Source organism: Prosthecobacter sp. (assembly GCF_049294395.1).
Classification (GTDB): domain Bacteria; phylum Verrucomicrobiota; class Verrucomicrobiia; order Verrucomicrobiales; family Verrucomicrobiaceae; genus Prosthecobacter.
In genome coordinates this window covers 1-57,671 of sequence record NZ_JBAQCR010000132.1, presented here as the reverse complement: position 1 = coordinate 57,671, position 57,671 = coordinate 1, and the positions used below count along the sequence as shown (strand labels likewise).

The 57,671-nt window shown below is 59.5% G+C and carries 43 protein-coding genes and 1 pseudogene (1 of these 44 running past the window's edge); 28 read left to right on the top strand and 16 right to left on the bottom strand.

Features of this window, described 5'->3' with window-relative positions:
- From WAW39_RS08940 to WAW39_RS08930, 3 genes are all read left to right on the top strand, one after another.
- Positions 1-625: the final stretch of a sialate O-acetylesterase gene (locus WAW39_RS08940; protein ID WP_422317928.1), read on the top strand. 1,004 nt of this gene lie to the left of the window's left edge; only the last 625 of its 1,629 coding nucleotides appear in the window; its start codon lies beyond the left edge, outside the window; it ends in the stop codon at positions 623-625.
- 15 nt (positions 626-640) lie between these two features.
- Entirely contained in the window at positions 641-1,660 is a 1,020-nt protein-coding gene (locus tag WAW39_RS08935) for an SAM-dependent methyltransferase (RefSeq protein WP_422317926.1), read from the top strand.
- Between the two features lie 101 nt (positions 1,661-1,761).
- Positions 1,762-2,277 (top strand): hypothetical protein, encoded by a 516-nt coding sequence (locus WAW39_RS08930; protein WP_422317924.1) that lies wholly within the window; start codon positions 1,762-1,764, stop codon positions 2,275-2,277.
- Between the two features lie 25 nt (positions 2,278-2,302).
- Here WAW39_RS08930 and WAW39_RS08925 read toward each other — a convergent pair whose 3' ends face one another.
- Positions 2,303-4,276, bottom strand: a complete 1,974-nt coding sequence (locus WAW39_RS08925) for an amidophosphoribosyltransferase (RefSeq protein ID WP_422317922.1) — start codon at positions 4,274-4,276, stop codon at positions 2,303-2,305.
- A 284-nt stretch (positions 4,277-4,560) separates the two neighbouring features.
- Between WAW39_RS08925 and WAW39_RS08920 the strand changes: the two genes are divergently transcribed.
- Together WAW39_RS08920 and WAW39_RS08915 are read left to right on the top strand one after the other, a co-directional pair.
- A complete protein-coding gene (locus WAW39_RS08920) occupies positions 4,561-5,835 on the top strand; it encodes a PQQ-dependent sugar dehydrogenase (RefSeq protein WP_422317920.1) in 1,275 nt (424 codons plus the stop codon).
- Positions 5,836-5,884: 49 nt separating this feature from the next.
- Complete coding sequence (locus tag WAW39_RS08915) at positions 5,885-7,297, top strand: sulfatase (RefSeq protein WP_422317918.1); 1,413 nt, start codon at positions 5,885-5,887, stop codon at positions 7,295-7,297.
- A gap of 37 nt (positions 7,298-7,334) precedes the next feature.
- On the opposite strand, the gene WAW39_RS08910 is transcribed toward WAW39_RS08915, so the two are convergent.
- Positions 7,335-7,886 (bottom strand): heavy-metal-associated domain-containing protein, encoded by a 552-nt coding sequence (locus WAW39_RS08910; protein ID WP_422317916.1) that lies wholly within the window; start codon positions 7,884-7,886, stop codon positions 7,335-7,337.
- A gap of 10 nt (positions 7,887-7,896) precedes the next feature.
- Positions 7,897-9,300 carry a DUF1501 domain-containing protein gene (locus tag WAW39_RS08905; RefSeq protein ID WP_422317914.1) on the bottom strand — a complete coding sequence of 468 codons (1,404 nt, stop codon included), beginning with the start codon at positions 9,298-9,300 and terminating at the stop codon, positions 7,897-7,899.
- Between the two features lie 86 nt (positions 9,301-9,386).
- Between WAW39_RS08905 and WAW39_RS08900 the strand changes: the two genes are divergently transcribed.
- Together WAW39_RS08900 and WAW39_RS08895 are read left to right on the top strand one after the other, a co-directional pair.
- On the top strand, positions 9,387-12,005 hold the full coding sequence (locus tag WAW39_RS08900) for a M1 family aminopeptidase (RefSeq protein ID WP_422317912.1): 2,619 nt from the start codon (positions 9,387-9,389) through the stop codon (positions 12,003-12,005).
- Between the two features lie 6 nt (positions 12,006-12,011).
- Entirely contained in the window at positions 12,012-12,383 is a 372-nt protein-coding gene (locus WAW39_RS08895) for a metallopeptidase family protein (RefSeq protein ID WP_422317910.1), read from the top strand.
- 1 nt (position 12,384) lies between these two features.
- On the opposite strand, the gene recR is transcribed toward WAW39_RS08895, so the two are convergent.
- Genes recR through WAW39_RS08880 form a run of 3 tightly spaced genes read right to left on the bottom strand, consistent with a single transcriptional unit; the run spans position 12,385 to position 15,966 of the window.
- A complete protein-coding gene (gene recR / locus WAW39_RS08890; protein WP_422317908.1) occupies positions 12,385-12,993 on the bottom strand; it encodes a recombination mediator RecR in 609 nt (202 codons plus the stop codon).
- Positions 12,994-13,004: 11 nt separating this feature from the next.
- Positions 13,005-14,291 (bottom strand): adenylate/guanylate cyclase domain-containing protein, encoded by a 1,287-nt coding sequence (locus tag WAW39_RS08885; protein ID WP_422317906.1) that lies wholly within the window; start codon positions 14,289-14,291, stop codon positions 13,005-13,007.
- Positions 14,281-15,966 carry an AAA family ATPase gene (locus WAW39_RS08880; protein ID WP_422317904.1) on the bottom strand — a complete coding sequence of 562 codons (1,686 nt, stop codon included), beginning with the start codon at positions 15,964-15,966 and terminating at the stop codon, positions 14,281-14,283. Before WAW39_RS08880 ends, WAW39_RS08885 begins: the two co-directional genes overlap by 11 nt.
- Before the next feature lie 129 nt (positions 15,967-16,095).
- Between WAW39_RS08880 and argC the strand changes: the two genes are divergently transcribed.
- The 7 genes from argC to WAW39_RS08845 are packed head-to-tail and all read left to right on the top strand — an operon-like array spanning position 16,096 to position 23,480.
- Positions 16,096-17,145, top strand: coding sequence for an N-acetyl-gamma-glutamyl-phosphate reductase (gene argC, locus WAW39_RS08875; RefSeq protein WP_422317902.1), 1,050 nt, complete (start codon positions 16,096-16,098; stop codon positions 17,143-17,145).
- A gap of 4 nt (positions 17,146-17,149) precedes the next feature.
- Complete coding sequence (argJ, locus tag WAW39_RS08870; protein WP_422317900.1) at positions 17,150-18,436, top strand: bifunctional glutamate N-acetyltransferase/amino-acid acetyltransferase ArgJ; 1,287 nt, start codon at positions 17,150-17,152, stop codon at positions 18,434-18,436.
- Between the two features lie 27 nt (positions 18,437-18,463).
- Positions 18,464-19,321, top strand: coding sequence for an acetylglutamate kinase (argB, locus tag WAW39_RS08865; RefSeq protein ID WP_422317898.1), 858 nt, complete (start codon positions 18,464-18,466; stop codon positions 19,319-19,321).
- A 7-nt stretch (positions 19,322-19,328) separates the two neighbouring features.
- Positions 19,329-20,561 (top strand): aspartate aminotransferase family protein, encoded by a 1,233-nt coding sequence (locus WAW39_RS08860; protein WP_422317896.1) that lies wholly within the window; start codon positions 19,329-19,331, stop codon positions 20,559-20,561.
- A 13-nt stretch (positions 20,562-20,574) separates the two neighbouring features.
- Positions 20,575-21,477, top strand: a complete 903-nt coding sequence (gene argF, locus WAW39_RS08855) for an ornithine carbamoyltransferase (protein ID WP_422317894.1) — start codon at positions 20,575-20,577, stop codon at positions 21,475-21,477.
- 8 nt (positions 21,478-21,485) lie between these two features.
- Positions 21,486-22,298: a glutamate racemase gene (gene murI / locus WAW39_RS08850; protein ID WP_422317892.1), complete on the top strand. Its 813-nt coding sequence runs from the start codon at positions 21,486-21,488 to the stop codon at positions 22,296-22,298.
- A 60-nt stretch (positions 22,299-22,358) separates the two neighbouring features.
- Positions 22,359-23,480, top strand: a complete 1,122-nt coding sequence (locus tag WAW39_RS08845) for an LptF/LptG family permease (protein ID WP_422317890.1) — start codon at positions 22,359-22,361, stop codon at positions 23,478-23,480.
- Between the two features lie 12 nt (positions 23,481-23,492).
- Here the strand turns inward: WAW39_RS08845 and WAW39_RS08840 are convergent, their stop codons facing one another.
- Together WAW39_RS08840 and WAW39_RS08835 are read right to left on the bottom strand one after the other, a co-directional pair.
- Complete coding sequence (locus WAW39_RS08840) at positions 23,493-24,791, bottom strand: amidohydrolase (RefSeq protein WP_422317888.1); 1,299 nt, start codon at positions 24,789-24,791, stop codon at positions 23,493-23,495.
- A gap of 39 nt (positions 24,792-24,830) precedes the next feature.
- On the bottom strand, positions 24,831-26,000 hold the full coding sequence (locus tag WAW39_RS08835) for an alpha/beta hydrolase fold domain-containing protein (protein ID WP_422317886.1): 1,170 nt from the start codon (positions 25,998-26,000) through the stop codon (positions 24,831-24,833).
- 147 nt (positions 26,001-26,147) lie between these two features.
- On the opposite strand from WAW39_RS08835, the gene WAW39_RS08830 reads away from it, so the two are divergent.
- The 3 genes from WAW39_RS08830 to WAW39_RS08820 are packed head-to-tail and all read left to right on the top strand — an operon-like array spanning position 26,148 to position 29,859.
- The gene (locus tag WAW39_RS08830) at positions 26,148-27,359 is read left to right on the top strand and encodes a M14-type cytosolic carboxypeptidase (RefSeq protein ID WP_422317884.1); all 1,212 of its coding nucleotides are present in this window, start codon (positions 26,148-26,150) and stop codon (positions 27,357-27,359) included.
- 44 nt (positions 27,360-27,403) lie between these two features.
- A complete protein-coding gene (locus WAW39_RS08825; protein WP_422317882.1) occupies positions 27,404-28,858 on the top strand; it encodes a DUF1501 domain-containing protein in 1,455 nt (484 codons plus the stop codon).
- Between the two features lie 56 nt (positions 28,859-28,914).
- Positions 28,915-29,859: a TraB/GumN family protein gene (locus tag WAW39_RS08820; protein WP_422317880.1), complete on the top strand. Its 945-nt coding sequence runs from the start codon at positions 28,915-28,917 to the stop codon at positions 29,857-29,859.
- A 7-nt stretch (positions 29,860-29,866) separates the two neighbouring features.
- On the opposite strand, the gene WAW39_RS08815 is transcribed toward WAW39_RS08820, so the two are convergent.
- Entirely contained in the window at positions 29,867-30,838 is a 972-nt protein-coding gene (locus tag WAW39_RS08815) for a KpsF/GutQ family sugar-phosphate isomerase (RefSeq protein WP_422317878.1), read from the bottom strand.
- Between the two features lie 107 nt (positions 30,839-30,945).
- On the opposite strand from WAW39_RS08815, the gene WAW39_RS08810 reads away from it, so the two are divergent.
- Complete coding sequence (locus WAW39_RS08810; protein WP_422317876.1) at positions 30,946-31,974, top strand: hypothetical protein; 1,029 nt, start codon at positions 30,946-30,948, stop codon at positions 31,972-31,974.
- Positions 31,975-32,028: 54 nt separating this feature from the next.
- Here WAW39_RS08810 and WAW39_RS08805 read toward each other — a convergent pair whose 3' ends face one another.
- Positions 32,029-32,262: a ferredoxin gene (locus tag WAW39_RS08805; RefSeq protein ID WP_395732995.1), complete on the bottom strand. Its 234-nt coding sequence runs from the start codon at positions 32,260-32,262 to the stop codon at positions 32,029-32,031.
- 175 nt (positions 32,263-32,437) lie between these two features.
- On the opposite strand from WAW39_RS08805, the gene WAW39_RS08800 reads away from it, so the two are divergent.
- Entirely contained in the window at positions 32,438-39,016 is a 6,579-nt protein-coding gene (locus WAW39_RS08800; RefSeq protein WP_422317873.1) for an autotransporter-associated beta strand repeat-containing protein, read from the top strand.
- A 59-nt stretch (positions 39,017-39,075) separates the two neighbouring features.
- Positions 39,076-40,125, top strand: a complete 1,050-nt coding sequence (locus tag WAW39_RS08795; RefSeq protein WP_422317871.1) for a ComEC/Rec2 family competence protein — start codon at positions 39,076-39,078, stop codon at positions 40,123-40,125.
- A gap of 229 nt (positions 40,126-40,354) precedes the next feature.
- On the opposite strand, the gene WAW39_RS08790 is transcribed toward WAW39_RS08795, so the two are convergent.
- Together WAW39_RS08790 and WAW39_RS08785 are read right to left on the bottom strand one after the other, a co-directional pair.
- A complete protein-coding gene (locus WAW39_RS08790; RefSeq protein ID WP_422317869.1) occupies positions 40,355-41,977 on the bottom strand; it encodes an SGNH/GDSL hydrolase family protein in 1,623 nt (540 codons plus the stop codon).
- Between the two features lie 3 nt (positions 41,978-41,980).
- Complete coding sequence (locus WAW39_RS08785; RefSeq protein WP_422317867.1) at positions 41,981-43,276, bottom strand: neutral/alkaline non-lysosomal ceramidase N-terminal domain-containing protein; 1,296 nt, start codon at positions 43,274-43,276, stop codon at positions 41,981-41,983.
- A gap of 79 nt (positions 43,277-43,355) precedes the next feature.
- Here WAW39_RS08785 and WAW39_RS08780 point away from each other — a divergent pair, with 79 nt between their 5' ends.
- From WAW39_RS08780 to WAW39_RS08770, 3 genes are read left to right on the top strand one after another with little or no spacing between them, the layout of a single operon-like run.
- The gene (locus WAW39_RS08780; protein ID WP_422317865.1) at positions 43,356-44,321 is read left to right on the top strand and encodes a mannonate dehydratase; all 966 of its coding nucleotides are present in this window, start codon (positions 43,356-43,358) and stop codon (positions 44,319-44,321) included.
- A gap of 1 nt (position 44,322) precedes the next feature.
- Complete coding sequence (locus WAW39_RS08775; protein ID WP_422317863.1) at positions 44,323-45,759, top strand: Nramp family divalent metal transporter; 1,437 nt, start codon at positions 44,323-44,325, stop codon at positions 45,757-45,759.
- Between the two features lie 8 nt (positions 45,760-45,767).
- On the top strand, positions 45,768-46,994 hold the full coding sequence (locus WAW39_RS08770) for a mandelate racemase/muconate lactonizing enzyme family protein (protein ID WP_422317861.1): 1,227 nt from the start codon (positions 45,768-45,770) through the stop codon (positions 46,992-46,994).
- Positions 46,995-47,012: 18 nt separating this feature from the next.
- Here WAW39_RS08770 and WAW39_RS08765 read toward each other — a convergent pair whose 3' ends face one another.
- The 3 genes from WAW39_RS08765 to leuC form a co-directional block, all read right to left on the bottom strand.
- Positions 47,013-48,110 (bottom strand): SGNH/GDSL hydrolase family protein, encoded by a 1,098-nt coding sequence (locus tag WAW39_RS08765; protein ID WP_422317859.1) that lies wholly within the window; start codon positions 48,108-48,110, stop codon positions 47,013-47,015.
- Between the two features lie 8 nt (positions 48,111-48,118).
- Positions 48,119-49,213 carry an alpha/beta hydrolase fold domain-containing protein gene (locus WAW39_RS08760; RefSeq protein WP_422317857.1) on the bottom strand — a complete coding sequence of 365 codons (1,095 nt, stop codon included), beginning with the start codon at positions 49,211-49,213 and terminating at the stop codon, positions 48,119-48,121.
- Between the two features lie 102 nt (positions 49,214-49,315).
- On the bottom strand, positions 49,316-50,731 hold the full coding sequence (gene leuC, locus WAW39_RS08755) for a 3-isopropylmalate dehydratase large subunit (RefSeq protein ID WP_422317855.1): 1,416 nt from the start codon (positions 50,729-50,731) through the stop codon (positions 49,316-49,318).
- Positions 50,732-50,838: 107 nt separating this feature from the next.
- Here leuC and dctA point away from each other — a divergent pair, with 107 nt between their 5' ends.
- Entirely contained in the window at positions 50,839-52,116 is a 1,278-nt protein-coding gene (gene dctA, locus WAW39_RS08750; protein WP_422317853.1) for a C4-dicarboxylate transporter DctA, read from the top strand.
- 3 nt (positions 52,117-52,119) lie between these two features.
- Here dctA and WAW39_RS08745 read toward each other — a convergent pair whose 3' ends face one another.
- Positions 52,120-54,636: a transglycosylase domain-containing protein gene (locus tag WAW39_RS08745; RefSeq protein ID WP_422317851.1), complete on the bottom strand. Its 2,517-nt coding sequence runs from the start codon at positions 54,634-54,636 to the stop codon at positions 52,120-52,122.
- A 73-nt stretch (positions 54,637-54,709) separates the two neighbouring features.
- Here WAW39_RS08745 and WAW39_RS08740 point away from each other — a divergent pair, with 73 nt between their 5' ends.
- From WAW39_RS08740 to WAW39_RS08725, 4 genes and pseudogenes are all read left to right on the top strand, one after another.
- Positions 54,710-55,771, top strand: a complete 1,062-nt coding sequence (locus WAW39_RS08740) for a class I SAM-dependent methyltransferase (protein ID WP_422317849.1) — start codon at positions 54,710-54,712, stop codon at positions 55,769-55,771.
- Positions 55,772-55,794: 23 nt separating this feature from the next.
- On the top strand, positions 55,795-56,355 hold the full coding sequence (locus tag WAW39_RS08735) for an SOUL family heme-binding protein (protein WP_422317847.1): 561 nt from the start codon (positions 55,795-55,797) through the stop codon (positions 56,353-56,355).
- Positions 56,356-56,360: 5 nt separating this feature from the next.
- Entirely contained in the window at positions 56,361-57,239 is an 879-nt protein-coding gene (locus tag WAW39_RS08730) for a TIGR01777 family oxidoreductase (RefSeq protein WP_422317845.1), read from the top strand.
- An 83-nt stretch (positions 57,240-57,322) separates the two neighbouring features.
- Positions 57,323-57,671, top strand: a pseudogene (locus WAW39_RS08725) (haloacid dehalogenase-like hydrolase); the annotation flags it as partial.

The following is a 57,671-nucleotide window of genomic DNA, read 5'->3' as shown; positions in this document are numbered from 1 at the left end:
TTACATTGTCCAGCTGGCGAACTATGGCAACGGCAAGCCCGTGACCACGGAACCCGGCATCCCCGACACCTGGGCCGAACTGCAGGAGGCCCAGACGCTGACGGCTCAGACGCTCGACAAATGCGGCATCGCCATCATCAACGACATCGGCGAGCAAAACGACATTCATCCCAAGAACAAACAGGAGGTCGGCCGCCGCCTCGCGCTCCTGGCACTGGCTCAGGACTACGGCAAGTCCGGTGCAGAATCCTGCGGCCCGCTCTACCTTTCATCCGTCGTTCAGGGAGACAAGATTCGCATTCAGTTCACCCACACCGGCTCGGGTCTGAAAACCCGTGATGGCAGTGAACCAAAAAGTTTCCAGATCGCCGGAGCCGATCAGAAGTGGGCATGGGCCAAAGCCAAGATCGAAGGCAGCGAAGTCGTTGTCTGGAGCGACGCCGTGCCGCAGCCGATCGGTGTGCGCTATGCCTGGGCCAGCTGGCCGGAAGGTGCCAATCTCATGAATGCCGAGGGCCTGCCTGCCTCCTGCTTCCGCACCGATGACTTTCTGCCGTCCACGCTCGGTGTCGTGTCGCCCTTCAAAGAGGCAGCACCAGCAAAGCCAGCGCCTGCCAAACCATGATCGTTCGAGCCTAGCGTGCATCTTTTCCTCGCTGAACCTGATACATCGCCGTTCCTCGCCGATGAACTGCGCCGCGCCGCGCCGGATGCTGCACAACGCGAAATCGAAGGCCTCGGAATAGCTGCGGACCTGAAGCTGGAAGGACTGCTGCTCGCCTTCGCGCGCCAGACACTGCCTGACGCCGTTGAGATTCATTCAGCCTCCATCAATGCTTGGGCAGACCGCATCATCGAAGCCACCGCCGGCATCTTTCCCGATGACCAGCCCTGGCGTCTGCATCTCTGGCCGCAATACGGTGAGGGCAAAGCGGGGCAGCATCGTTGTGAATTGATCCATGCCAGTTTGGAGGAGCGCCTGAAAAAGCGACGTAGAAAGCTGCTGCGCTCCTTGGTCGAATCCGACGCCGTCTTTGATGCGCAAACATCCCTCGTGCAGTGCATTCTCACCTCCCCCGAAACCGGCTGGCTTTCCACCTCGCACGCACCGCAACCGCATGCTCTGCGCAGTTTGATTTCGAGCTTCCCACGCGGCGAAGTGCCGCTGGCCGATGACAAAAGCGCCCCCTCCCGTGCCTTCACGAAACTGGTGGAGTCAGAGCAGCGTCTGGGACGTCAGATCGAGCGCGGTCAGACCTGTGTAGATCTCGGCGCTTCACCGGGAAGCTGGAGCTATGTGCCCATCCAGCGCGGAGCGAACGTCATTGCCATCGACCGCTCAGAGCTGCGGGAGGATTTGATGCGCAATCCGCGCCTGCATTTTCAAGTTGCCGACGCCTTCAAATACAAGCCACCGCAAACCGTGGACTGGCTTGTCTGCGATGTCATCGCGGCGCCGCAGCGCAGCATCGACCTGCTGCTCGAATGGCTGCGTGAGAAGCGCATGCGCAACTTCATCGTCACGATCAAATTCAAAGGCCACGATGAGTATCCGCTGCTCGATATTCTCAAACGCGAAGCGCCACTGCTCTGCGCCGAGTTTCACCTGACGAGACTCTGCGCGAACAAAAACGAAGTGTGCGCGTTTGGCGTGGTTTGAAAAACGAGTGAATGGCCCGACATAAGATTCCGTCTGATCCCCGCATGGTGATTTAGTCTTGCGACGAAATCTCCGTCCATGCTATCCAGTCTCCCACAACCATGAAGCTTTTCATTACTTTCATCCTTGGTGCCATCGCTGGTGCCTCTCTGTTGTGGTTTGGATTCAGCAAAACAATCGTGCCCATCGACAGACGTCTCGTTGCGGTAAATCGCTTCAACGGCTCGGCCAACGAAGTCTTCATCTCCTCCACGGAAGCCGAAAGACTCCGCCAGGACGAAGTCAAAAGAACCGCAGCACCAAAACCGCTGCAGGTGCCAAAACGCAGAGATATGACCGAAGCTGAGATCACAAAACTTGGATTCAAATGGGATGCGACGCACAACTCCATCCGTCTCTGCTTCCATAACCCATTCAATTCAGAAGTCACTCTTGATCGCGTACACGTGAGGATTCCTCAGCGCGGCGACCGTGCGGCGCTTGATCGTGAATACAACACGCAGGGACATGGCTGGCCTCTGGCAGACAGCGAGACACACCTTGATATGAAAGACGTACCGGCCAGCGACCTCCTAGAGGCGCAAATCACCCCCATCCGAGTGTCCATTTACGATTAACCACCGTCCTTAGTGCCTCAAAGACTTACAGCAGCGCCTCATGCGCCCGACCATCCTTGGCCTCGCAGTAAAGGATGAAGGACTGGTTCACCACCGAATAGCCGCCGGGAGTTGGATAGTCACCGCTGAAGTACCAGTCACCGTATTCCGCACCAAGAGCGTTGTGGAGGTCAGGAATGGTCTGGTAGATGACCTCGACGGTGCCATGCCACGGTGTGTCCTCAGGACTGATCATCTGGGCGATGCGCGCGGAGATTTCCTCGTCGGTGAAGGGGGCGTAGATGGCCTTCACGGCATTGCGCATTTCTTCCTTCGGCTTCTTCATCTCGGCTTTGCAGGCGAGATAAGTCTCATGCACGATGTGTGACATTCCACGCGTACGCAGCAGTGAAATGGCGGCCTGGAAGGCGATGAACTTGCCGAGTTCGGCCATGTCGATGCCATAGCAGTCGGGGTAGCGAATCTGCGGCGCGGTGGAGCACACGATGATGCGCTTCGGATTGGTGCGCGCGAGGATGCGCAGCAGGCTTTTCTTCAGCGTGGTACCACGGACGATGGAGTCGTCAATGACCACGAGGTTGTCCTTGGGCGTCACGACGCCGTAGGTGATGTCGTAGCTGCCAGAGACGAGGGCATCACGCCCCGTTTCCTGGGCGATGAAGGTACGCATCTTGATGTCCTTGAGGGCGATCTTTTCGGCTCGCGGCCAGTTGCGCAGCACCAGATCGTCGAGCTTGGCCTCGTCAAACTCACCACGCTTGAGCATGTCCATCAGCGCCTCTTTGACGACGACACGGCGGCTTTTACGCAGGCCGTCGAGGAAGCCAAAGTAGGCCGTCTCGGCTGTGTTCGGGATGAAGCTGAGCACGGTGTGCTCGAAGTCATTGTCAATGGCCTTGACGACCTGCGGCACCAACTGCTCACCGAGCGCCTTGCGCTGGTGGTAAATGGCGGAGTCGTTGCCGCGTGAGAAATAAATGCACTCGAACGAGCAGGGCTTGAATTCACGCGGCTCGGTGAACTTCTGGATGGTCATGCCGCCATCCGCTTTGATCACGGCCACGTGCGCAGGCGGGATTTCGTGGATGTCCTCTTCATTGACACCGAAAACGGACATCAGTGCGACGCGTTCGGAGGCGATGGTGAAGATCTCGTCGTTCTCGTAATAGTGGCAGGGGCGGATGCCGCTGGGGTCGCGCATGGCGAAGAGATCGCCATTGCCGATGACGCCAACGATGCTGTAGCCACCGTCCCAGCGTTTGGCGGACTCTTTAATGACGGCGGTCACATCCAGTTGCTCGCTGATGTGTTGAGGAATGTTTTCGCCAGGCATGCCGGAGTCGCGCAGCTCATGGTAGAGTTTGGTGTGCGCCTCATCGAGCTGAAACCCGATTTCTTCGAGCACACTCTGCGTGTCCGTGCCGAAAACGGGGTGCTGCCCTCGCTTCATCATCACCTCGTTGAGTTCGCGGGTGTTGGTGAGGTTGAAGTTCCCCATCACCATCAGCGTGCGGGTGGGCCAGGTGGTGCGGCGCATGTAGGGATGCAGCGCGCCTTTGCCAAAGTCACCGCTGGTACCGTAGCGCAGGTGGCCGATGTAAATCTCCCCGGCCATCTCGAACTCGCGCTTGATGGCGTCCGGATCGTCCTCAAAAGACACGAATTCCTTCCCTTCCTGGTCGCGCTCGTCCTTGCGCTGCTTGTCGATGCGGCGGGCGATGCGTTTGAACTCTTTGCGTTCATCCTCAAAGACTTGACCAATGCGTTCCACACTCTCGGTACTCCGCATGCGGAACATGTAAGGGAGGCCTGGAGGCATGCCGAGCTTGCTGCAGCCAATGCCCATGCCGTCCTGGCCGCGGTTACGCTGCTTGGTCATGATGGCCTGCAGGGCGTCAAAGCCGTAGAGGGCGTTGCCGTATTTTTGATAGAAGTATCCCAGCGGCTTTTTCAGCCGCACCACTGCTATGCCGCACTCGTGACTGATTGGGTCGCTCATCGTAAAGGAGCACCCATCATTGGCATGCCATTAGAGGAGTGCAAGACGTGGAAAAAGTTTCTCGCGGGTGTCTACCACTGCCTGTCAGGCGTAAAGTCACCCCCGCCGCTGGAATCCGGTGCGCACGTCCGGCCAAAGGTCAGGCCACGAATCTAATGACGAGGGAACACTGATGCCCCGGAAAATCCCATGGCATCTGCTTTTACCCCATATATTTCGAGCAAAACAAGATCCCTGGCTGTCAGGATGGCATGGTCCATGCAGTCAGAATTCCCAACCTCCCGATGAAAATTTTCTTATCCCACCGCTTTTGGCTGCACGCCTTGACGCTGGCGGCCTTTTTCACGCCAGCTTCCAGCTACCCGGCCATTCCAGAAATCAGCTCCCCCCTCCCCGTCCCGACAACGCCGGAAATCCCGCCGCTGGAGATTCCAGAGGAGCCGATGCCCGGAATCGTGCTGCGCAAACTCGCCTTTGACCGTGAGTTCGACTCCCCTGTCATGCTGGCCTCCATGCCGGATGCCGGCGGAGAGCAGGTCATTGCCATGCAGCGGGGTGAATTCTGCGCTGTGCGGCTGGACGGCAGCGGCCAGTGGCGGCCCTTTCTCGATTTCCGTGAGAAAATGAAGGGCGTCGTGCTCTTCGAGGAAGGCGTCCATGGCATCGCCTTTCATCCCCGCTTTTCTGAGAACCGGCTGTTTTACCTCAGCTACTCGCAAAATGAGCCCCGCCGCACGGTGATCAGCGAGATGCGCGCCTCGAAGGACTCCACTCCTGACGCACTGCCGGAGACGGAACGCGTGCTCATGGAGATTCCCCAGCCGCTGGCAGATCACTGGGGCGGTCACATCGCCTTCGGGCCGGATGGCTGTCTCTTCATTGCGCTCGGTGACGGCGGCCTCCGTGATGACCCCTATCGGCTGGCGCAAAACCCCTGGGTCCTGCATGGCAAAATCCTGCGCATTGATGTGAACGGCCGCAGCGGCAAACTGCCCTACGCGATCCCTGATGATAATCCCTTCACCAAAGTGCAGACCGTGCGCCCCGAGATTTTCGCCCTCGGCTTTCGCAATCCTTGGGGCCTCTCCTTTGATGCTCGCTCCGGCCAGCTCTGGTGCGCAGATGTCGGCCAGGACCTCTGGGAGGAGATCAACCGCGTCGAAAGCGGTGCCAATTACGGCTGGAGTGATCGCGACGGCCCTGCAAAAAGCGCCTTCCACGCTCATAGCTATCTCCCGAACACGGCAACTACCGATCCCGTCCATGCCTACACCCGCATGCGTGGCGAAGGCATCTGCATTGTCGGTGGTCTGCTCTACCGCGGCCAAAAACTGCCACAGCTCGACGGCGCATTTATCTTCGCCGACTGGGGCTACGGCAGCGTGTGGGCGCTGGGGATTGACCCCGCCAGCGGCCTGCCCGTACGCCGCAGCGTGCTTCACCGCAAGGACCCGGAGCACAAGTTCAACCCCACCCTTGTCACGGCAGATCTCGATGGCGAACCTGTGCTGCTCTCTCAAGACGGAGCCCTTTATCGCCTGGAGAAGGACGACGATTGAGCAAACCTTCACTGCAAGACCCTGACCATGGCCGCGTTCAAGGCGGGCCATGAATCGTTTCTTCGCCCTGTTCCTGCTGCTCAGTTCTGCTGCGGTCGCTCAATCGAAACCCGATGTCCTCTTCATCGCCGTCGATGACTTGAACGACTGGGTGACCTACCTTGGCGGCCATCCGCAGACGAAAACTCCGAACATCGACCGCCTCGTGGCCCGAGGCACGGCGTTCACCAATTCGCATTGCGCAGCACCGGCCTGCAATCCTTCACGGGCGGCACTGATGAGCGGTTTGCGTCCGTGGCAGACGGGGATCTACACCAATGGTGATCCGGCTCAGGGTGCGATGAAGGATGTACTCACGATCAACCGCCACTTTCTCGCCAGCGGTTACAACACTCTCGGCGGCGGCAAAATTTACCACGGCTACGGCAGTGAAGGACGCACCGATTCATGGACGAAATGGGAGGGCCTGTTTCCCTCCATTCAGGAACACGAGGAAAACATGAACGGCCTCAACCGCGGCCACTTTGACTGGGGTCCGGTGGACGCCAAGCCCTCGGACATGGGCGACTACAAAGCCACCGACTGGGCCATCAACCAGCTCAAGACCGCACCGCAGGACAAGCCGCTCTTCCTCGCCCTCGGCTACATCAAGCCCCACCTGCCATGGTATGTGCCCAAGGAGTACTACGACCGCTTTCCGCTCGCCGACATCAAGCTGCCGGTGACCAAAGAGCATGACCTCGATGACATCCCCAAAGCGGGCGTTCGCATGGCCGGCCCCGAGGGCGATCACGCCGCCGTGATCAAAGGCGACCAATGGAAGAAAGCAGTGCAAGCCTACCTCGCCACGATTTCATTCCTCGATGACCAAGTCGGACGTCTGCTCGACGGACTCGATCACAGCCCCCGCAAAGACAAGACCATCATCGTCTGGTGGACCGATCACGGCTGGAATCTGGGGGAAAAGGAGCACTGGCGGAAGTTTGCCCTGTGGGAGGAAACCACCCGCACCTCTATGGCCATCATCGCCCCGGGCGTCACCAAGCCGGGCACCACCTGCAGTGCACCGGTCGATTACCTGAACATGTATCCAACCCTCTGCGAGCTCACCGGTCTGCCCGTACCGGAGCATGTCAAAGGCGCAAGCCTGATGCCACTGCTGAAAGACCCCGCCGCCAAGTGGGACGGCGTGGCAGTCTGCACGCACGGCAAAGGCAATCATGCCGTGCGCGATGCCAACTGGCGCTACATCCGCTATGCTGATGGAACCGAAGAACTCTACGATCACACCAAAGACCCGTATGAATGGACCAACCTCTCTGGCGAGGTCGGCATGAGCGAGATCAAGGCCAAACTCGGTGCAGCCATCCCCGCCGCCGACGCTGAAATCAAACCAACGTCAGGTGATGGGAAAAAGAAAGGCGAGGGCAAAGGCAAGAAGAAGAAAAAGGCCGAGGAGTAGCCTGAATCTGTATGGCAGGGTGACTCGCAGAAGCCCGTCATGGCCCTTCATTCTCCACCGTGAAGTCAAGCCCCAGACCGTTCGGTTCGGGTGACTTCATCGCTGCCGCAAATTGCGCGAGACTCCAGCCCTGCGGACCGGTTTTCTTTGGATCAATTTTGAGTTCGTGGAAGTGAATGAGCAGCTCACCCTTGGCCTTGTCCACCGTCTCCAGTTCCACCCAGCCTTTCCAGCGCGTAAACAGGCCGTCCACTTTCGCGGCATGCTTCTCATAGCCCGGCACATGGAGTTTCAGCGTTGCCAGATAAGGTTTGCCGTGAATGGGCAGCGCCTCGCGTACAGCCTGCGCGATCTGGTGCTCGCTCGATACCTTCGGGTCAAAGACAACATTGGCGTTAGTGTCTATCACCTGCACGACCGTCGCATCTGCAACGCCCTTAGTTTCACTGATTGACTGCTGGACGACATAGACGCAGCTCCCGCACTCCACGCCTGAGACATAAAAGGTCACGGTCGGCTGCTTTTCGGCGGCATGGAGACCGGACATAATGGAACCAAGGAAGACGAGAAGGCGAAGTGTGTGTTTCATAACGGCAATTTCAAACCAGCCCCCTGATCGGCTCGCCACGGGTTAGCACGCTGAGCAGGCTCGGCGGCAGGCCGTCGGTCACTCGCGCCTCCCCCACATCCACCAGCGTATGCATGATGGTGGCGATCAAATCAGGAATCGTGACCGGCTCTGAAGCGGGCTCTCCGCCATTGCGTGCTGACTGCCCGATGACCTGGCCCATCTTCAATCCTCCCCCATAAATCATGAGCGGTGCCAGGCCGCCCCAGTGATCGCGCCCGCCTTTGACATTGATCTTGGGCGAGCGCCCCATCTCACCGCAGCAGACGAGCATGATCTTTTCACTCAGACCGCGTGATTCAATGTCCTCGATCAAGGCGGAAACCGCGTGGTCAAACGGTCGTCCCACGTAGTCCATCCCGGTGCGGCACGGGGCATTGTTGTTATCGGCATGCATGTCCCACACAAAGCTCGTCGTGACGGTGACAAAGCCGCAGCCGCGCTCGCACAACCTCCGCGCCATGAGCAGCAGCTTGCCAAGCGTTGCGGCATTGTCGGCATAATGCTCGCGATTGTTCCATTGCGCACTGATGCGGTCTTTGGGCAGCAGCGGAGCAGTGTCGTACCGGGCGATAAGTCGCGGATCCTCTTTGGAAAGATCAAACGCATCTGACACACCGCGCCGCAGCACATCGAAGGCAAGCGTTTGAAATTCCGCCATGCCAGCAACGGACTGGCTGCCGTCCATGGTGCGCTGCCATTGATCCAGCGAAGCAAGCAATGCGCGGCGGTCATCCAGCCGGTTTTGCGGCATGCTCAGGGTCATGTCCGCCTGCGCACCACTGCCTGCACCAGGCACAAAGGGCTGGTAAGTCGCCCCCAGTTCACCGCTGGAGGTGAAGTCGCCGAATTGCTTGATCACAGGTCCTGCCGTGGCTAAAACCGCCTGCGGAAAGAGCGCCACATTCGTCGGCATAGCGCTGCTTTTGCGCAACGGCCCCGCCATGCGTGAATACAGCGAGCCCAGATTCGCCTTCATCGTGTCTTTGCCGACGATGGTCTTGATGTCGTGCACCGCATCTCCGGTGACGAAGGACCTCACGATGCTGAACTTGTCCGCCAGCTTGGCCAGCCGCTCAAACGTGCCGCCAAATGTCACCCCGGGCAGCTTGGTTTTGATTTCGCCCGTGACGCTGCGGATCTCCGAAGGCGCGTCCATTTTTGGGTCAAAGGTTTCGAACTGCGACGGCCCGCCGTGCATGAACAGAAAGATGACCGACTTGTCCTTGAGCAGCGACTTTTTGGAAGCCGCCAGCGACTTGAGCGCCATCAGATCACTCAGCCCAAGCCCGCCCAGTCCCAGGCCACCAATGCGCAGAAAATCACGCCGCTGAAGGCGCGAAGAACCGTGGCTGTGGTCGGAGAAGGTGAGCATGTCCCTGCCAAATACGCCGGCAGGGAGGCACTCCTTCCTGATTGTGCTTGCCACCCTGCATCCAGTTCGGGATGCTCGCCGCCATCATGCGCATCACCCTTATGATTCTTGCTGTCGGCTTGCTGACCCTGGAGGCCGCCGCCGACTCCACCGAATGCCTGCACTGCAACAAGCATTTCCTACCGCAGCCGCTGAAACTGATTCCGGGCCGCAAATATGCACGGGATCGCCGGGCGGACATTCTGCATGTGAAGCTCGATGTGACACCGGATTTTGCCAAGCGCACGATCTCAGGCACGGCGACTCTACGTTTCAAACCGATCGCTCTTCCTTTGAACAAACTGGAGCTGGATGCGGTAGATTTGAAGATCGCCTCCATCACGGCCTCTGGTGCGCAGGTCGCGGAGCATCAGGTCACGGAAGACAAACTCATCATCACCTTCGCGAAGGCAATTGCACCTGACGCTGAAGCGACGGTCACCGTCACCTATTCTGCGGTGCAGCCAGATCACGGCCTGTATTTCCGCACGCCGGAGATGGGCTACAAAGCAGGCGACACGCAGGTGTGGAGCCAGGGAGAGGCCGAGGAACATCGCTTTTGGTTTCCCAGCTACGATTACCCCAATGAGCGCTTCACCAGCGAGGTCATCTGCCATGTGCCCAAGGGCATGCAGGTCATCTCCAACGGCACACTACAAAGCGAAAAGCCCGGCAATGATGGCCTCACGACCTTTCACTGGCTGCAGGACAAGCCGCATGTGAACTACCTCATCGCGATGACTGCGGGCTACTTCCACAAGCTGGAGGACAAGGCGGGAAATCTGCCCCTCGCCATGCTGGTGCCTCCATCGCACACTGCGCAGGCGTCAAACGCTTTTACCGACACCCGCAAGATCATCGAATTCTACCAAAAGGAAATCGGCGTGCCGTTTGCCTGGGATAAGTACTATCAGGTTTACTGCCTCGATTTCATCGCCGGCGGCATGGAAAACACGAGCTGCACCTTCGAAGCCGCTGACATGCTGTTCAACTCCGACACCGAGCAGTTGCGTTCCCTGCACGAACTCGATGCGCACGAGACCGCCCACCAGTGGTTCGGTGACCTCGTCACCTGCCGTGACTGGTCGCACCTCTGGTTGAACGAAGGCTTTGCCAGCTACTACACCATTCTCTATGAGGAGCAGAAACTCGGTGCGGATGCGATGAAGTACGCCCTCTGGAAAGAAGCCCAGCAGGTGTTTCAGGCGAACGACACCCGCCCCATCGTCTGGCGCGACTATGGCGACCCGATGCAGCAGTTCGACTCCCGCGCCTACCCAAAAGGTGCCTGGGTGCTGCACATGCTGCGCAGCCAGCTCGGCCCGGATTTGTATCGCAAATGCATCCGGACATATCTTGAGCGCCATCGCAACAGCATCGTGCGAACTGAAGATCTGCAAGACGTCATTGAAGAAATCAGCGGACTTTCGTTTGATCAGTTTTTCGACCAGTGGCTCTTCCACGGCGGCGTGCCGGAATTGAAAATCGACTATGCATGGGACGCTGCTTCAAAACAGGCCCGGATCACCGTTCGGCAGACTCAGAAGCTCAGCGAACAGGTGCGCCTCTTCCGCGTGCCGCTGCCCGTTGGCTTTGCCATCCCCGGACAAAAAGAGCTGCTGCGTGTCAAAGCAGACGTCAGCAAAGAGGTGGAAGACTTTTATTTCCCCCTGCCCGCCCAGCCGGAACTGGTGCGCATCGATCCCGACTACACCGTGCTGGCCAAAGTCGCATTCACACCGCCGGGCCCCATGCTCGACAAGCAGCTGCAATCTGATGTCCTCGGCCGCCTGCTCGCCATCAGTACACTCGACGACAAACACATCGACAAGCTCGGCAAAGCACTGCGTGAAGATGCCTTCTACGCCGTCCGCGCCGAGGCAGCGAAAGCACTCGCGAAAATCGCCGAACCCGAAGCCCGGGCGGCATTGATCGCAGGCAGCAGCAACCAGCCCGACGCACGTGTGCGCAGGACCGTGGTGCAGTCTCTTGCTGCACTGAACACAACCGAGTCGCAGGAAACCCTGTGGAAGATGGCCCAGAGCGGAAAGAACCCCGACATTCTCGCCAGCATCATCGAAACCTGGGGTGCACGCCCCGGAAATTCCGCAGTCGCCGCTGAACTTCGCAAGTACCTGAAAGCAACCAGCTACAACAGCGCGCTTCAGCTTGCAGCAATCAGGGCGCTCCGTGCTCAGGATGATGAATCCGCGATCCCAGATCTGCTGGCGCGTCTGCAGTCCCTCAATGATCTCCGTGGTCGCGATGCTGGCATCGCCTTCGATGCAGTCGCCTTCCTCGCACGCCGGCCCACGAACGCGCAACGCGATGCCGTGCGTGAATTTCTCTCCGCCAAACTCACCGACCCTCGGCCCAGCTGGCGTATCGCCAGCGCCAAGGCCCTCGGCACGCTGCGCGATCCCAAGGCCCTCGCCGTGCTAGAGCCGTTGCTCGCCAGCGGCAATGCTCGCATTGATCCCGTGCGTGAGGCTGCGGCCAAATCAGTGCAGGACATCCGTGCGGGCTTGGAGAGCCCCGCCGATTTGAAAAAACTCTGGGACCGCGTGCAGCAGTTGCAAAAGCAGGCCGAGGAACAACAGAAAGAGCTCGAAACCCTGAAGAAAAAATCACAGCCAGCCGCCGCCGAAAAGAAAGCGGGCAAGTAAACCACCATGCGATTCCCACGCCTTCTCACCATCGCCACCAAAGTCGTCAAAGACACGCTTATCTCGCTGCCGACAGAAATTCGCAATGAGGCAGGAGACTGCCGCATTGAGCTGACGGAGATGGATGCCCTGATCGATATTGATGAGGATCTGGATCCCGATCTGCTGGGGCTGTTTGAAGGTCTCTCCCGTAGCGATGGGTTGCCGGAAACTCCGGACGAGATGCCGCGGATCCGCCTGTTTCTGGACAACCTCTGGGACGAGTGCGCCGGCGATCTAGCGACCTACCGTCACGAAGTCCGCATCACCTTCCTGCACGAACTGGGCCACTACCTCGGGCTGGATGAAGACGAGGTGGCGGCGCTGGGGCTGGAGTGATTCACCCCATCTTCCGCCGTCCGTGCAGGGCCTGATACAGCGTGAGTTCATCCACATGGTCGAGTCCTCCCCCGGCAGGCATGCCCTGCGCCAGGCGAGTGACGGCGATGCCAGCCGGACGCAGCAGATCAGCAATGTAGCTGGCGGTGGCCTCCCCTTCGACATCTGAGCCTAGAGCAATGATAACTTCCTCTGTATGGAGGTCCCGCACACGATTGACCAGCGACTCCATGCGCAGGTCTTCCGGGGTCACATTGTCGAGCGGCGAAAGCCTGCCGCCGAGGACGTGGTACAAGCCTTGAAATGCGCCTGACCGCTCCATGCGCAACACATCTGCAGCCTGCTCGACCACGCAAAGTTGGTGCTGCTGACGGCGCGGATCGTGGCAGAGCAAACACTCGCTGTCGCTTTCAATGAAGAACCCGCAATCATCGCAGGGTATGATGCGCTCCCTGGCCTCCAGCAGCGTGTTGGAAAGCAGGGGGATGCGCTCATCACTCTTTTGCAGCAGCCAGATCATGAGACGCTCCGCGCTGCGCGGTCCCAGACCCGGCAACGATTTGAGCTGGGCGACGAGGCGCTGGATCGCAGGTGGATAGTCGATACGCACGGCAGAAAAACTCAGGTCACCGCTAGCTTGCGCGAATGTTTGGGGGTCTCTTTGCCCGGCGAAGATTTTTCCTTCAGAGCCAGATCAACGCGGTCCATGAAGTACTTGAGCGGCGCGTCCTCACGGCCCTCGATGACGGCACTGTTGAAGCTTTCCTGCGCCTGCTTCAGATCGCCTTTGCGATACTGCACCACGCCCTGCCAGAAGGAATCACGAGCGCGGATGTCCGGCTCAGGCAGCGTGCCTTTTTCGGCAAGCAGTTCATACACCTCGCTCATCTGGCTGGAACCCACGGTACTGACCATTTCCATCGGGCGCACCTCAGCATTGTCCTTCACCAATGCATACGTCCTCGCGCTCAAAAGCACCTTGCTGCCGTACTCGGCGTTCAAGGCGCACAGCTGCGAGGCAAAATCGATCACATCACCCACGGCGCTGAAGCTTTCAAAGTGACTCACTCCAAACAGACCGCAAACTGTCGGCCCGGTGCTGAAAGCCACACCAATCTGCGCCTTCTTGCCGAAGCGCTGCTCGATCTCTCGCGTCAGAGTGGCCACGTGGTTGCGCAGCACGGCGGCCACCTGGACGGCATGCAGAGCATGATGCTCGTCTGTGAGCGGAAATCCAAAGAAGACACGCACCTGCCGCGCATTGCAGTCATCCAGATAGGCCCCGCGCTCGATGAGAAACCCTGAAATGCTGCGCTGAAAATGCGTGGCCAGCTCTTCGAACTGCGATGCCTCGATGCCCGTGGCAAGCTCCCCATGATTCAACAGGCGGCAGGTCAGCACGGTGATTTCACGGCGCTCCGTCATCTTTGCGGGATTGTTTTGATCCGCGAGCTCTTCAAACAGACGCGTGGACAGTCGCCCAACAAAATAGTCGCGCATGACATGGCAGCGGTAGGCATTGACCGAGCCACCCACGGCAATTCCTGCGATGCCTGCGAACCACAGCGCCAGCGATCCCGATATGGGCTCAAACAAAACGCCGCTCATGGCCATGATGCAGGCAAAAGTGGTCGTGAGGAAGGTGCCGCCGAGAAGGAAAGCAAAACGCCGCCACTGTGAGGGCATCTCAATGCAAACCCAGGCGCTGATGAAGGCCATGCATGTGTAGTAGCCGTATTGCAGCCAGAGCATCTGCTTCAAGCCGTCGGCCGGCAATATAAAACCGCGCGCATACAGCACTGCAAACCATTCGGCCGTGGCTTTGAAATAACCAAAATGATACAAGGCCAGCAACGGGATGCAGACCAGCACGCCAATGAACATGGCGGCGACATGATTACGATTCATGGGCAGGAGTGTCAGGGGTGATGTCGATGATGTTGTTGTTGGAAACCGGCTCCGGCTGGCTGCGGCAGGCGTTTACGACGAGCTCGCTGACATACTTGTCGGGATTCGCGATGGCGTCCGGAGTGATGACAAAGCTCGTCGCGCCTGTGCTGCGAGTGACGAGTTTGAGGCCAAAGGGATAATCTTTGAAGAGCTTCGCGCACATGGCCTCCACATGCAGGCCTTCACGCTGAGCGCGGGCGGCGACGGCTGCAATAGCTTCACTGTCAAAGTTGAGCTGGAAGCCATGCTCACGCTGAAAGCGTTCCGCAAAAGCTCTGACCTCACCCGCATGGGCGGCACCGAGTTCTCTGAACTGGCTGACGGCTTCGGCGCGATATTTGGCAAGCACTTGCTCCGTCTCCTTCACGAGCGCGCCATCGACCTGCAATTCCGGCAGCCCCAGGCTGGGCATTTCAAATTTAAAGTCACGCAGCACGCGCTCCCAGGCGGTGACAAGACCCCGTGCACCGGTCTTTTCATCCTCTGCGCGACTGGCTATCTCGCGCAGGGCATCGTCCTTGAAGACGGCCTTGACTCCGTAGGCGGCAAACTCGCGCTCATACTGGCGGATGAGGCTGCCCTCGGAGTTTTTCATGATCTGAAACATGTCATCCGCGCTCAGCGGATCACACACCACACGCACAGGCAGACGTCCGATGAACTCCGCCTCGAAGCCGTAGTCGATGAAGTCCTTCGTGCGTGCTTCACGGAACAAATACTCGGCGGAGGTGTCTTTCGTGTCTGCGGAAACGAAGCCGATGGACTTCCGGTTCGTGCGCTTCTCGATGATCTTTTCCAGACCGCCAAACGCACCGCTGACAATGAAGAGGATGTTCCGCGTGTTCACCACCTCGCGGCCGGTTCGGCCTTTGCGGGTGTCAAACATCATCTGCATCTGGCTGCGGATGTCGTTCGGCGCGTAGAGGGCCACTTCGGTTTCCTCCATGAGTTTGAGCAGGGTGGTCTGCACCCCGCGCCCGCTCACATCGCGCCCGAGTCTTTCGGGGCCGCTGCTGAGCTTGTCGATTTCATCGAGATAGATGATGCCGTGCTCCGCGAGCTCGATGTCGCCATTGGCTTTCGCCACGAGATCGCGCACCAGATCATCCACATCCGCGCCGACGTAGCCGGTTTCGCTGAACTTGGTCGCATCCGCCTTCACAAAGGGAACGCCGATAAGATCGGCGATGTGTTTCACGAGGTAGGTCTTCCCGACGCCGGTGGGGCCGATGATGATGACGTTCTGCTTGGAGAATTCGAGCTTGGCACCGCCGGAGTTCGACTCTTGGTCATCCCGTAGCATCTGCGCGTGGTGGTAGTGATCACACACCGCCGTGGCGAGCACTTTTTTGGCTTCATCCTGGCGGATCACGAAACGGTCGAGATGGGCCTTGATGTCGGCAGGGCGGTAGTTGAACTCAAAGACCCGGCCATGGTCGGGCTTGGCCTCTTCGACGGGCTTCTCCTCGCCTTCCGGCATGGGACGTCCTCCGGGGCCTTCCACGCGGGTGAAGAGCACCTGGCCGCCCAGGGTGTTTTTGATGAAATCCTCCAACTTGCGCGTGATCTCTTCCGGACTGCCGGGTGCTTTGGGTTTTTCGGTCTCTGGGGGTTCAGGCGTGGGATCGCTCATGGGGGTGCTGACAGTGCGCGAGGCGAAGCCCGCTGACAAGCGGCACGATGCGTGCTCTGGAGGGGCGAGAAATGACCTATTTCAGGGTTGCATGGCCCCCATGACAACCCATACTCCGCCCCCCGCAATATGTCCGCACCCGTCAAAGTCGCCGTCGTAGGAGCCAGTGGTTACTCTGGAGCAGAATTGCTGCGCCTGCTGCTGCGGCACCCAAACGTGGAACTGGTGGCTGTGACCTCGCGCTCTCTGGCTGGAAAAGCCCTGTCCAAGGAGTTTCCACGCTTCCGCAGTGTGGGCGTGGCCGATTCACTGACCTTCACCGCGCCTGACGCCGCAGCCTTGAAAGCCGCCGGTGCCGAGATCGCCTTTCTTGCTCTCCCTCATGGAGTTTCCGCCGAGTATGCCAAGCCCCTGCTGGGGCTTGGACTCAAGGTGATCGACCTCAGCGCGGACTTCCGTCTGCGGAGTCCGGCGCTGTATGAAGAATTCTACGGCCACGCCCATCCTGCACCTGAACTGCTGGATGAAGCCGTCTATGCCCTGCCGGAAATACGCGCGGAGCAGATCAAGACCGCACGACTCATCGCCTGCCCCGGCTGCTACCCCACCAGCATTCTGCTGCCCCTGCTTCCACTGCTGAAGGCTGGCCTGCTGGCAGAGTCCCCCCTCGCCGTTGCCAGCATGAGCGGAGCCAGTGGTGCCGGACGCAAAGAAAGCATCCCCCTGCTCTTCTGTGAGGTGCAAAACAGCGTGCGCAGCTACAGCGTGCCGCTGCACCGGCATCTGAGTGAGATCGGACAGGAGCTTGCCATCGCTGCGGGTCGTGAGGTGAAGCTCTCCTTTGTGCCGCACCTCATGCCCACGCATTCGGGTATCTGCACCACGACCTTTGCGCAGCTGCAGCCGGGAGTCACGATTGACCAAATCAGCGCCGCACTGCATTCGGCCTACGATTCCGCACCCTTCGTGCGTTTGCTGGGGGTGAATCAGTCTCCAGACACCAAAAACGTCACCGGCACCAACTTCGTGGACATCGGATGGTCCTATGACGCCCGCGCAGGGCAGCTCATTTTGATGAGCACCGAAGATAACATCGGCAAAGGCGCCTCCGGCCAGGCTGTACAAAACATGAACCTCATCTGCGGCTTTGAAGCCACCGCAGGCCTGCTGTACGTCTAATTTTATGGCGACCAAAGCACACGACGAACGCGAATGCCGCGTCTCATTCAAAGTCATCGACGGCGGCGTGACCGCCGCAAAGGGGTTCCGCGCCAGCGCCGTGACCTGCGGCATCAAGAATCCTGAAGCCACCCGCCTCGACCTCGCGCTGATCGTTTCAGACGGCCCAACGACGACGGACGCAGTCTTCACGACGAACAAAGTCCGTGCCGCCTGCGTGCGCGTCTGCCAGCAGCACATCAAGGAAAGCGACACCCGTGCAATCATCGCCAACAGCGGCAATGCCAACGCCTGCACCGGCGTGCAGGGCATTCAGGATGCCAAGGCCATGACCAAGGCCGTGGCTGAACAGCTCGGCGTGAAAATGCGCCAGGTGCTCGTCTGCTCCACCGGCATCATCGGCATGCCGATGCCCATTGAGCGTGTCATTGTCAAAGTGCCCGACGCGGTGGCCAAGCTGAAGTCCGATGGTTCCGAGGATGCCATGCGTGCGATCATGACGAGCGACACGCAGCCCAAGTCCTTCGCGGTCGATGTGCCCTGCGGCAAAGGCAGCTTCCGCATTGGCGGCATCGCCAAAGGCGCGGGGATGATCTGCCCGAACATGGCCACCATGCTCTGCTTCATCACCACCGATGCAAAGGTCGGCAAGGATGAGCTGCACCGCTCCATGCGCTACGCCGTGGAGAAAAGCTTCAACTGCATCACCATCGACGGTGACACCAGCACGAACGACACCGTCATCGTGATGAGCAACGGCCAGTCGGATGCGCCAACGATCAAAAAGGGCTCGCCCGAGGCGGAGCTCTTCCGCTGCGCGCTGCACAAGGTGATGCTGGAACTCGCCAAGATGATCGTTTGCGACGGCGAGCGCGTGACCAAATTTGTCGAGATCCGCGTCCGCAATGCCCGCACGCTGGCCGATGCCCGCAAGGTGGCCGAGACCGTGGCCAAATCCCTCCTTGTTAAGTGCTCCTTCCATGGCTGCGACCCGAACTGGGGCCGCATCATTCACGCCGTGGGTTATTCCGGCGCGCGCATTCGTGAAGAGCTCATCGACATTTATTTCGGCGGCCTGCAGGCTTGCAAAGGCGGACTCGTCAACCACACGCCTGTGGCGGAACTGGAAAAGGTCGTGAAGGAACCGAAGTTCACCGTCACCATTGATCTCAATCTCGGCACCAGTGGCTACACCGTTTACACCAGCGACCTGTCCGAAGAATACGTGGATTTCAACAGCTCGGAATACTCCGCCGCCGTTCATGCGAAACGCCAGAAAGGCTTCGCTTGATCGGTTCACGCAGTCACCTTCATCGCGATGAATCCACTCGACGCTCAAATCACCAAATCCGCCGTACTTCTTGAAGCCCTGCCCTACATGCAGAGCTTCCGTGGCTGCACCTTTTTGATCAAGGTCGGTGGCAGTGCGATGGAAGACCCCGTGCAGGTGGACTCCTTTCTGCGTGACGTGGTTTTCCTCGAAGCCGTGGGCATCAATCCCGTCATCGTTCACGGTGGAGGCAAGGCGATCTCGAAGGCCATGACCGAGTCCGGTCTGCAGGCCAAGTTCATCAACGGCATGCGCGTCACTGACGACGAAACGATAAAGATCGTCGAGGAAACTCTCGCCCGTGTGATCAATCCGGAGATCGTGACCAAAATCAACGCCTTTGGCGGCAAGGCCGTCGGCATCCCCGGCACGGAAGTGTTTCTGGGCGAAAAGATGAAGGGCGATCTCGGCTGGGTCGGCGAAGTCAACGACTGCAAGCTCGGGCTGATCCAAGCTGCGGTGGCGGGTGAGTTTGTCCCCGTGGTTTCCCCCGTTGCCCGTGAGCTTGCCTCTGGCAAAACGCTCAATGTGAACGCCGATCTCGCAGCCTGTGGTCTGGCCAAGAGGCTGAAGGCTACAAAGCTGATCTTCCTCAGCGACGTACGCGGTGTGATGCGTGATCCAAAGGACGACACCACGCTGATCCCAAGCCTCGACGAGGCATCCATCGCCAAGCTGAAAGCAGACGGCATCATCAGCGGCGGCATGATCCCCAAGGTGGACTCTTCGCTCGATTCCCTTCGCGGTGGCGTGGGCAAGGTGCATCTCATCGACGGCCGTCTGCCGCATGCGCTGATTCTCGAAATCTTCACCGACGGCGGGATCGGCACCGAAATCCATTTGTAATCCTGAGATGAGAACGAGTGATCAACTGATGCAGGAGTTTGTCCTGCCCAACTACGGTCGTTACAACGTTTGGCCGGTGCGTGGCGAAGGCCCGTACGTCTGGGATCGTGATGGAAAAAAGTATCTCGACTTCGCCGGTGGCGTGGCCGTGTGCCCGCTCGGTCACTGCCCACCCACAGTGGTGAAGGCGCTCACGGAGCAGGCAAACACGCTGATCCACGTTTCAAACTGGTACTGCATCGACAAGCAGGCCGAACTGGCACGCATTCTCGTCGAAGAATGCGTCGGTATTGCGGGCAAATGCTTCTTCTGCAACAGCGGTGCGGAGGCCAATGAAGGCCTGCTCAAGCTGGCGCGCAAATACGGCCAGCAGACAGGTGGTCGCTACGAGATCATCACCTTCACCGGTTCCTTTCATGGCCGCACCTTCGGTGCCATGACCGCCACGGCGCAGGAGAAGATCCATGGAGGATTTGGTCCGCTGCCGCCGGGCTTCGTCTATTCGCCATTCAATGACATCGCGGCACTCGAAGCTGCGATCACCGACAAGACAGTCGCCATTTTGCTGGAACCCATTCAGGGCGAGAGCGGCGTGAACGCTGTCACGCCCGAGTTCCTGCGCGCCGCTCAGCGCTTGTGCCGCGAGAAAGATCTGCTCCTGCTGCTGGACGAAGTGCAGTGCGGCTTTGGCCGTGCGGGCGAGATGGCCGGCTGGCGCAGCATCATTCCAGGAGATGAAATCCAACCCGACGGCATCAGCTGGGCCAAGGCCATTGGCAGCGGCTTCCCGCTGGGTTCCTTCTGGGTCAATGACCGCCGCGACCTGAGCAAGACTCTCGGCCCCGGCACGCATGGCACCACCTATGGCGGCTCGCCCCTCGCCTGCGCCGTGGGCATCGCCACACTGCACACGATTTTGGACGAGCATCTCTGCGACAATGCCAAAACGCGCGGGGCCGCCATCGCAGCCGCAGCGTGCACTTGGAATCACGTGCTGATCAAAGAGGTGCGCCAGCTCGGCCTGTTCATCGGCTTTGAACTCAATGCCGAAGCCATCGCCGCGAAATCCGGCGGCAAGCTGCCCTCCATCTTCCTTGCTCAGCAATTGCTCGATGCCGGCATGATGGTCACCCCCGCCGGCCCCAATGTGGTGCGCTGGCTCTCCCCGCTGAACATCACCGCAGCCCATGCCGACGAAGGGCTCGCCATCTTCAAGAGCGTGCTCGATCAGCTCGCGTAAACCCCGCCAAGATATGAAACACCTCCTTTCCATCGAAGAACTGACCCGGGAACAAATCGAGAGAATCGTTAATCTGGGCTGCGTGCTGAAAAAGGACCGCAAGGCATCACCTCAGGTGCTCACCGGCCAGCAGTGGGCGCTGATTTTCAGCAAGTCTTCGACACGCACGCGGGTCAGCTTTGAAGTCGGCATTCGCGAACTGGGCGGTGCAGTGATGTTCCTCTCCAGCGCCGACATCCAGCTGGGCCGCGGCGAGCCGATCAAGGACACCGCACGGGTGATGGGCCGCATGATTCATGGCGCGGTCATCCGTACTTTCGCCCAGCAGGACGTGGTGGACTTCGCCAAATACAGCGGCATCCCCACGATCAACGCCCTGACCGATGACGAGCATCCCTGCCAGGTGCTGGCGGATTTGCAGACGATTCAGGAACGCCTCGGCGGCTGGAAAGGCAAACGCATCTGCTTCCTGGGCGATGGCGACTGCAACATGGCCCGCTCCTGGATCTGGGCCTCCGTGCATCTCGGCTTTGAACTCGTCATCGGAGCCCCCAAGGCGTTTCAACCGCAGGAAAGCTTCATGCATCGTGTGCCCGGCAACACCGTGAGCATCGTCGATGATCCCGCCGAAGCCGTGGGTGCCTGCGATGTCGTTTACACCGATGTCTGGGTCAGCATGGGCAAGGAAGCCGAAAGCGCTGACCGCATCGAGACCCTCAAGCCCTGGCAGATCAACTCCGCCCTCATGAAACACGCCAACCCTGGCGCCCTCGTCATGCACTGCCTGCCCGCTTACCGCGGCAAGGAAATCACCGAGGAAGTCATGGAAGCCCACGCCGATTTGATCTTCGATCAGGCAGAAAACCGTCTGCATGCGCAGAAGGCCATCATTGTGGAGCTCACGCGGAAAAGTTGATTCCAACCATGAGCCCCCCCGTCACCGCCAGCAGCCCTCTCGGCGTTTTTGACTCCGGCGTTGGCGGACTGACCGTCGTGCGGGCGCTGCGGGATCTGCTGCCAAATGAGTCGATCGTTTATCTCGGTGACACGGCTCGTGTGCCGTATGGATCCAAATCCCCGGACACAATCCGGCGTTTCTCGATGGAGGACACCCAGTTCCTCGTCTCCCATGGCGTGAAGGCCGTGGTGGTGGCCTGCAACACAGCCACCGCGCATGCCCTGCCGCTGCTCCAGTCCACGTTTCGCGTTCCGGTGATTGGGGTGCTCGGTCCCGGGGTGGAGGCAACTCTCGCTGACGCCACATGCGAACGCGTGGGCATCATCGGCACGGCTGGCACGATCCGCAGTCATGCCTATCAGCACGAAATCGCCATGCGGCGGCCAGACATCATGATCGAGGCGCGCGCCACCCCGCTCTTGGTGCCGTTCGTGGAGGAGGGTTGGACCGATCATCCGGCGCTCAAGTCCGTTCTGCGTGAGTATTTGAAGCCAATGCTCGACAAAGGCATCGACACCCTGGTGCTCGGCTGCACCCACTATCCTCTGCTGATTCCGGTGCTGAAACGCATTCTCGGGCAGAAAGTTCGCCTGGTGGACTCCGCCAGCACCTGCGCGGCGCATGTGAAAGCCAGCCTCGAACAAGGCGGCCTGCTGCGGACGATCAAATCGAAACCCACGCTCGACATCTACCTCACCGATCATTCCGAACAGGCGGAAAACCTTGCCAAGCGCTTTCTGGGCACAGATTTCGGCAAGGTGAAGAAGGCCGTCGTTTGAAGCAGCCTATGGCAATCTCAAATTGCCCGGCGATGAAGACTCGCTAGCCTGATCCACCTCATGTTCCCGCGCATCTTTGACCGCTATCTTGGCCGCCAGGTCGCATCAGCCACGCTGATCGGCGTGGCGCTGCTCAGTGGCGTCATGGTGCTGGGCAATGTTTACAAAAAGCTGGACCAGTTGCTTGGCAACACAGAGCTGCCGGCCTCGGTGATCGCGGAGTTCGTGATGCTGGTCATTCCCTTCTCGCTCATCTTCACGATTCCCTGGGCCTTCCTGACCGGGATCCTGCTCGTGTTCGGCCGGCTGTCTGCCGACAATGAACTGGTCTCCCTGCGTATGACCGGCATGTCCATGCCGCGCATCTGCGCTCCGGTCTTTGTCCTGGCCATAGCACTGAGCGGCATCTGCCTATGGGTGAATGTGAGCCTCGCACCGGCGGCGAAGGACCGCATGAAGCGGCTGTTCTATCAGGTGGCGGTCAAGAACCCTGAAACTCTGTTTCAAGAGGGCCAGGTCCTGGAGCGCGTGCCCGGCTACCGCATTTACACCAGCAAGCGTCATGACAAGACGCTCACAGACATGCATATCGTCATGCTGAAGGGCGCCGAGGCCAGCACCTACATCCACGCCAACAAAGCGACCCTGCATACCACTCCCGGCTCGATTGATCTGCAGATGGAACTGGAAGGCATGACGCAAGAGACCGTGCCAGTCGATGGTCAGGGCCAGCTCGGCGGACTGGCCATGAACAAGCAGTGGTTGAAACTGCCGCTCTCAGAAATGCAGAAAGACACCGTTCGGGTGAATGCCAGCATGAAGACCACCAGCGCACTGGCCGAGGAAGTGCGCACCTGGAAGGATACGGTCACCGGCGAAGCGCTGACCCCTGTGACGCGCTCCCTGTCGCTCACCGAACTCAGCAAACGCTACAGCTTTTCAATGGCCTGCTTCACCTTCGCCTTGGTGGGCATTCCACTGGGGGTGACTGCTCAACGCCGTGAGACATCTTCGGGCTTTGCCCTTAGCCTTATCACAGCCACGGTTTACATCGTCTTTATCATTCTGGCAGACACGCTCAATGACAAACCGGCGGCGATGCCGCATCTCATCATGTGGCTGCCCAATGTGATCTTCCTCGGCATGGGCGGCTGGCTGTTCTACAAGCTCAGCCGGAAGTAAAAGCGGCCCGCCTTATTTCTTCAGCAAGCCCATGACCGCCGAGGTCATCGCCGTCACGCCAGTCTCGATGCTGGGCTCAGGAACAGGTTTGAAATACTGCGAATGCAGCGACGGCAGCGAGGTGCCCTTGGCTTTGGCTGCGGCCACCATTGCAGGCGACTGGGTGCCGAGCCAAAACATGCACAGCGGCACCTTGTCCTTCGTCATGCCGTATTCAGAGAAATCTTCCGCGCCCATGACAGGCTCGCGCGTGAGGACGTTGTCTGCACCGATGGCAGCCCCGATGAATCCGCGCACCTCCTGACACAGCTCCGGCTGATTGTAGAGCGCCGTGGCGCTGTCATCAGACACGAGCACTTCCGGCATCTTGTCGGCGGGCATGCTGGCAGACTCGGCCTGGGCTTTGACGATGCGCTTGATGGAGTCGATCAAGTGTTGCCGCGTTTCCTTTTTGTAGCTGCGCAACGTGAGTTGCAGGCGCACTTCGTCGGAGATGATGTTGCTCTTCGTGCCCCCATGAATGCTGCCGACCGTGATCACCGCAGGATCTCCAGGCCTTACCTCACGGCTGACGATGGTCTGCAACGCCAGCACGATCTGCGATGAGAGCACAATGGGGTCTTTGCAGAGGTGTGGCATCGAACCATGTCCGCCCAGGCCCTTCACCACGATCTCCACCGAGTCCACATTCGCCAGTGCAAAGCCTTCGACAATACCAACCGTGCCATGCGCCATGTCAGAGGAGCAATGCAGCGCGATGGCTTTGTCCGGCTTGGGAAATTTTGAGAACAATCCCGCACGCAGCATGAACCGTGCGCCAAGCACCCGCTCCTCCGCCGGCTGACCGATCATGACAATCGTTCCCTGCCACTGATCCCGAAGTTTCACCAAGGCCCGCGCCGTTCCCACAAAGCTGGCCATGTGCACGTCATGGCCGCAGGCGTGCATCACGTTCACCTCACGCCCAAGATCGTCCTTCACCACCTTCGTGCTCGCATAGGGTGCCTCCGTCTGCTCCTTCACCGGCAGCGCATCAAGATCCGTACGCACCAGAATCACCGGACCGTCACCATTCTTCAAAACACCGACGACGCCATGACCACCAACATTCTCCGTGACCTCCAAGCCCGCATCACGCAACTCTTTGGCGATGCGCGCAGCCGTTTCGGTCTCATGCAGCGACAACTCTGGGTTCCTGTGCAGCTCTTTGTAGAGCGTGACGAGTGATGGCAGTTCCTTTTTGACCACCGAAGCAACATCGGCAGCGGCGAGTGATGACCCGACCAGCAAAGAGAGCAAAAACGGTTTCATGCCAAGCACTAAGCCGACAATCCCCGAGTCTTGCAAGACTCAAGGCTGTTTCGGAGCGGATTGCCTGTCGAGAAACATCTGCCGCCGGGCTTCGAGCTCGAGCTTTTCTTTTTTCAATTGGATGAGCTCCTCGTTGATGCGCGCGCGCATGGGGGAATCATCCTTGTCCTGCTGCTTGCTGGCACCTGTAAGTTCGGCCTGCCTTTGCTGCAGTCGTGCAACCGCGGCCGTCTGTCCCAGGTGGCGGGCGTCCTGAATTTGCACCGCGATCTCGTTCAGCTCCTTTTCTTTCATCTCACTCATGAGCAAGCCCATCTGGCTGAACTTCGATTGAAGCTTCTTTTCCGCCTGCTCGATCTCACGATCAAACTGCTGCTCACTCAAAGAAAAGTGCATGGACTCCATCCACTCTGCACACCTCTGCGGCCAGGCGTTGATAGGCTGCTTGTTGTCGCGCATGCCGAAGCCGTGCCCGCCTTTGGTGAAGAGATGCACTTCGCACGGGATGCCGAGTTTTTTATACTCAAGATAGAGCACGGTGGCGGCGGCGGGGTTCTGGCCATCATCATGAGCACAGGCGAGGAACATGGGCGGAGCGTCCTTCGGCACGGTGAAGCCCTCCTTGAGCTTGGTGGGATCTTTAAAGTCCACGAAACCACCGCCGTAGATCATGATGCCAAAATCTGGCAACTCGGTCTTCGTGGCGCGGTCACAGGCGATGTGGGCGAGCAGGTTTCCTCCCGCACTGAAACCCAGCAGACCGACACGTTTCGGATCCAGATTCCATTCCTTGGCATGTTCGCGAACAAGCGCGATCGCCCGGGCGGCATCGGCCACCGGCTTTTCATGTGGAGCGACTTCATCGCGCGTGGGCGTGCGGTATTTGAGCAGGACGCCGGTGACGCCGAGGGTGTTGAGCCATTCGCAAACCTGGCTGCCCTCATGAATGGCAGAGAGGAAGACAAAGCCGCCGCCTGGAGCAACAATGACGCTGGTGCCATTGGGTTTCTCCGGACGATAAACAGTGATCGAGGGATCGTGAATGTCGGTGATGGTGCTTTTACCGGCCTTGGTGCGAATGAAATCCTCCGTGGCCTTGGAGTGCGGCAGCATCTGGCCGGGTGCGCCGTCGGGCCAGAGCTTGAGTTCAACGGGATCGGCTGCACACAAACATGCGGGAGCAATGAGCAGGAGGAGAAGCTGTTTCATGGAAGCATCTAAGCCGAGACCTGCCCCCAATGGCAAGTCTCAAAGCAATTGGCTGGCCGCCAGACTGGACCTCTTTGCGGTGAGAAGAATAAGCGTCGCCAAAAGTTTTATGAGCAGGTCAAGCCACAGGCACCGTTGTTTGCCTCCATGATGAAAGCTCTTTTTCTCCTGATCCTCGGCACTGCCATCGCCCATGCAGAGCTGCGGGTGGTCACAGACTTTGAAGGCGGCAATGCGGAGGTGGTGACCCTTGATCAAGCGGCGGGAAAGCTGCGCATCATGCCCGCGCTGCATGAGGGGCGTGGCTGGCCCTGCTGGTGGTTCCTGCGGCTGGACGGCACTATTCCAGGACAGAAGATCACGCTCGAAGTGCAGGGGCAGACGCGGCCTTTTCGTCCTGACACCGTATTGGCCTCTTCCTGGTGCCAGCCGGACCAGGCGGTGCTGAGCCACGATGGCAAAACCTGGCAGCAGACCACCAAAGCGGAGCGCACAGCAGACAAGGTGGCGGTGTACCAAGTGCAGGCGGAAGGCCCAAGCCTCTGGCTGGCCTGGGGTCCGCCGTTTGTGCCAGCAACGGCAGAGAGCGCGCTGGCCGGGGTGAAAGCGAAGCTGGGAGATGAAGCGGAGCGCTTTGAACTCGCCAAAACGCGCGATGGCCGGCCAGTGAACGGCATCCGTATCGGCAAGCTCAGCGCGCCACGTCAGGTGTGGGTGAATGCGCGTCAGCACGCCTGGGAGGCCGGCGGCACGTGGGTGGGGCGCGGCTTCGTGGAATGGCTCGCGAGCGCGGAGGCTCAAGATTTTCGCACGCGCTGCTGCGTGCATTTCATTCCCATCATGGACGTGGACAATGTGACCCTCGGAGCGGGAGGCAAGGAGTCGCTGCCGCAGGATCACAACCGCGACTGGTCGGATGCGCCGTATCACCCCGAAGTGGCCGCAGCACAGAAGCGCATCTCCGAGATCCAGGCCACGCACGGGATCGATGTGTTTCTGGACCTGCACAATCCCGGCCCCTCGGATCGTGCGCCGTACTTCTTCGGCCCGTTCGGCTTTGAGCGCATGACCGGCATCCAACAGGAGAGCTACCAGCGCTGGATGGATCTGGCAGCAGCGCACCTCACCGGACCGCTGAAGGTGGAGCCGAAGTACCGCTATGCCACGTACGTGAAGACGGAGGAGGAGCGCGGCCGCATGAGCAGCGGCTGGGCCCGCGCGCATGGCGGTGAAGGCACGATTTCCATCACGCTGGAAACAGCCTGGAACACACCCAGCAGCACGGCGGAGAACTACATGACTGTGGGCAGTCAACTGGCCCGCGCGTTGGACGCCTATCTGAAAGAGCAGCGGCACTGAGTGAAAGAGCAGCGGCACTGAGGCCGATACCTCCCTGCCCTGCCATGCATCCTCTCGACGCCAACCGCCTTCACCTGACCCGCCGTTCCCTCTTCGGGAAAACGGCCATGGGAATCGGTGGCGCAGCGCTGGGCGGGTTGCTGACACGAGAAGGCTATGCAGCACAGGCGCCGGATGCCATGGCACCGGCGCTCCCACATTTCACACCAAAAGCGAAACGGGTGATCTACCTGCTGCAAAACGGCGCGCCCTCGCATGTGGACCTGTTTGATTACAAACCGATGCTCAAGAAAATGCACGGCACGCAGATCCCGGACAGCATCGCAGCAGGCAAGCGCTTCAGCACCATGACCGGCGGCCAGACGGCGCGGCCGGTGCTGGGAGAGATCTCGAATTTCTCACGCCATGGCCGCAGCGGCGCAACGGTGAGCGACTTCCTCCCGCACACCGCAGCAATGGCGGACGAACTGTGCTTCATCAAATCCCTGCACACCACGCAGGTGAACCATGCGCCGGCCATCACGTTTTTCATGACCGGCAGCGAGCAGGCTGGCCGACCGGCGATTGGCTCGTGGCTGAGCTACGGCCTCGGCAGCGATGCGGAGGACATGCCCGCCTTTGTGGTGATGACTTCGCGCGACAAGGAGGCCAGCTGCGGTCAGATCTTCTATGACTTCTACTGGGGCAGCGGATTTCTCCCGTCCAAGTATCAGGGTGTGAAATTTCGCGGCAGTGGCGATCCCGTTCTCTACCTGAGCAATCCAGACGGCATGAGCCGTGAGGTGAAGCGCACCATCCTCGATGGCATCGCGGGATTCAATGAGATGAAGCTGCAGGACTTCGGCGATCCCGAGATCGCCACTCGCATCGCTCAGTACGAGATGGCCTACAAGATGCAGACGAGCGTGCCGGAGCTGACGGACTTCTCCGACGAACCCAAGCACATCCTCGACATGTACGGCCCCGATGTGATGCGGCAGGGCAGCTACGCCTACAACTGCCTCATGGCGCGTCGTCTCGCCGAGCGCGGCGTGCGCTTTGTGCAGCTGATGCACGCAGGCTGGGACCAGCACCGGAATCTAAACACCCAGCTCAAGATTCAATGCACCGACACTGATGCTCCGAGTGCCGCGCTGGTGAAAGATCTTAAGCAGCGCGGCCTGCTGGAGGACACCCTCGTCATCTGGGGCGGCGAATTTGGCCGCACCCCTTTCCTGCAAGGCAAGATCGAGGACACCAAGCAGTGGGGCCGCGACCATCACCCCTACGTGTTCACCGTCTGGATGGCCGGTGGCGGTGTGAAGCCCGGCATGACCTACGGCGAGAGCGATGAGTTCGGCTTCAACGTCGCGAAAGACGGGGTCCATGTGCACGATTTCCAGGCCACCCTGATGCACCTGCTCGGCATCGACCACGAACGCTTCACCTTCCGCTTCCAAGGCCGCCAGTTCCGCCTGACGGATGTGCATGGCAGCGTGGTAAAGCCGGTGCTGGCTTGAGTGATGTCGCACATCCCGGTTGCATCCCGCTCCCGCCGAGTGTTTGAATCGTTCCAATGCCGATCCCACGCTTCCTCCTTGCCCTCGCACTCTGCGTCTGCGTCGTGGCATGCAAACGTGAAGAAGCGAAGCCTGCCGTGAAGCCGGATGCAGCGGCCTTTGTCGCCGACGGTGGTGGTGATGGCAGCGTGTGGGTGGTGGACGGACCAAACGGTGGACGCCTGTTCCTGTGCGGCACCATTCACATTTTACGCGAGAAAGACTACCCCCTGGCCCCGGCCTATGAGGCGGCGTACATGTATTCAAACAAGCTCGTCCTGGAACTGCCGCCAGGCGCGGCCTCAGGATCAGAACTGACGAGCCGGATGTCCCAGCTCGGCCAGTATCCAGCAGACATGTCGCTGGAGGCGAATGTGAGCAAGGAAACCTGGGAGGCCGTGAAAACATGGGCCACCAAACACGGCCTGAAGGATTCCTCTTTGAACCACTTCCGTCCGTGGTTCGTGGCTCTCATGATCACCTCCACGGAATACGCGGCCCTCGGCGCCAAGTCGGATCAGGGCGTGGACTCCTTCTTTGAGGAGCGGGCGAAGAAGGACGGCAAGCCCGCTGAAGGACTGGAAACGGTGGAGTTTCAACTCCAGCTCTTTGCCTCCCTCAGTGAAAAGCAGCAGCGCGAGCTTCTGGAGCAGACTCTGGGAGAGATCAGCTCCGTGAAAGAGGAGTTTGAAAAAATGATCAAGGCCTGGAAATACGGCCAGCTGGATGAACTGAAGGAGATGCTCTTCCGCGAGGCGGAGAAGTACCCCGACCTCATGAATTTGTTTCTTTCCTCCCGCAATCTCTCCTGGATGGACCGGCTGGAGCAGATGCTCAAACGTGGCGAAAAGGTGATGGTGCTGGTAGGCACCGGGCACCTCACCTCGGATACCGGCTTGATCGAGCTGATGCGCAAGCGCGGCTACCGAGTGCGGCATTACCGCGAAGTGACGGACTTCTAATCACGCCTCACAAGAGCCGCAGCCGGGTCAGATCCTGCGTATCCACCATGCCCACGGGTTTTCCCGATTCATCGACCACCACGATGTCGTCGATCCTGTTTTTCTCGAGCGTAGCGAGCACCTCGGCGGCAAGTTTGCTGGCCTGAATGCTCACCGGACGCGGCGTCATGAACTCGTTCACCGGCTTGTCCGCGATGGCGTTGTTCTTCTGAAAAGCGCGGACAAAGTCACCATGCGTGAAGACGCCGGCGAGAGTGCCGTTCGGGTTCGTCACGATGGCGGCACCGCTGCGGGCACGGGTCATCGCCTGGAGAGTCTCGCGCACGGTCGTATCCGGTTGGATGACCGCGAGCTGTTCCCCGCTGCGCATGACATCGCTCACGCGCGTGAGCAAGGCGCGGCCCAGCGAGCCGCCCGGATGCAGTCTTGCAAAGTCCTCAGATTGAAAGCCGCGCGCTTCCAGCAAAGCCATGGCCAGCGCATCGCACAAGACCAGCATCGTCGTGGTGCTGGAGGTCGGGGCGAGATTCAACGGACAGGCCTCCTGCGTGACGTGCACGTCGAGCACCACATCCGCATTCCTGGCCAGCGTGGACTGCATGCCGCCAGTGATGGCGATGATCGGGATGTCGAAGCGCTTCAAATGCGGCAACAGATCCAGCAGTTCAGACGTTTCCCCGCTGTAGCTGAGCATGATCGCCAGATCACCCGGATCAATGACCCCCAGATCTCCATGCAGCGCATCTCCGACGTTGAGCAGCACGGTGGTGGCTCCTGTGCTGTTCAGCGTGGCGGCAAGCTTGCGGCCGATGTTGCCGCTTTTACCCACGCCACAGACGATCAGCTTGCCCCGCTGGCGGACCCCCGTGAGCAGCAGTTCGATGGCCCGGGCGAAAGATTCGTCAATGCGCGCATGCAGCCGCTGCAGCTCGTCGATTTCGAGCTGGATCACGCGGCGGGCTTTTTCGGGGTAATTCATGGGTCTGAACTGTTAGGCGGGGACTGAGATGCATCAACCAAGTGCTTGAGCCCGCGATACTTCCCCGCCATGATTAGGAAAGCTCCTTCTGAATTGTTCTTTAATCAATGACCTCTGGCTCCATCGGTTCTCACCGCGCCTTCATGGGTGTTTGCATCACCCTGTGCGTCATCCTGTCGCTCACCCTGTACGTGGGATGGAAATTCTATTTCTTCAACGTCGCCAATCGCAATACCCTGATCGAAAAGGCCCTATACGCCGAGAAGAAAGCCCAGGATCTGGAAAAGCTGGGGATCTCCCTTGAGACGGCCCATACCACCCCACCCACTCCTTCGGTACTGCCGAAACTCCCGGCCAGCAGTGAAGCCACTCCCCCAATCACGCCCACCGCGTCTTCCGCCTCCACCACCCTGGCATACTCCCCCAGTCAGAATGCTTCACTGCATCCTGCAGAATCCACCATCAAGGCGATGCCGCTACTGGAGTCCAGCGATGAAGTGGTTCAGGCGTTGCAGTTGCTGGACCAGTATTGGAAAACGGAATCTTGGAAGGATCGCGTTCCTCTGGTGGCCCATTCTGAGCGGGTTGCCCCCTTGATGAAAAATTTCTATGAAGTGCAGAGTGCCAAAGATCCATTACCTGGGGCGTTGGTCAGCAAGGCGCGTTATCAGATCAATGGCACTGAAATTCTTTACTTCAGTTATGCAGGCACCAGGCCCACAGGCTCGCTGGAAATCGCCATGCTGCGTGGTCCACAAGGGAAATTTCTGGTCGACTGGGAAAGCCTCACCGGATACGGCGAGATGTCGTTCCAGGAGTTGCGCACCAAACGTCCCACCAGCCCCGTGCTGGTACGGTCCTATGTGCGCTTGTTTGAGTATTACAATTACGAGTTCTCCGACTCTAAAAAATACCTCTGCATCAAGCTGCTGTCAGAGAGTGGCGACAATTCAGTGTACGCTTATTGTGAACGTGGCACCCCTCTGGCTCAGTGGATCGAGAGAGACCTCGCCAGCACCGGCCCCACCGGTTTCAAAGGCTACACCATGCTGATATCCTTTCCGCCAAACGCCCGGTCAAACCAGTGCGTAATTCTTGACAAAGTAGTGGCCCAGCGCTGGCTCAACCTGCCCTGATACGCCAACACCGTCAGGCATGACGGTGTGCTTTAAAATGACTGCCCTGAAGGCTTATTCGCCGTCGCGACCGATCGCTTCCACCGGGCAGCCAGTGAGGGCTTCTTCGCAAAGTGCGCGCTCTTCATCAGTTTCAGGCTGCTTGTAGAGGAACGAATGACCACCGTCGTCGTCGCGCTTGAAGTTTGCAGGAGCCGTTTCGCGGCAGAGGTCGCAGTCAATGCACTGGTCATCAACATAGTAAGCTCCGGGAGCGTTCTGGGCGTATTTGTTTGCAGCGTCGGCCATGGGAATCTGGAAAAGTAAGGGGGTTGGGATAGTAGTAGCCGCACCCTGGGTTTCAAACGGTTTTTTGCCTGACCTCCTCCCCCCTGCCGCCCCCTCTTTGACAGAGTCTTTACAATAAAAGCTCGCCTCAGCCGTGATGCTCGCCGCATCATTCACCCCAACCCGCTTTCCTGCCATGAAATCGCTCGTCCTCGCCCTCCTGCTTCCTCTCACGGTCCTTGCCGAAAATGAAATCGGCTTCATCGAGCGCTTCGCCCTCGCCGCTGACCGCGAAAAAGCCCTCGGCGAGCTCGTTCCTGGCTCGGAGGAATACTATTTCTTCCACGCCCTCCATTACCAAAACGTCCGCGACAACGCCAGGCTCAATCAAATTCTCAATCAGTGGCGAGAACGCGTCCCGGACGAAAACGAAGCCCGCCGCATCATCCTCAATCGCGAGGCCATCCTGGGCTATGAGCGCGATCCCCAGGCCACGCTGAAATACCTCATCGAGCGCCTCGGCATTCGTCACGACCACCAGCAGGAAGTGCGTGATCAAAAACCCAACCTCCCCACGCAGCTTGATCCCACCAAAATCAGCCGCGAAGTCTTACTCCGCGATGCGCTGAACAACGACCGCAGTCTTGAGTCCCTCTCCCAGGAAGCCCTGTCATCGCTCATTCGTGATCAGGTGCCGCTCAAGACGGATCAACGCCGCAGCGTGCTCAGCAAGCTCCAGCGCCCGGATGTGCCAAATCTCGTACAGGCCATCATTGCCGACCTTCAGGCGGACAAATCACGCACCTTCGGCTCTCTGCCCATTCATCGCGCCCTGCTGCCAGAGCAGCTGGATTCGCTGCTGCAGACTTTCCCGCAGTGGCTCAGCCAGCAGTCCTTCGTTTACACGCGCCTGCGTAAAATGGCCCCCAGCGCGGATGTGAATCTGGAATACGACGACACTGAGCGCGCGGCCTGGCTCGACCGCGTGTGGGCCTTCGCACAAAACCTGCCGCCCTCCCAAAACACCCTCAAAGCCCGCATCCTCTACCTGCGCCTGGACCATGACCGCAAGCACGGCGTGTATGACCGCGCCCGCTTCATCGAATACCTCAAGCTCCCGCGCCAGCTCAACTACATCAACTACACCTACATCAAGGACGTTATCCCCGGCGAACTCTCCGACCTCAACGCCGATCTCAGCGAGCCACTGCTGCTTTCCCCGCCTCTTAGCACTGATGAGCCGCTCGTCCGCGAGTACTTCCTCCACCTCTTTGCCTCCGAGGTGAAGCCCGATTCCGATCCCAACGACGTGCTCGCGCAATGGACCACGTACATCGCAGAAGAATGGCTCACCCCCGTGCTGGCAGAGGCGCTCATAACCCACCGCATCGGCTCCCCGGAGCATTGGGCCTCGCTGATTACGCCCACCGAATTCCAGCAGCTCAAGGACCGCGTGGACATCGAATTTCCCGCAACAAACGCTCCGCAGTTCTCACCCGGTGACGACATCCAGTTCGACGTCACCGTCAAAAACACACCGAAGCTCATCGTGAAGATCTTTGAGCTGAACACGCTCAATTTCTTCCAGACCCAGCAGCGTCAGCTCAATACCGATCTCAATCTCGACGGCCTCGTCGCCAACAGCGAGCAGACCCACGCCTTCGAGGGCGGCCCTTTCGCACGCACGCGGCAGACCTTCAAATTCCCCGAGCTCAAAGGCAAGCGCGGCGCATGGATCATCGAGTTCATCGGTGGCGGCCGCAGCAGCCGCGCCCTCATTCGCACCGGTCAGTTCCACATCCTGCAGCAGACCAGCCCTAGCGGCGATCTCATCCTCGTCCTCGATGAAAAGCACCAGCCCGTGAACGATGCGGTGGCGTGGTATGAAGGCCGCAAACTGGTACGCGATGAAAAAATCGGACGCATCGTCATTCCGTTCACGAATCAACCCGGCACCAAGAATCTTGTCATTGGAGATGCCGCCGGCAGCTTCGCCACGCTCACGTCCTTCACCCATCATGCCGAGGACTACCGCCTCGATGCCCAGTTCCACATCGAACGCGAGCAGCTTCTCGCCCGCCGCGAAGCCACCCTGGCCGTGCGCACCGCATTGATGATAGGAGAAGTGCACCTCGCCCCGGAATTCCTCACCGAACCGAGGCTCACCATCACCAGCACCACGCTGGATGGCATCTCCACCACTCGCGAAGTCAAAGACCTCAAACTCAGCGCTGGCAGCGACCTCACGCACACTCTCACTGTCCCCGAGCGTCTCGCCTCTCTCACCGTGGCCTTCAGCGCCAAAGTCGATGTTGTCAGTGCCGGAGGGACCAAGAAAGACCTCACCGCCAGCCACACCTGGACGCTCAACGGCATCGACAAAACCGAAGCCGTCAACGACGGCCACCTCAGCACTTTTGACGGTCAGCGTGTCTTCGAACTCCTCGGAAAAAACGGCGAGCCCATCGCCGATCAGCAGATTCTTTTCACGTTCAAGCACCACGAGTTCAATCGCTCCCAGGTCATTCCGCTGCGCACGGACGCCCAAGGACGCGTGAACCTCGGCAAACTCACCGGCATCGAATCCGTGGCCGCCAAAATCCCTAATGGCCGTCAGACGCTCTGGCCGCTGCTCGATGCCGAGGACACGCTCTCCACCACCATTCACTCCAGGGAGGGCGAAACCATTCGCATCCCCATTCATGACACCGGCAGTCTTCCCGCGTCACTCCTTGCTCAGTCTTCCGGCATTTTCACCGCAGACCTTGCAGCACTCCTCAAATCCGAAAACGGCTTCCTCACCATCAGCGGTCTCACACCGGGCGATTACTCACTAAAAATCCCCGACCAGCCGCTGATCACCCTCAAGGTCACGCAAGGCGAAACCCTCGGCGGCTGGGTGCTTGGCAGACACCGCCAGCTTGAACTCAAAGGCAACACGCCGCTCCACATCCTCAGCATCGAAAACGACCAGGAATTCATCACAGTCAAACTCGCCAACAGCAGTCCCTTCGCACGCGTTCACTTCGCTGCATCCCGCTTCGATCCCGGCAGCGGCATCTTCGGCGGACTCGGCGGTTTCACCCGCTTCGGCGCAGCTTCCGGCACTCCCGCGAGAAACCCCAATCTCTACTCCGCTGGCCGTGAGATCGGCGATGAGTACCGCTACATCCTCGAACGCCGCTATGCCAAGCTCTTCCCCGGCAACATGCTCACCCGTCCCGGCCTGCTGCTCAACCCATGGGAGATCCGCAGCACCGACCTCGACGAACTCGCTCAGCTCGAAGGCCAGTCCGCAGCCATGACTCGCGGAGGTGCCGCTGGCGTTGCAAACGACGCCGACAAAATGGCAGCGAAGAAAATGAAAGCTCAAAGCGGCCCGCAAGGCGGCACCAATCTCGACTTCCTCGCCGCACCCGCTCCGGTCATCTATAATCTTGTGCCCGACAAAGACGGCGTCGTCCGCATCGAGCGCAAAGCCCTCGGCGACCGCCAGCACGTGCAGATTTACGCCGAAGACCTGCAAAACGCCTCCTGGCGCACGCTCACGCTGCCGGAAGCGCCCACCAAGTTCACCGATCAACGACTCGCAAGAAATCTTGACCCCAAGACTCCCTTCACGCAGAAAAAAGAAATCACCGTGCTCGAAACCGGCAAGGCCCTCACACTCGCCGACATCCTCACCAGCGAACTCGAAACCTACGACACACTCGGCGGCATCCACTCGCTGTTCACCACGCTCAGCAATGACGGCCATCTGGCCGAATTCGCCTGGCTGCTGAACTGGCCCAAGCTCAAAGAGGAGGAGAAGCACGCCAAATACGGCGAGTTCGCCTGCCATGAACTGAACTTCTTCCTCTTCCGCAAAGACAAACCTTTCTTCGATGCCGTGGTGAAACCCTACCTCGCCAACAAGAAGGACAAAACCTTCATGGATGAATATCTCCTCGGCCTCGATCTCGCCCCATATCTGGAACCCTGGGCGTATGCCCGCCTCAACCTCGTCGAGCGCATCCTTCTCGCCCAGCGGATCAAAAACGAAGCCCCGAATGCTGCACGCCATGTCCGCGAGCTATGGGAGATGATTCCGCCGAACCCCGAACAGCAGGATTACCTCTTTGAAACAGCACTGCGCGGTCGGGCGATGGAAAAGGGGGATTTGGATGGCTTTCACGTCAATTACGGCGCTGCGATGAACCCTGCGCCACCACCACCACCACCACCGACGTCGCCGAAGCCAGAAGAATCAGCAGCAGCTCCCGCAGATGCTTTTGCCGCGCCGGCACCAGCAATGAGATCTGGTTATCTCGGCAATAACAGCGAAGCGAAACCCGGAAACGGAAGGGTTAATAGATCCCTGACCGCCGTCGAACTTCAGCGGCTACCGGCGATGAAAAACGGCGCTGTTGACATGCCCAAGGAAATGGCGGCCCTCGGCCTTGAACGAGAAGAAGCGCTGCGTAAATCGGGAGCAGGTGGCTGGGCCGTGAGTGGTGCCAGCACCTACACAGGCGGAACCACCATCAATGCTGGAAGCCTCCTCTATTTCGACGCTGGATCCGCCAGGGATTCGCAGCAGCAGGTTCGCATCTTCTTTCGTGCCCTCGGTCCCACCAAAGAATGGGCGGAGAACAACTACTACAAGCTGCGCATCACGGACCAGACTGCCGACCTCGTCACCGTAAACGCTTTCTGGCGCGATTATGCGGCCTGGGTGGCCGCAGGCTCCAAGGGCGGCTTTGTTTCGTCCAACGTCGCCGAGGCCAGCAGCAACTTCACAGAGATGATGCTCGCGCTCGCCGTGCTTGACCTGCCCTTTGAGGCTTCAAAGCACAGCACGAAGGCCGACAATGGAACCTTCACTTTCACCGCAGGCGGCCCCTGCATCGTGTATCACAAAGAGATCAAGCCTGCCGTTGTCGAAAACAATGCACAAGGCCAGCTTCTCGTCTCCCAAAGCTTCTTCCGCCAGAGCGACCGCTACCGCATGGAGGGAAATGAGAAGTTCGAAAAATACGTCACCACCGAATTTCTCACCGGCGCGACGTATGGCGCAAACATCGTCGTCACCAATCCCACCAGCAGCCCCGTGAAGGCCGTGGTGCTGCTACAGATCCCGCAGGGCGCATTGCCCGTGCTCGGCAGCAAGGCCACCGACTCTCGCCAGATCCGGCTGGAGCCTTACACCACACAGACCTTCGAATATCACTTCTACTTCCCGCTCGTACCCGCCAAGGCCGGCCTCAAGTTTGCGCACTTCCCCGTCAACGTCGCCACCAGCACCAGCACGGCAGGCGCAAAACCGTTTGAGTTCAATGTCGTGCCGAAACTCACCGAGGTGGACAAAGCCTCATGGGATTATGTTTCACAGTACAGCAGCGAAGCCGAGGTCTTCACCTTTCTTGATCAGGCAAACCTTGAATCTCTCAATCTGGCCCGCGTCGCGTGGCGCTGCCGGCAGAGCGCGGACTTCTACCAAAAGCTGATCGCCTTCATTCGCAGGCACCATGTGCGCGATGATGTCATCTCCAGCTACGCCCTGCTTCATAACGATGCTGCCACGCTGCGTGAGTGGTTGAAATACCACAATGAGATCCTATACGGCCCCTATCTGGCGAGCGCGCTCCTCACGCTCGATCCCATCGAGCGCCGCAGCTATGAGCAGCTCGAATACTCACCGCTCGTCAACCAGCGCGCCCACCGCGTCGGTGGCGAATGGCGCATCGCCAATCCCGCCGCGTTGGAGCAGTACACCCAGCTCCTCGGCATCCTCGCACACAAGCCGCAGCTGGATGCCATGGACAACCTGAGCGTGGCCTACTTCCTCTTCCTGCAAGACCGAGTGGAAGAAGCGCTGGCACGCTTCAAGACCGTCGACGCCGCCAAGCTGCCCACCAAGATCCAGCACGACTACTTCCAGTGCTATGCCGCCTTCTATGAAGGCGATCTCGCCGCGGCACGCGGTCTCGCAGCGAAGTATGCCGATCATCCCGTGCCACGCTGGAAGCTCCTGTTCGCGGATGTGTCCACGCAGCTCGAAGAAATCGAAGGCAAGACCGCAAAGACTGAAAAAGGCGACAAGCCCGATCGCGAAAAACAGCAGGCCGAACTCGCCGCCACCGAGCCTAGCTTTGATTTCAAAGTCGAAAACAAGACAATCGCCCTCACATGGAAAAACCTCGAAGAGGTCACACTGAACTACTACCTCATGGACCCCGAGTTCAGTTTCAGCAGCAATCCTTTCGTGAGCCAGGACGCCGGACGCTTCAGCATCATCAAGCCAAACAAAACATCCACGCAGACGTTGCCGAAGGATCAAACCAATCTAGAACTGGCGCTGCCCGCCGAATTCGCCAAAGCGAACGTACTCGTTGAAGTCCTCGGAGCAGGACTGCGCAAGACCCAGGCCTATCACGCCAACACCTTGAAGCTCACACTCTCCGAAAACTACGGCCGTCTCGAAACCCGCGACACCACCACCGACAAGCCGTTGCCAAAGGCCTACGTCAAAGTGTACGCACGCCTGAACAACGGCACCGTGCGCTTCTTCAAGGACGGCTACACCGACCTGCGCGGCCGCTTCGACTACGCCAGCCTCAACGGCCCCGAAAATGCGTCGCCACAACCGACGCCCTATGAAGCCGCGCCCGCCAACGGCCTCCACTACCAGATGCTCAAGCCTGCGGAGCTGAGCAACGTCGAAAAAATCGCCATCCTGATCCTCAGCGACACCCACGGCGCAACGGTGAAGGAAGTGAACCCGCCTGGAAGGTAGATTCATCTGCAATGAGAGAACGCGCCTTCTTCGAGCGTGAAGAAGGCGCTTCACCCACCATGAAATCCATCCTCGCCGCCCTGCTTGCCTGCACCCTCACTCTTTCCGCGCGTGACAAGACGCTCGACATCTACTGGATCGACTCCGAAGGCGGCGGCTCGACCCTGCTCGTGACGCCAGCGGGTGAGTCGGTGCTCATCGATACCGGCAATCCCGGCGGACGCGATCCGCAGCGCATCAAGAAAGTCGCTACTGAGCAGGCGAAGCTCACGCGCATTGATCACGTCATCATCACGCACTTTCATGCCGATCACTTCGGCGGCCTCGCTGAACTGGCGGAACTAATGCCAGTTGGCACTCTCTACGACAAAGGCATCCCTGATGGCAGTCCTGACGGCAAGGCCCAGGACATGCGCTGGACGCTGACAAGCCGCCCGTATCGCGATGCCAAGGTCGAAAAGCGCGTCACGCTGTCGGCAGGTGCCGTCGTGCCGCTCAAGCAGGCAGAAGGCACTCCCAAGCTCACGCTCCGCTGCCTGGGCGCAAATCAGCAGTTCATCCCACCTTATCCCGACCAGCCCGAAAACCCACTCAAGGGTTCCGTGCCACCCAAAGCAGCCGACCCAACTGACAACGCCAACAGCGTGGTGATGCTGCTGCAGTTCGGCGACTTCCGTTTCTTTGATGGCGGCGATCTGTCATGGAACGTCGAAGAAAAACTCGTCTCTCCCTTCAATCTCGTCGGCACAGTGGATCTGTATCAGGTGAATCATCACGGCCTGGATGTGAGCAACAACCCCATTCTCATCCACAGCCTCCAGCCCACAGTTTCGGTCATGAACAATGGCCCCCGCAAGGGCACCAGCAAGTCCGCCATGGACGCGCTCAAATCGACCCCGACGATCCAGGCGATGTATCAAGTGCATGAAAACGTCCGCGACGATCATGAAAACACGGCGGACAAAACGATGATCGCCAACCATGGCGATCTGGCCGAAGGCTGCACCGCCGAGCACATTCACTGCGCCGTCAGTGCCGATGGGAAAAGCTACACCGTCGGGGTACCTTCACAGAAACACAGCCGCACTTTCCAAACACGCGAAAAGTGATACCCAGGAATGAAGAGCTCTACACCAAGGCGTTTTTGAACCATAGCACCGCGGCAGCGTTTTTGGAGTGCGGTCGCGCAGATGCACGGCGCAAGCCTGCATCGGAGCTACCGCTTTCGCAGGGTGAAGAATGCGCTTCGTCCTGAACCCGCCATCCAGCCAGCGAAAGCAGCGTCTGTAAGACATCCCGCCTCGCTCAAAGCACGTTTTCAGCAGGTATCAGGCCTTATCACTTCTTCCCACCTTGTCGGGCGCGAATCACCGGCGCCAGCCACTTGGCCGTCTCATCGGCAATGACGTTATAACCCGCGAGGTTCGGATGACGGTCACTCGCCCAGCCGGGCAGGTGGCCAAAGATGCCGTCGAGGTGATTGTCGAGCACGACCACGGTGGGATCCGCGCCAGGCTGGATATAAGGCGTGGCAAAGCCTCGCAGATTCTCCGGGATCTTCGAGAGCGGATAGCGGCGGTAGTTCAGCATGTCGGGACCCTTCTTCAATTCCGCGAGATACCGTGGCGCGATGTCAAAAAGGGTGAGCTTTTCTTCCGTGGCGATCTTCTTGACGACGTCATTGATGTCCGCATGCAAACTCTCAAGCGTGTAAGGAATGACCGTCATGGGAATGAGCATGGCGTTTGGGTGATCCTTGTGCAGGCGGGTGAGCAGCTCACGGAAGTCCTTGGGGAAGTTCTCTTTGAAATTCTCGCGTCGGGCAACGTCATTGATGCCGTAGCGAATGAAGATGTAATCAGCCTGAGGCTTGGTTTTCACCGCCTTGTCGTAACGGGTGTCGAGCAGCCGGCGGATGAACTCACCGCTGACGCCTTCATTGTACACATCGCAGGGAGGAAGGTCGGCTTCGGCGGCCAGCTTGATGCGCAGCGTGTCCTCGATCTGCGGTTCATCCGGCGCAAATTTCTTCGGAATGCTGGCCTCGGTGGTGCTGTCTCCGAGGAGAATGATCTGCAGGCGTTTCTTGCCCGCCGTGGCATCGCTGAACGCGAAAGGCGTACCACCGATGATCTGATCCGACGTGATCGTTGGGCAGATACGCTTCTCCACATGAGCAACAAACAGCTCCGTGCCACGGGCATGACTAACGAAAGGCCAGCGTGCGGGATTGTACATCGTGTCCGTCAGGTCGCGCATGAGCACGACATGCTTGCCGTTCTTCGCCATCTGGCGCAGGCCGAAGGGACGGCCGGAGACGCACATGTTGAGATGCACACCCATGAGGATCACGTTGTCGATGTTGCGCGCTTCGAGAAGGTTCCAGATCTCCACACCGCTGTCGCTAATAGCGTCCTTGTCCTGGTCAATGCGCAGCACATCGATCTGTTTAGTCCAAGGCGCTTTAGGATTGAGCCCCTTCGCCGCAAGTTCTTTGGCCCAGGCAGCATGCTCAGCGATATCATCGTCTTCACCGCCGTCGGTTTGATCCAGCGGATACACAGCCATCTCCTCGGCCGGGATTTGTTTGCACCACTCAGCGATCTTGTCAGGCAGGCGCGCAGCGGTGGGCGCAGTTTTGGCGCGCTCACGTGCGGGCGTGCCTTCGTAGGGCTTCATGCAGCTGCTCGGCGCGTGAATGATGAGTACTCCATCCTTGCGTGCCTTTTCAAGCACCTCATTCATGCGCGGCGCCATCTCGACTTCACGCGTCACAGCATTTTTGCAGTGGTGCAGGTCCCACATGTCACAGACGATGATAGCGGTGCGGGAGGGCAGCCACGGCTCTTTCACCAGCGTCGTTTTGCCGACGGGAGCGCGTGATTGCAGTGTAAACGAAAGCGGTGCTTCGACAGCGAAAGCCGAGACGGTGAATGCGAGGAGGAGTGCGAGTGTCTTCATGGATTATCGGGAAAGTTTTTGGTGCAGTTCATGGACCTTGTCGGCGATGCGTTCTTCCACGCTTTCCGCCCAACCCGCCGCAGCTTCATAGCCGCCTTCTTTGAGCACGCGGAGGCTCGGGACATAGCCGGTGTAATCATTAGAATAACCGGCCACCCAGACACCGGCGGCACCGGCAAACTCACGCTTGAAGCGCAGGGAGTAATCCACCACGACTTCGCTGCCGAGCGTGATGAAGGTGAGATCGTTGCCGAGCTTGATGACCTGCACCGGGTAGTCGTGGTCTGCGCGCCCCGCCTTGGCATAGCTGAGTTTGATCTCCTCGTAGGCGGCACGGATCGGCCCCTGAACAGGACGTGGATTGACGACGAGCGCCATTTCGACGGCATTTGAAAGCGAACGGCCATGCTGCATGGAAAGCTCCAGATCCGTGACCCCTGGAACGACATCGCTGCGACGTGGATAGGGGTTTTGATCAGCGCCGCAGCCCATCAGGAACAGGGCCGTGAAGCCGGGGCGATGCTCCTGCAGGTATTCCTGCGCAAAACCCGCATAGTCACCGCACCAGTTATAAAAGCCGAGGCTGGTGTTGTGACATGCATAGCCAAACAGCGTGGCACGCAGCGTGCCATCGGGCGCTTCGATGCGCATTGCCGGCACCTCATGATCCACAGGCCCCTCCGGATTAGGCGCTTTATTGGCATTCGGATGGTCGGGCGGCAGAGTGTAGTCACGACGACGATTCATGGCGAAACCGCAGCGCGCCTTGTTCCAAGTGAGGCGTGCCGGCTGCATTTCCTTGAGCGCTTTGCCAATCAGGCCGACGAGGTCGTTTTGCAGCTTCTGCGTGTATTCCCATAAGTCTTTGGCCTTGGGGTTGTCCTTGTCTGCATCCGTCAGCGGAGTCGTGCGAAGAGAAGGACCACTGTGGGTATGCGAGGCGTTCATCACGAGATTGGCAGGCGGCAGCCCAAACTCCTTCTCCGCACGCTGCGCCACATCATGCCGCAGAAGCTGCGGCACGCCGATGAGATCCAGCGTCACAAACACCAGCTTGTTTCCCTGCTCGTCTTCCAGAGCCAGCGCCTTGGCAAACAGATCCTGCACCTTGCCTTCCGCAGGCTTTTTGCGCCCTGCGTATCCGGCCATCCAGAGCAGCTTCTGAGGCGTCACTGCAACAGTGGCAGTTCCAGCTTTCCAATTCGCCGGTAGATGAGGAGCCACAGATTTCGGCGGACCAGCAGGCGAAAGCGGCGTGGCTCCAGGCGGCGCGGCAAGGACGGCACTGGTAAACAGCATGGCGAGCGAAAAAGCGCGGAGCGACATGCACAAACTACGGGCGCACTCACGTTGTTTGTTCACTCCGCACCCATCTTTCATGCGCCTCGCCACTGTCCTCACGCCTCTCAACGATCACCATCTGGCCCTCGCGGCCCAGTGCGGCGTCGAAGAGATTACGGTGCGATATCCAGGCTCGGAATTGGAACCTCTGCTGCAAACCAAGGCGCAAATCGAGCGCCACGGCATGAAGCTGGGCATCATCGAAGGCTATCTGCCCATCGAGAAGCTCAAGCTCGGAAAGGACGATGGCAGTGACATGACGGCGATGAAACGGCTGCTTGAGCACATGAGCGAGGCGGAAATCCCGCTGCTCTGCTACAACTTCATGGCCGGCACCGACTGGGTGCGAACACAATTGAGTGCCAAGGAGCGTGGCGGAGCGCTGGTGACGGCCTTTGATCTCAAAGAAGCGCAGCATGCCATGTCTTTGAACTCGGCGGCGATTCAGGCTGGCAGCGAAACAATCACGGCAGATGCCCTGTGGACGAACTTGGAGCGCATGCTTGCCGAACTGCTCCCCGCGGCAGAAAAACACGGCGTGACGATGGTCATGCATCCTGATGACCCGCCGCTGGCCGAATTCGCCGGCAAGGCGCGCATCATGAACAGCGTCGAAAACTTCGAGCGGCTCATGCGCCTCTCACCGAGCAGGCACAATGCGATCTGTTTCTGCCAGGGCACCTTTGCGGAGATGGGTGCCGAAATTCCCGCCGCCATCCGCCGACTCGGCAAGCACATCCGCTACGTTCATTTTCGCGACATTCGCGGCAATGCAGAGTTTTTTGCCGAGACGTTTCATGACAACGGCCCCACCGACATGGTTGCCGCCATGCGCGCCTATCGCGACATCGGCTTCACCGGCCCCATGCGTCCCGATCATGTGCCGCAGCTCGACGGCGAAGAAGAGGGCGAGCCCGGCTACACCATGATGGGCCGTTTGTTCGCCTATGGCTACATGCGCGGGCTGATTCAAAGCGTTCAAGCCGGCCACTCCTCCTCTTGACATGAAGCCACCCAACCCGAATCACGGCGGTCTTCCTCCTTGGAAGACGGACGATCTTCCCGCGCCTCTGCCATTCAGTTGGCGCAATGCGCTGCGCACCATCGGGCCGGGGGCCATCCTGCTCGTGGGGGCCATTGGGATGGGCGAGTGGATCGCGGGGCCGTTGTTTGTGGTGCAGCACGGACGCAGTGTGCTGTGGATCGCGACGCTGGCATTTGTTCTGCAATCGCTGCTAAATCTCGAAGCGGTACGCTACACGCTTTACACGGGAGAGCCGGTGCTCACGGGCTTCATGCGGATGCGGCCGGGATCGCGGGTGTGGGGCGTGTTTTATGCGCTGGCAGGCTTTGCGCAGCTCGGCATGCCTGCGGCGGCGGCTGGATGCGCAGGTGTGGCGTTTGCGATGCTGCAAGGGCGTGCTCCGACGGATGCCGATGCGTCGACTGTGACGTGGATCACGGTGGCCCTCGTATTGATCTCGGCCGTGGTGCTCGCCTCAGGCAAAAAGGTCGAGCGACTGCTGGAACGACTGTCGTGGATGATGATCATCTTCATCTTCGGTTTCCTGCTGTGGGTGAACTTCACCTTTGTGCCGCTCAAGGACTGGAGCAGCACGCTGACAGGCTTCTTCTCGTTCGGAGTGGTTCCTGAGAAGGTCGATTTCGTGATGCTGGCAGTGTTTGCAGCGCTCGCCGGCAGCGGCGGCATTGGCAATCTTGCCATCGCCAACTGGTTTCGTGACAAAGGCTTCGGCATGGCTTCCAAAGCGGGCAACATGGGTGGCGTGTGGAGCACGGAGCAGACATTGGCCCCCGTAGGCAGCGTGTTTCCCATCACCGCGGAAAATTTGAAGCGCTGGCGCGACTGGTGGCGTTACGCGATCATTGATCAATCCGGCCTATGGATGCTGGGATGCATCGTGGGCATGTTTCTGATGGTGAACCTGGCCTCGTCGTTGTTTCAACCCGGCATGCAGGTCACCGGCGTCGCGGCGGGTGTGTTTCAAGCGGCAGAGATGCGCAAGCTATGGGAGGGCTTCTGGATTCTCGGCCTCATGAACGGCTTCTGGATTCTGTTTTCGACGACGCTGACGAATGTGGATGTGCTGGCCCGCGTGGTGGCGGACATGGCATGGGCGGGCGGTGCGGTGCCGAAGAAGATGCCGGTGGGGCGGCTCTATGGCCTGCTGCTGCTCGGCTTCACGGTGATCGCGTGCTTCGGCGCATTCCTTGGCGATGCGAAATTGCTGCTCATGATTCTCGGCGCCACCGCCGCACCGATCACTGCCTTCTCCGCGCTGCAAATCCTGCGCCTCAACACCACGCTGCTGCCGCGTGAGTTGCGCCCGCCCCTGTGGCGCAAGATCGCGCTCGTCTTCTGCGCCTTGTTTTACGGCTTCATTTCATTCGCCATGTTCCGCCAGATTTTCTCCCACTGATCCACGTCATGTCACGCATCACCGCCATCGAAACCGCCATTCCCTCCGGCATCATGCCGAATCTGCTGCTCGTCCGCATTCACACGGAGGACGGGTTCATCGGCTGCGGCGAGACGTATTACACACCGCATGCCATCGCGGCGTTGATTCACGATTGGATGGCAGAGCGCCTGCTCGGAGCCGATGCGCTGGCGATTGAAGCGCACTGGCGCTTCATCTATGAGCGCTGCACGCCGTTTGGGCATCCGGGCGCGGAGATGCGCGCGCTGTCGGCCATTGATCTCGCGCTGTGGGATATTCTTGGGCAGGCCTGCAAGCAACCGGTGTACCGCCTGCTCGGCGGGCCGGTGCGTGATGCGATTCCCGTCTATAATACGAGCGGCGGTCCAAGTTACGGCGCGCTGGCGGGTGCCACGGAGGCTCCACGTCATCCGGGCTGGCCGGGCTATGGCGACATCGGCAGCAAGGGACCGTTGCAAGACAACTGGGCCTCTCATTTTGCCGCTGGTGACCTCGCTGAGGAATTGCTCGCTGAAGGCATCACCGCGATGAAGCTGTGGCCATTTGATCGTGCGGCACATCGTAACGGCGGTCTGCACATCTCATGGGCCGATATCGAAGAAGGCATGAAACCCCTGCGGGAGATTCGCGATCGTGTGGGCATGAAAATGGACATCGCCATCGAAGGGCACGCGTTTTTCCAACTCCCGGCGGCCGAACGCATCGCCGAAGCTTTGCGCGAGATCAAACCGCTCTGGCTGGAAGACGTGCTGCGAGTCGACAACGCCGGCACGTTGGCCGATTTCCGTCGCCGAAGCGGCCTGCCCATCGCGGCGAGTGAGATGCTGCTCGGTCGCAAAGAATATTTGAGCGTGCTGCAAGCACAGGCCTGCGACTACTGCATGGTCGATCCCACCTGGAACGGCGGCATCAGCGAGACACGCCGCGTCATCGACATGGCGCAGACCTTCAACGTCCCTGCGACGATTCACGACTGTACCGGCCCGCTCACGCTGTTCAGCGGCCTGCATCTCGCGGCCTCATCGGCCAATGTCGTGTTTCAGGAGACGGTTCGGGCGCACATCCGCTCGTTCTACGACAAGCTGGTCGATACGCTGCCCGTCATCGTGAACGGGAAGGCGCAGTTGCCCACGGGAACGGGCCTGGGGACCAAGTTAAAGGACGATCTGTTCCGTGAAGGAATGAATGGTTGGAGGAAGAGTGTGGCGAAGTAGTGGAGTTCGACAGCCGATTCACAGCTTCGATTTCATCCACGAGTAGAAGCTCGCGCCGATCTGGGCGTAGCCGACGGGATTGGGGTGGACGCCATTGTTGTTCGGATAGCCATCAACAGGATCGAGATTGAGCTCCGTGGGAACAATGAAGATGCCATCCTTCTCGCGATTGGAGAGACGCTTGAGCATGAGCTGGACGATGCGGTGCTGGATGCGCTTCCAGCCCCAGCGTGGATACTTGTCCTTGTAGTTCGCTGTGAAGCCTTCCTGACGCGCATTCGGCGGCGTAGTCAGTCCCACTGCGAGTTTGGCATTGGGCACAGCCTTGTGGAAGGCCGCGAGAAGCTTGTCCGCATTGTCGAGCACCTCGTTGATCTTGGCATCCGGGTTGTTCGGATCGGCACCGAAGCAGTCGTTGATGCCGAGCAGAAAGGTGACGACATCGGGCTGCTGGCCGTCGCAATGCTCCTTGAAGTAGCGCTGCAAATCGAAGGCACCCGTTTTGCCGTCCGCAGCCGGAAAGATAAAAGGGCTGGTCGCCTTGCGAGCCACTGGACCTGCGGCCACTCCCGGAGTCTCCGGCGCGAATTTGGTGAGGAAGTCAGACCACTTCCAGCCACCGTAACCTTCATGCGCGACACCTGGCTTTACGCCTGCAGGTTTGTGAGTGCCTAGCAGCGTGGCCTTGGGATTGCCCGGCAGAGCCAGCAGGCGGGCGATTTCATTCGGGTAAAAGCTCGCATTCGTGAGGCTGTCCCCCACGATGAGCAGGCGCAGCGGCTTGGAGGAAATCGATTTGCGTGGGGAGATGTGCAGCGTCGTCTTCCCCTGCTCCAGCACTTTGCCGCCAGCGTCTTTAACGGTGATGGCAATCGGGTGATCACCCACATCGGCATCACTCGGTGTGAGCGTCCAGCGGCGTTCTTCGTTTTTGCCCAGCTTGCAGGTGAACTCAAAGCGGTAGGCCTCGGGAGTCTCCGTCAGCACGATGTTGTCGTGGTAGATGCTCATCGGCACATCCGGCGTGGCATACACGACGGGAGGCAGAGTGAGCTGAAGATCTCCGGCGAAAGCGGAGCAGGTGAGCGCGCAGAAGAGGCTGAGTATCCGGTACATGCCCTCCACTACGGAGCATCATGAACGAATCGTTCCATGAAGCGCACAATCGCAGACATTGAAAGCTGCCCGCCCGGCGTGGAGGGAAAGTAGTCCATGCCATGCGTTCCCCACGGAATCTCGAGGAAGAAGTGATCGTCGCGATGCGCGAGGCTCGTGCTGAAGCGGCGGCTGTGGCCGATGCCGACGAGAGAATCCAAAGTACCGTGCAGGATCAGCGTGGGCAGGCGGTGCGTGTTCAGAAACTCAGTCGCCGAAGCCGTGCGGTAGCCTTCAGTCACCTCGTGCGGATCGCCGCCCATGTATTGGCGCACGAGGGTCAGGGACTTTAACAAATCGTCAGGCACAGACCATTCGCGGGCGAGATGCATGTTGGGGGTGCCATAGACGTCGATGCAGGCACAGGCACCAAGCTCCGGCATGCCATAAGCACAAGCAGCGGCGATCTGCGCGCCAGCGGACCGGCCCATAAGAACGACCCGATTCACATCAATGCCGAGCTCAGCGGCGTGACTGCGAACCCAGGCGAAGGCATGACGCGTATCCTCAGCCTGCGCCGGCCAGCGGTGTTTCGGAGCAAGACGATAGGCATAGGAACACAGCACATAGCCATGGGAGGCGAGCTCGGTGTTGGCTCCGACAAACTCTCCGGGATCACCACTATCCCAGCCACCCGTGTGGGCGATAAGCAGACACGGCAGCGGCTTCTCAACACCGACAGGCCGGTAGATCACCATATCCAGCGCTTCATCCCCCTCACGCCAAAAGGTACGGCGCTCACACTGCACGCTGAATTTCTCAGCATGCTCCGGCTGCCACAAACGCAGCCATGAGAAGCGCAGCCCCTGCGCCGCTGCAATGCGCGACGCTTGCACGGCAGGAATGAAAAACACGATGGCGAGCAGCAGGCAGACCACCGCCAACCAGCGCGAGGACTGCGCGGCGGGATAAATCAAAAGCAGCGACAAGAGCGCGAGCCAGTGACCAAACTCCGTGGTGGCCAGCTGAAGCAGCCACTGCCAGCGCGTCGGCGACATGATCCACGCGTTCACCGCGAGCAAAGCGAGTATGAGGAGTGCCGAAATGAGAACCACAGTTTTCACGAATCTGGTCTAATCCGCTTCGGACACAATTCTGGATTCAAACACCTCATAAAAAAGGCGCGGATCTCACGACCCGCGCCTTTTGAAACAATGGATTCAGGATCAACCCGCAATCGAGAACACCTCACGGGCATCCGCGATGCTGCCAGTCAGAGCAGCGGCGGCGACCATGACGGGGCTCATCAGGACAGTGCGTCCCGTGGTGCTTCCCTGGCGTCCTTTGAAGTTGCGGTTCGAAGAGGACGCGCAAAGCTGATCGCCGACAAGCTTGTCGGGATTCATCGCCAGACACATGGAGCAGCCTGCACCGCGCCATTCGAAGCCGGCTTCGCTGAAGATTTCATGCAGACCTTCCTTACGGGCGAGCACATCGACGATCTGCGACCCTGGAACCGCGATTGCTTTGACGCCTGCTGCCACTTTACGGCCTTTGATGAACTTGGCCACTTCGCGGAAGTCGCTGAGACGACCGTTGGTGCAGGAACCAATGAAGGCGACATCAATCTTCGTGCCCTTGATCGGCTCACCGGCAGGCAGCTTCATGTAATCAAGCGCGTCCTGAATGGAGATGCGGCCGGGCTCGGTGGTCGCGCTTTCGGCGGTCGGCACGTTTTCGGTCACGGCGATGGCCTGGTCCGGGCTGGTTCCCCAGGTGACCGTCGGCGGCACATCTTCGGCCTTGATGTTGATGACATCATCATAAACGCAGTCGGCATCCGAAGCGACCGCACGCCATTGGGCCACGGTGGTCTCCCAGGCATCACCCGTCGGCGAGTAGGGACGGCCCTTGAGGTATTCGAAGGTCTTTTCGTCAGGATTCACGTAGCCGCAGCGCGCACCGCCTTCGATGCTCATGTTGCAGACGGTCATGCGCTCTTCCATCGACATCGCGTCAACCAAACTGCCGCCGTATTCATAGGCATAGCCAATGCCGCCATTCGCGCCGAGCAGGCGGATGATGTGAAGAATCACGTCCTTGGAATAAACGCCGGGGCGCAGCTGGCCGTCCACATTGATGCGGCGGACCTTCATCTTGCCCAGAGCCATCGTCTGCGTGGCGAGGATGTCGCGCACCTGCGTGGTACCAATGCCAAAGGCAATCGCTCCGAAAGCGCCGTGAGTCGCGGTGTGGCTGTCGCCACAAGCAATCGTGGTGCCCGGCTGGGTGATCCCCTGCTCAGGTCCGACGACGTGCACAATGCCCTGCTTGCCGCTGGAAAGGCTGAAATAAGTGATGCCGAAGTCCTTGGCGTTCTTGTTGAGCTCCTGAATCATCGCTTCGGCGAGAGGATCCGAAAACGGCGAGACCTGGCTGTCCGTCGGCACAATGTGATCGACGGTCGCAAAGGTGCGGTGCGGGTAGGCCACTTTCAGGTTCAAATCACGCAGCATGCCGAAAGCCTGCGGGCTGGTGACTTCATGGACGAGATGCGTGTCGATGAGGAGCTGTGTCTGACCGTTGCCGAGGGTGCCGACGACGTGCGAATCCCAGACTTTTTCGAAGAGTGTTTTGCCCATGATGCGTGCTGATTGGTGGTTTGGAGGGCTGCAAGCCTAGCACGCCCGGCGGAGGGTGCAAGAATGCCTCTTGGCTTTTGCCACCGGACCTGCCAGCATCCGCGCCCATGAAATGGTTCAAAGTTCTCTACGTGCAGGTGCTGATCGGCGTCGTTCTGGGCATCATGCTCGGTTTGTTGTTTCCGCCGGCGAATGCGATCGTCCTGTTCGGTCAGTCCTACAATGCGACCGATCTCCAGCCGCTGGCGGAGATTTTCATCAAGGCGATCAAGATGCTGATCGCGCCGATCATCTTCTGCACGGTGGTGTGCGGCATCGCGAGCATGGGGGATTTGAAACGGGTAGGCCGCGTCGGGTGGAAGGCACTGCTGTATTTTGAGCTCGTCACCACGGTGGCGCTGCTCATCGGCCTTGTGGTGGCCAATGTGATCGAGCCGGGCGCCGGAGTGGAGCATCACGCCTCAGCCAAGGAAACCTCGAAGCTCGTCGAGTACCAGGCCAAGGCGGGAGACACGAGCACCAAGACCTTCCTGATGAACATCGTCCCGAAGACCTTTGTGGGGGCCTTTACGGATGATTCGGTGCTGCCCGCCCTATTTCTGGCTCTGCTGGTGGCCGTGGCGCTGTGCCAGATGGGCGAGAAAGGCAAACTGGTGCTGGATCTGCTGCACAGCGTTTCGGAGGTGTTTTTCAAGCTCGTCGCCATCATCACTCGTGTCGCACCGGTCGCTGCTTGCGCGGCCATGGCCTACACCGTAGGTTCGGAAGGTCCCGGCATGCTCATCAAGCTGGCCAAGGTGCTGGCCTGTGTCTACCTCACCTGTGGCCTGTTTGTGTTCGTAGTCCTCGGCGGCATCGCGCGGTGGAACGGGTTTAGCCTGTGGAAGCTGCTGGTTCACATTAAGGACGAGCTGCTGCTGGTGCTTGGCACGTCGTCGTCCGAGACCGCTCTTCCCCAGCTCATGCTCAAACTCGAAAAGTCCGGCTGTGACAAGTCGGTGGTCGGCGTGGTCATTCCGTCCGGCTACTCGTTCAATCTCGACGGCACGTGCATCTATCTGACGCTGGCGGCGTTGTTTGTCGCGCAGGCCACCAACACGCATCTCACGCTGTGGCAGCAGCTCGGACTGCTGGCGGTATTGCTGCTGACCTCCAAAGGGGCCGCTGGGGTCACCGGGGCGGGTTTCATCACTCTGGTCGCCACGCTATCCACCATCGACACCGGCATTCCCGTCTCAGGCCTGGCGGTTCTCATCGGCATCGACCGCTTCATGTCCGAAGCCCGCGCCATCACCAATCTCATCGGCAACACGCTGGCCACACTCGTCGTGGCAAAGTGGGAGAAGGAGTTCGATGCGGAAAAAGGTAAGATGCTGCTGCGCTAACCCTCACAACTCGATCTTCATCGGCGGCGGTGGGGCCAGCTTGAGCTTGGGCCCATCTTCATCCGGGGTATCAACGGCATCCACGGGAATGGCTTTGCGGATCGGCGTACCATCATCATTCACGGGGCTGGCACGCGGCACGGCCTGCTCGGAATTGTAGGGGTCTTCACCAATCACGGTGAGCGCCTTCATGCGCACAGGTTCGATGTGGACCCAGCGGTTGGACGAAGCAATGAGAGGGGCCGCGCCGAAACCGCTGGCGGGGCTTTGATAGCCAAACTGCTTGATCTCCACCGGCAGACCTTCGCCCGTGTGCAGATTGCAGAAGCCCTCCAGCGGCGTGCCGGGGCGCAGATACTCAAAGTAGGTGGATCGCACGGATTTTTCACGGCCATCCGGCCCTTTGATCTTCTCGTAGCAGTAGTCCGTGGCACGCATGCCGCTGCGCTGGCACATTTCCACCCGCTCCGCCGTCTGTGGCGGCTCGATGTCCTTCGGCATGTACCGTGTTGCGCTGGCATTGACCATGTCCACCCAGACAGGCAGCACGATGTGGTTGGAGAACGCCCCGGGAAAGATGGTCTTCTGTTTGTCGAAGCCCGCCCACACGCCGCAGGTCACCCCGGAGGTGTATCCCAGGAACCAGAGGTCCTTGAATTCGTAATGAGTACCGGTTTTGCCGCCAGCCACAAACTCACCGAGCTTGTAATCACTGACCGCAGGACTGCCCGTGCCGCGGTGCAGCGCGTCCACGAGGCAGGTGTGCGTCTGATACGCGGCGATGGGGTCCATGCTCTGCACGCTGCGCAGCGCCGCCTCGGAGATTTGAAACACCACCTTGTCATTGTTGTCCGTGATGCGCTGGATCAGGTTCAGCTTCTGCGGGCGGCTGCCCAGCGTGGGGAAATTGGAATAGGCCAGGCACATGTCACTCAGCCGCACTTCGCTGGCCCCAAGGAAGGTGGAGGGGTAGTCGCGCATTTCAGAAGTGATACCCGCCTTCTGCGCCACCTGTTTGACCATCGGCACCCCGACGCGCTCGCCCAGGCGAACGGTCGCAGAGTTGCGTCCCTGAACAAGAGCCTCACGCGAACTCATCGGAGCCTGCGTCCATTTGGGGTTGTCCACTTCCGCACCCCATTCACCCAGAATTCCGGTCAGGCCGCCGATCATCACGCGGCGGTTGTCCAGCGGCGCATCATCCACCTTGGTACCTGGGTAGAGCCCGGGACTGCTGAACGCTGCCGCATACACCAGTGGCGTGAAGGCAGTGCCTGCCGGACGCACGCCGTCCGTCGCGCGGTTAAACTGGCTGTCTCCAAAGTCACGACCACCCACCATCGCCAAAATGCTGCCGTCCTTGTTGTCGATCATCAAGGCCGCAGCCTGCAGATACTCTGGCAGTGGCTTGGGGGTGGCTGGATCAATTTCACCCCGCTTCATGCGGGCACGGTAGTCAGCCAGAATCGCGCGGAACTGCGCAAAGGTCTGGTGCTCATAGCCCGGACGCTTCTCCACCTCGGCCATGCGCTTGCTCACCGCCTCCTCCGTGGCCTTTTGCAGATCCTGGTCGATACTGGTGTAGATGCGGAAGCCGCCGATGGAGGCACGCTCCTCACCCACAAGGTCCACGACCTCACGCCGCACGGCATCAAAGACATAGCTCAGACGCGGGTCCGTGCTCTGCGGTGCAGTCACCAGCGGCCTTTTCTTGAGCTTTGCGGCTTCGTCCTTCGTCAGCGTACCTTCAATGGACATGCGCTCCAGCACGTAATTACGCTCTTTCATCGCACGTTGGGGGTGCTTGATCGGCTGGATGTTGTTCGGGCTCTTGATCAGTCCGACGATTGTCGCCGCTTCCTCAATGCTCAGCTCTTTGACATCCTTGCCAAAGTAGCCGCGCGCCGCTGCCTGCACGCCGTAGAAATTCACCCCGAAGAAGATGCGGTTCAGGTAGAGCTCCAGAATCTCCGCCTTCGAGAAATGCTTCTCGATGCGCTGGGCGATGAATGCCTCCAAAATCTTGCGCTTGTAGCTGCGTTCCAACAGCTTGAACGTCTGCCGGGCAAGCTGCTGCGTGACCGTGCTCGCCCCCTGCGTGACCTCGCGAGCCACGATGTTTTCCTTCACCGCACGCAGCAGACCGATGTAATCGACCCCGTCATGTTTGAAGAATCGCGAGTCTTCCTGCGCCACCAGGGCATCAATCAAGTGCTGCGGCACTTCCGTGATCGGCACAGGGGTGCGGTTCAGCACGTAGAGGCGGGCCATTTCATCGCCGTCACGGTCAAAAATGATGCTCGCAGACTCCAGCTTCTTGAGCTCCTCAAGGTCATACTTCTCGGCATCCCGCCGCAGCGGTGCCACGATCACGCTGTAAACGCCAAACACTGACACAACGCAGAGCAGAGCAAAGGCCACGAGCGCACTGAACCAGCCACGGCGGTAGAACGGCAGTTTTAGGCCGGCTTCGCCACGCCAGTTGCGTACAGGCTGGGGATCGGGATCATCACGGAACATGGCTTGGTAAGAAAGTAGGGTGGTAAAACTACCCGTCCTTCACAATCCGCGCCAGTTCTTTCCCGTGCATCGAATGTCTTCCCTTCCCCAGATTCTGCGAGAAAAGCTCGCCGCCTCCCCATCCGGCCGTCTGCCCTTTGCACAGGTCATGGATCTGGCGCTTTATCATCCTGATCATGGTTATTATGGAGCCGGTCCGCGCAAAATCGGCCGCCAGGGCGATTTTTTCACCAGTGTGAGCGTCGGGCCGTTGTTCGGGAAACTGCTGGCTATGTACGCTTTGCAGGAATGGCAGGCGCTGGGCGAGCCAGAGGATTTCACGCTCATCGAACAGGGTGCCCACGACGGCCAGCTCGCTGAAGATGTGTTGAGCGCCCTTGACGGCAGTCCCCTGCGCTACCTCATCGTGGAGCCCAACCCGAAATATCGTAAAGCTCAGTTCCAGCGCCTCGGTGATCGCGTTCAGTGGGTGGAAAGCCTCTCTGCGCTCAAAACCGGCCCCAAACACGGTTTTTTCCTCTGCAACGAGCTGCCAGACGCCTTTCCAGTGCATCTCGTCCGCTGGAACGGCGAACGCTGGGAGGAATTATTCGTCGAAACCGACGGCACCGAGGCCTTCCGCTTCATTCCCGGCGGCTGCTCCTGTGAGGAACTCGAGGCAGAAGTGAAACACCTGCCCCACGATCTCGATACCGGCCACACCCTCGAAATCAATCTTGCCATGCTCACGTGGATTCGCGCCTTGGCGCATGCGGCATTTCACGGAACCATCTTCATCGCCGACTACGGTCTGGATGCGGAGGAATTCCACGCCGACTCCCGCGCCGATGGCACCATCCGCCGTTACCGGCAGCACCAGACGGACGGCAGGGTTTTGGCAGACCTCGGCGAATGCGACCTGACCACGCACATCAATTTCACCCGCCTGATTGATGAAGCCGTGCGCCATGGACTCTCCCAGCGCGAATACGACCTGCAAGGCCGCCTGCTGGGCCGCATGGCGATGAGCTGGATCCAAAGCCTCGAAGGCAGCCCTCCTGACGCCGCCACGATGCGCCAGTTCAATTCACTCACGCATCCAGCCTTGATGGGTCGCTCGTTTCGGTGCCTCATCTTGGAAAAGTCAGCCCGTTGATTCATGGCACGCGTATTTCGGCCATGAAAAAGTTGCTCGCCCTCATCAGCGGTCTGGTTGTCAGCGCCATCGGCATCACCGCCTGCGCCACATCGCGTGCGGGTTATGAAACGGCTCCGTACAAAGTCATCCGCACGGACGTCGCCTTTGAGATTCGTGAGTATCCCGAGCTCAAAATTGCCACCACATCTCGTGACGCAGACAATTCCAGCTTCATGCGGTTGTTCCGCTACATCGACGGCGGAAATGCCGCCAAAGAGAAGATCTCCATGACGACACCGGTCTTCATGGTGGATGGGAAAATGGCCTTCGTAGTACCAGATAAGCACAAGAAGGATACTCCCGCCCCAGCCTCTGCCCAGGTGACAGTGGATACCATGAAAGCGCGACGAGTGGCCGTGCATCGCTTCAGCGGCTCCCAAACCAAGGAACTGGAACAGCAGGCTCTGTCGAAACTGAAAACCTGGATGCAGCAGAACAAGCTTCAGGAGGCTGGCGCACCCTTCAGCGCCTACTACGACCCGCCGTGGACACCGGGTTTTCTGCGCCGCAATGAAGTTCTGGTTCCCATCCCTCCTCAATAATTCTCATGCGCATCGGCATCACAGGAGCGACGGGCTTCATCGGCAGGCATCTCAAAGAATATGCAATCGACCAAGGCCATGAGGTGATCGCGTATTCACGCAGGCCGGGGTCGGGCCTGACGCAGCCTAAAGAAGCACCGCATGCGCTTCCTGAGACGCCGCTGGATGCACTGGTTCATCTCTCGGGCGAATCACTGATGGGACTCTGGACGCAGGACAAACGTGATCGCATCTGGAATAGCCGCGTGGATTTCACCGAGTCCCTGGTCGCGCACCTCGCCACCTGGAAAGCCGAGAACCGGCCCAAGGTGCTGGTTTGCGCCTCCGGGGCCGGATTTTATGGCAACAGCGGAGCCGATGCCGTGGATGAAACATCGCCGCGTGGCGAAGGCTTTCTGGCAGATGTCTGCGCAGGCTGGGAATCAGCGGCGCATCGGGCCGAAGCTCTCGGCATGCGCGTCATCACCTCGCGCACGGGCATGGTGCTGGGCCGCGACGGCGGGGCGTTTCCACTGCTGCGGCGGGTGTTTGCCTGCGGCCTCGGCGGCAGGCTGGGTTCAGGGCGGCAGTGGATGTCCTGGATACACATCGATGATGCGGTTCAGATTCTCCTCCAGGCGATCACCACCGAAACCGTGAGCGGCCCGCTGAATCTATGCGCGCCAGAGCCAGTCACGAATGCGGAGTTCACCCAAAAGCTGGCAGCAGCCCTGCATCGCCCCGCCTTCTTTCATGCACCTGCCTTCGCCCTCAAACTGCTGCTGCGCGGCATGGCGGACGAAATGCTCCTGGGTGGGCAGCGAGTGATTCCGCGCGTTGCCACCGAGATGGGCTTCGATTTTGTCCACCCGACACTCTCCGGCGCTTTGGCCTCGCTGGTCTGAAGGAAGCCGGTTTACAGTTGTTGACGGTTGTTTTCCAAACCACAGTCAACGACTGTAAACCACCGTCAACTTCCTCGTCCCTCATGGCATCCCAGCAGACCACCATCGGCATCATTTACGATTACGATCAGACGCTCAGTCCGACGTACATGCAGGATGAGACACTCTTTCCACACTTCGGAATCAACCCCGAGCAGTTCTGGAAGCGCAGCCGCGAACTCGTGAATCAGGAGGGCTACGACGGTGAACTGGCCTACCTGAAATGCATGCTGGACTACCTCGACATGGACCGGCCAACGAACGAGGATCTGCGGAAGCTGGGCGCAAAGCTGAATTTTTTTAAAGGCGTGCCGGAGCTTTTCGACGAACTGAACAAAGTGCTGAACGACCAGCACCGTCTGCTCGGTGTGAAAATCGAGCATTACATCATCT

Coding starts and splice junctions, on each gene's coding strand:
- WAW39_RS08895 (WP_422317910.1), top strand. CDS start 12,012: ATGCGATTCCCACGCCTTCTCACCATCGCCACCAAAGTCGTCAAAGAC.
- WAW39_RS08770 (WP_422317861.1), top strand. CDS start 45,768: ATGTCACGCATCACCGCCATCGAAACCGCCATTCCCTCCGGCATCATG.
- WAW39_RS08790 (WP_422317869.1), bottom strand. CDS start 41,977: ATGAAGACACTCGCACTCCTCCTCGCATTCACCGTCTCGGCTTTCGCT.
- WAW39_RS08920 (WP_422317920.1), top strand. CDS start 4,561: ATGAAAATTTTCTTATCCCACCGCTTTTGGCTGCACGCCTTGACGCTG.
- WAW39_RS08915 (WP_422317918.1), top strand. CDS start 5,885: ATGAATCGTTTCTTCGCCCTGTTCCTGCTGCTCAGTTCTGCTGCGGTC.
- WAW39_RS08735 (WP_422317847.1), top strand. CDS start 55,795: ATGAAAAAGTTGCTCGCCCTCATCAGCGGTCTGGTTGTCAGCGCCATC.
- WAW39_RS08775 (WP_422317863.1), top strand. CDS start 44,323: ATGAAGCCACCCAACCCGAATCACGGCGGTCTTCCTCCTTGGAAGACG.
- argC (WP_422317902.1), top strand. CDS start 16,096: ATGTCCGCACCCGTCAAAGTCGCCGTCGTAGGAGCCAGTGGTTACTCT.
- WAW39_RS08745 (WP_422317851.1), bottom strand. CDS start 54,636: ATGTTCCGTGATGATCCCGATCCCCAGCCTGTACGCAACTGGCGTGGC.
- WAW39_RS08765 (WP_422317859.1), bottom strand. CDS start 48,110: ATGTACCGGATACTCAGCCTCTTCTGCGCGCTCACCTGCTCCGCTTTC.
- WAW39_RS08825 (WP_422317882.1), top strand. CDS start 27,404: ATGCATCCTCTCGACGCCAACCGCCTTCACCTGACCCGCCGTTCCCTC.
- argJ (WP_422317900.1), top strand. CDS start 17,150: ATGGCGACCAAAGCACACGACGAACGCGAATGCCGCGTCTCATTCAAA.
- WAW39_RS08900 (WP_422317912.1), top strand. CDS start 9,387: ATGCGCATCACCCTTATGATTCTTGCTGTCGGCTTGCTGACCCTGGAG.
- argF (WP_422317894.1), top strand. CDS start 20,575: ATGAAACACCTCCTTTCCATCGAAGAACTGACCCGGGAACAAATCGAG.
- leuC (WP_422317855.1), bottom strand. CDS start 50,731: ATGGGCAAAACACTCTTCGAAAAAGTCTGGGATTCGCACGTCGTCGGC.
- murI (WP_422317892.1), top strand. CDS start 21,486: ATGAGCCCCCCCGTCACCGCCAGCAGCCCTCTCGGCGTTTTTGACTCC.
- WAW39_RS08830 (WP_422317884.1), top strand. CDS start 26,148: ATGATGAAAGCTCTTTTTCTCCTGATCCTCGGCACTGCCATCGCCCAT.
- WAW39_RS08845 (WP_422317890.1), top strand. CDS start 22,359: ATGTTCCCGCGCATCTTTGACCGCTATCTTGGCCGCCAGGTCGCATCA.
- WAW39_RS08835 (WP_422317886.1), bottom strand. CDS start 26,000: ATGAAACAGCTTCTCCTCCTGCTCATTGCTCCCGCATGTTTGTGTGCA.
- WAW39_RS08730 (WP_422317845.1), top strand. CDS start 56,361: ATGCGCATCGGCATCACAGGAGCGACGGGCTTCATCGGCAGGCATCTC.
- WAW39_RS08840 (WP_422317888.1), bottom strand. CDS start 24,791: ATGAAACCGTTTTTGCTCTCTTTGCTGGTCGGGTCATCACTCGCCGCT.
- WAW39_RS08820 (WP_422317880.1), top strand. CDS start 28,915: ATGCCGATCCCACGCTTCCTCCTTGCCCTCGCACTCTGCGTCTGCGTC.
- WAW39_RS08930 (WP_422317924.1), top strand. CDS start 1,762: ATGAAGCTTTTCATTACTTTCATCCTTGGTGCCATCGCTGGTGCCTCT.
- WAW39_RS08880 (WP_422317904.1), bottom strand. CDS start 15,966: ATGAGCGATCCCACGCCTGAACCCCCAGAGACCGAAAAACCCAAAGCA.
- WAW39_RS08800 (WP_422317873.1), top strand. CDS start 32,438: ATGAAATCGCTCGTCCTCGCCCTCCTGCTTCCTCTCACGGTCCTTGCC.
- dctA (WP_422317853.1), top strand. CDS start 50,839: ATGAAATGGTTCAAAGTTCTCTACGTGCAGGTGCTGATCGGCGTCGTT.
- WAW39_RS08815 (WP_422317878.1), bottom strand. CDS start 30,838: ATGAATTACCCCGAAAAAGCCCGCCGCGTGATCCAGCTCGAAATCGAC.
- WAW39_RS08810 (WP_422317876.1), top strand. CDS start 30,946: ATGACCTCTGGCTCCATCGGTTCTCACCGCGCCTTCATGGGTGTTTGC.
- WAW39_RS08860 (WP_422317896.1), top strand. CDS start 19,329: ATGAGAACGAGTGATCAACTGATGCAGGAGTTTGTCCTGCCCAACTAC.
- WAW39_RS08905 (WP_422317914.1), bottom strand. CDS start 9,300: ATGCTCACCTTCTCCGACCACAGCCACGGTTCTTCGCGCCTTCAGCGG.
- WAW39_RS08805 (WP_395732995.1), bottom strand. CDS start 32,262: ATGGCCGACGCTGCAAACAAATACGCCCAGAACGCTCCCGGAGCTTAC.
- WAW39_RS08885 (WP_422317906.1), bottom strand. CDS start 14,291: ATGAATCGTAATCATGTCGCCGCCATGTTCATTGGCGTGCTGGTCTGC.
- argB (WP_422317898.1), top strand. CDS start 18,464: ATGAATCCACTCGACGCTCAAATCACCAAATCCGCCGTACTTCTTGAA.
- WAW39_RS08740 (WP_422317849.1), top strand. CDS start 54,710: ATGTCTTCCCTTCCCCAGATTCTGCGAGAAAAGCTCGCCGCCTCCCCA.
- WAW39_RS08910 (WP_422317916.1), bottom strand. CDS start 7,886: ATGAAACACACACTTCGCCTTCTCGTCTTCCTTGGTTCCATTATGTCC.
- WAW39_RS08795 (WP_422317871.1), top strand. CDS start 39,076: ATGAAATCCATCCTCGCCGCCCTGCTTGCCTGCACCCTCACTCTTTCC.
- WAW39_RS08925 (WP_422317922.1), bottom strand. CDS start 4,276: ATGAGCGACCCAATCAGTCACGAGTGCGGCATAGCAGTGGTGCGGCTG.
- WAW39_RS08785 (WP_422317867.1), bottom strand. CDS start 43,276: ATGCTGTTTACCAGTGCCGTCCTTGCCGCGCCGCCTGGAGCCACGCCG.
- WAW39_RS08780 (WP_422317865.1), top strand. CDS start 43,356: ATGCGCCTCGCCACTGTCCTCACGCCTCTCAACGATCACCATCTGGCC.